We start from the raw sequence: 57048 nt of genomic DNA, 5'->3' as shown, positions 1-57048 counted from the left end.
GTTCGTCGCACTCGTCCAGGCCGGTTCCGGACAGCCGCCGGCTTCGGGGCGGTCGCCCTGGCCCTCGTCCTGTCCGGCGCGGCGGCACCTGCCGCGGGCACCCTGCCGCCCTTTGCCGGCCCGCAATTCAATTCGGTCGCGCCGATCCTGCAGCAAGCGACGCCGGCGGTGGTGAACATCGCCGTCCGCGGCCATGTGCGGGAGCGGAACCCGCTGTTCCAGGACCCGTTCTTCCGCCGCTTCTTCGACATGCCGGAGGTGTGGAGCGCGAGGTCCAGTCCGCGGGATCGGGCGTCATCGTCGACGCCCGGCAGGGCTACGTCCTGACCAACAGCCATGTGGTGGACGACGCCGACACGATCGAGGTCACCACCAAGGACAACCGGCGCTTCACCGCCAGGCTGGTCGGGCGCGACCCGGCGACCGACATCGCCGTGCTGCAGATCCCCGGCAGCGCCACGCTGACGGCGATGCCGTTCGGCGACAGCGGCCGGCTACAGGTCGGCGACTTCGTTGTCGCCATCGGCAATCCCTTCGGGCTGGGCCAGACGGTGACCTCGGGCATCGTCAGCGCCCTCGGCCGCAGCGGCATCGGCCGCAATGGCGGCTATGAGGACTTCATTCAGACCGACGCCTCGATCAATCCCGGGAATTCCGGCGGCGCGCTGGTCGACCTCAACGGCCGGCTGATCGGGATCAACACGGCGATCCTGTCCTCCACCGGCGGCAATGTCGGGATCGGCTTCGCCGTGCCGATCAACATGGCGCGCGCCGTGATGGACCAGATCATCCGCAACGGCTCGGTCCAGCGCGAGCGGATCGGCGTCTCGATCCGGGATCTGACGCCCGACTTGTCGCGATCGCTCCATCTCGACCGGACCGGCGGGGCCGTCGTCGTCTCGGTCGATCAGCGGTCGCCCGCGGCGCGTGCCGGGCTGCGGGCGAATGATCTGGTCGTCGCCATCGACGGCCTGCCGGTGAGAAATTCATCGGAGCTTCGGAACAAGATCGGCCTCACGCCGGTTGGAAACCGCGTCGAACTTACTATCGAGCGGGACGGCAGGACCCAGACCCTCGCGGTCGAGGTGGCGCCGAGCGGACGCTCGTGATCAGCATGCCCCGGTCTCGGGGCCCTGGAGGAGAAAGGACCAGCATGACCGGTTCTGCATCATCCATCAGCGCACGAGTGGTCGCTGCCTATCGCTCCAGCCGCGAGGCCGGTGCGGACGAGTGGACCGCGTGCGAGAAGGCGCTCGAGGTGTTCCGTCGGGCTCATCCGGACGCCTCTGCGGATTTCGCCAACACCTTCGTCTCCGACGTGCTGCGGGAGGCCTATCCGCCCGACCGCGTCGCCCGCCCGACGGCCGCTGTGCGCGAGCCGGTGGCCGCCTCCGCGGCACTCCGGCGCGCCAGGCACCCGGCTGGGATGGGCGCCGGCCCGCATTCATAGCCGGATCCCCATCCGCTGCATCCCCCGCGGTAAGACCTCAAGCGGGCTCCTGCCGACCCGGGCTGCGAGCCCGCTGATCTGATAGCCAGGTTCGACGATGAAGATTGCCCAGATCGCCCCTCTCTACGAAGCGGTGCCGCCCAAGCTCTACGGCGGCACGGAACGGATCGTCGCCCATCTGTCGGACGCGCTGGTCGCCCTCGGCCACGACGTCACCCTGTTCTCCAGCGCCGATGCCCACACCCGGGCCGGGCTGGTGCCGGTGCGCGACCAGGCGATCCGCCTCGACCCGAGCCCGCTGAAATCCGACTACGCCGCGCATCTGTCGATGCTGCACGAGCTGCGGCGGCGGGCGAGCGAGTTCGACATCATCCATTTCCATGTCGACCTGATCCATTTCCCGCTGTTCGAGAAGATCGCTCCCCGCACCGTGACCACCCTGCACGGCCGGCTGGACCTGAAGGACCTGCCGGAGGTCTACCGCCGATGGCCGGACTACCCGCTGGTCTCGATCTCGAACTCCCAGCGCCTGCCGCTGGCCGACGCCAACTGGGTGGCGACGGTGCATCACGGGCTGGCGGAGGATCTCTTCCATCCCACGGTCGCTCCGAGAGACGGGTATCTCGCCTTCCTTGGCCGGATCTCGCCCGAGAAGCGGCCGGACCGGGCGATCGAGATCGCTCGCCTGTCCGGCCGGCGCCTGCGCATCGCGGCCAAGGTCGACGACGCCGACCGGATCTATTTCAAGGAGGCAATCGAGCCGCTGCTGTCCGACCCGCTGATCGAGTTCATCGGCGAGATCGGCGACGACGCCAAGGCGGATTTCCTCGGCAACGCCGCAGGCTTGCTGTTCCCGATCGACTGGCCCGAACCCTTCGGCCTGGTCATGATCGAGGCCATGGCCTGCGGCACGCCGGTGATCGCCTGGAACTGCGGCGCGGTGCCGGAGGTGATCGATACCGGCACCACCGGCTTCATCGTCCGGTCGACGGAGGAAGCCGTAGAGGCGGTCGGGCGCCTGCCGGAGTTGGATCGCGGCGAGATCCGCCGGACCTTCGAGCGGCGCTTCTCCAGCCGGGTGATGGCGGAGCGCTACCTCGAGCTGTACGGCCGCCTGGCCGGCGAGGGCTCCCCCTCAGCCCTGCTGGCGGCCGAATGAGCCGGCCCGAGCTGATTCCGGAGGAGCCCGTTCCGGACCAGGCACCCCCGCCCGACCTCTCGGCCCGGCGCGTGCCGCTGCGGATGTATTCGCTGAAGCACGGCGACACCTTCCTGGTCGCCGACGCGCTCGGCAACATCGCCGGCGACGATGACGGGCTGTTCCACAACGACACCCGCATCCTGTCCCGCTTCGTCGTCCTGCTCGGTGGCAAGCTGCCGTCGTTGCTGGGCGCCGGGCTGAGCCAGGACAACGCCGTCTTCACCAGCCATGCCACCAATCGGACCCCGTCGCCGCTGGGCGACGAGGGGCTGCCGGACGGGGCGATCCATCTGCAACGGTCGATGCTGCTGTGGGGCGACCGGCTGTACGAGCAGATCCGGGTCGAGAATTTCGGCCAGGCCGAGGTCCGGGTGCCGCTAGCCCTCCGCTTCGGGGCGGATTTCCACGACATGTTCGAGGTGCGCGGCGCCACCCGGCTGCGGCGCGGCCGGCTGGCCGGGCCGGAGGTGCGCGGCGACGCGGTGGTGCTGCGCTACACCGGGCTCGACAAGGTCGGGCGCCAGGCGGTGATCCGGTTCTCGGAGGCGCCGCAGCGCCTCGACGGCGACGTGGCGGAGTTCGTGTTCCGGCTGCCGGGCCACGGCGCCTTCGACCTGTATGTCGAGGTCGGGGCGGAGGCGACGGCGGAGGCGCCCGGCCGGGCCGGGTTCCGCCATGCCAGCGCCCAGGCCAGGCGGCGGATGCGGACCCTGTCGCGGCACGGCACGGTGCTGCGCAGCTCCGGCCGGCTGTTCAACGACTGGATCGACAAGTCGCGCGCCGACCTGTCGCTGCTGGTGACCGAGCTGCCGACCGGGCCTTACCCCTATGCCGGCATCCCCTGGTTCTCGACCACCTTCGGCCGCGACGCGATCATCACCGCGCTGCAGACGCTGTGGCTGAGCCCGGCGCTGGCGCGGGGCGTGCTGCACTTCCTGGCGTCGCGCCAGGCGCTGGAGGCCTCGGCCTTCAAGGACGCCCAGCCCGGCAAGATCATGCATGAGGCGCGCCGGGGCGAGATGGTCGCGCTCGGCGAACTGCCCTTCGCCGAATATTACGGCGGGGTCGACACCACGCCGCTGTTTGTCATGCTGGCCGGCGCCTATGCCGGCCGCACCGGCGACATGGCGCTGATCGACGAGCTGTGGCCGGCGCTGCTGCGCGCCATCGGCTGGGTCGAGCGGGTGGCCGACGGCAACAGCGGCGGTTTCCTCGATTACGCCCGCAGCTCGGAGAAGGGGCTGTCGAACCAGGGCTGGAAGGACAGCCACGATTCCGTCTTCCATGCCGATGGCCGGTTCCCGGACGGGCCGATCGCGCTGGTCGAGGTGCAGGGCTACGCCTTCGCCGCCCTCCGCACCATGGGCGATCTGGCGGCCCAGCGCGGGCTGGACGACGAGGCGACGCGGTGGCGGGTGCGGGCCGAGGCGCTGCGCGTCGCGGTCGAAAGCCGGTTCTGGATGGAGGACAAGGGCTTCTACGCCCTGGCGCTGGACGGTCACGGCCAGCCCTGCCGGATCCGTGCCTCCAATGCCGGCCACCTGCTGTATTGCGGCCTGCCGTCGCCGGACCGGGCGGCGAGCGTCGCGCGCCAGCTGCTCGACACGCCGTTCAACTCGGGCTGGGGCATCCGCACCCTGGCCCGGGGCGAGGCCAATTTCAACCCGATGTCCTACCACAACGGCTCGGTCTGGCCGCATGACGGGGCGCTGAGCGCCGCCGGCCTGGCCCGCTACGGCGAGCGCGCCGGCGTCGTCCGGCTGCTGAGCGAGCTGTTCGAGACGGCGGTGCATTTCGACATGCGGCTGCCGGAGCTGTTCTGCGGCTTCCCGCGGGTGCGGGGCGAGGGGCCGATCGCCTATCCGGTCGCCTGCCTGCCGCAGGCCTGGGCCTCCGGCTCGGTGTTCATGATGCTGCAGGCCTGCCTCGGCCTGCGCGTCGACGGTGCCCGCAACCGCATCCGCATCGACCGCCCGCATCTGCCGATCGGGATCGAGACCCTGACGGTCGAGGCGCTGCCGGTCGGCGACCGGCACGTCACCTTGACCTTCCAGCGCATCGGCGATCGGGTCGTGGTGTCGCCGCAGGGCGCCCGGCCGGCGGAGGTCGACATCATCGTGCGGATGTGAGGCTGTGCTCAGCGTCGTCGCCGGCCGGCGTTAGCATGGTCGGTGGGGCAGGGGCGGAGACGGATCGCATGGACAATGGCTGGACCGAATCGGCGGACGCCTGGATCGCTGATATGGGCGAGCATGGCGACTTCACGCGGCTGGGTTGTTTTCAGTTATGTCTGCGATGCAGGCTGCTGATTCTTCAATATTCCGTTCAATGCTCTCGATTAGAACGGTAGATGAAGCGTCTTCGTCGACGCGATAGGGGTGAAGTCCTGATTTCTGTACCGCAGGTACAATTATTTCTTGATATTGCCGATCATATTTCCCATTGTCAAACGGCTGAATAATGAAGCATTTACGCATGACGAACTCCAGATAGACTCTAAATAATTTGTTTAATCTTGGTGTAGATTGAGTCTAAGCTGCACGTGATGGCTTTGGCACAGGTCGGCCTTGCTCCTCAGCCGCTTCGATCCAACTGGCGATTGCATCAAGAACGTTGGTCACAGCCTCTTGCGGTGTTTCGCCATCAGACATGCAGCCTGGCAGATCCGGCGCCTCAGCAAGGAAGCCGCCGCCATCTTCCTCATCCAGCGGGCGTACCGTGAGCAGGTAGTCGGTCGGCTTCACACCGAATCCCTCAAAGCCTCAGGCTGTCGATAAGCTCGATCAGTTTCTTAATATAGATCGGCTTGATCGGTCTGCGAACCGGGATTGTCAGGATCTCCGGTCGATTGCGGACCGAAACCTTGGCATGGCTGCCGCGCATGGGCATGGAAAAATCGAGGCCGTGCTGTCGACACACGGCCTCGACCTCTGCAATTCGCCGGTCACGCGGATTGGCACGCATGGATTCGAGAAGCTTATCCGTACGCGCCATCCGTTCTTAGAACTCCTGCACTTTCTTCCGCTTTCTTAACTGCACCCCGTCGTTCCGCCGCAGGTGTCGCATTTCAGGCAGGTGCCGTTCCGCACCAGGGTCATGTTCTGGCATTCGGGGCAGGGGTCGCCCTCATAGCCCTTGGCCCGCGCCTCGCGGATCTTGGCCAGGCGGACATCCGCCGTGCCGTTCAAGGCCGCGCTGCGCAGCTGCACCGGTTCGGGCGCCAGGGCCGTCGCGCCCTCGGTGTGCATCGCGGTCGCCACGCCGCTCACCAGCTCCTGCATCTCGGCCACCCGGGCGACCGCGACGTCGCGGACGTTGCCGCCCTCGAACACCCGGAAGTTGCCGCGGACGAAGCCGGTCGACGCCACCTTGCGGATCGGCGCCGAGGCCACGGCCGGGGTCTTGCCGTCATCCGAGGTCACGCCCTTGCCGACCGTGTCCGGCGTCAGGTCGTCCGGCGTGGCATGGGCCAGGTCGCTGCGGTCGAGATAGGACACCGCCAGCTCGCGGAAGATGTAGTCGATGATCGAGGTCGCCATCTTGATGGCGTCGTTGCCCTGCACCGGGCCCGAGGGCTCGAACCGGGTGAAGGTGAAGGCCTCGACGAACTCCTCCAGCGGCACGCCGTATTGCAGCCCGATCGAGACGGCGATGGCGAAGTTGTTCATCAGGCTGCGGAAGGCGGCGCCTTCCTTGTGCATGTCGATGAAGATCTCGCCCAGCCGCCCGTCGTCATATTCGCCGGTGCGGAGATAGACCTTGTGGCCGCCGACGATCGCCTTCTGGGTGTAGCCCTTGCGGCGGTGCGGCAGCTTCCCGCGGATGCCGGTCTTGTCGACGATCCGCTCGATCACCCGCTCGACGATCCGCTCCGCCACCATCGGCGCGCGGGCCCCAGCCGGCGCCTCGATGATGCGCTCGACCAGGCTCTCCTCCTCGTCCTCGGCGTCGTCGTCGAGCAGCGAGGCGTTGAGCGGCTGGCTCAGCTTCGAGCCGTCGCGGTAGAGCGCGTTGGCCTTGAGGCAGAGCTGCCAGGACAGGAGGTAGGCGTCCTTGCAGTCCTCGACCGTCGCCGCATTCGGCATGTTGATGGTCTTGGAGATCGCGCCCGAGATGAAGGGCTGCGCCGCCGCCATCATCCGGATGTGGCTCTCGACCGACAGGAAGCGCTTGCCGATGCGGCCGCAGGGGTTGGCGCAGTCGAACACCGGCAGGTGCTCGTCCTTCAGCTCCGGCGCGCCTTCGAGGGTCATGGCGCCGCAGCAGAAGGTGTTCGCGGCCTCGATCTCGGCCCTGGAGAAGCCGAGGAAGGCGAGCAGGTCGAAGGTGACGTCGTCCAGCGCCGCCGCCGGCACTTTCAGCGTCCCGGTCAGGAAATCGTCGCCGAGGCTGTAGCGGTTGAACACGAACTTGATGTCGAAGGCCGATTTCAGCCCGAGCTCGACCGCGTCGATCGCGGCCTGGGTGAAGCCCTTGGCCTTCAGCGCCGCCCAGCCGATCGACGGCGAATTCTCCAGCGTGCCGTGGCCGACGGCGTAGCGGATGATCGCCTCGATCTGGGCATCGTCATAGCCGAGGACGCGCAGCGCCTCCGGCACCACCCGGTTGATGATCTTGAAGTAGCCGCCGCCGGCCAGCTTCTTGAACTTCACCAGGGCGAAGTCGGGCTCGATGCCGGTGGTGTCGCAATCCATCACCAGGCCAATCGTGCCGGTCGGCGCGATCACCGTCGCCTGGGCGTTGCGGTAGCCATGAGCCTCGCCGAGGCCGAGCGCGCGGTCCCAGGCGCGGCGGGCGGCGGCGACCAGCTCCTGGTCCGGGCAGGCATCGGCCTCCAGCGGCACCGGGGCGATCGACAGGCCCTCATAGCCGTCGGCCTCGCCATAGGCGGCGCGGCGATGGTTGCGGATCACCCGCAGCATGGCGGCCGCGTTCTTCTGATAGCCGGGGAAGGGGCCTACGGCCTTTGCCATCTCGGCCGAGGTGGCGTAGGCGACGCCGGTCATCAGCGCGGTGATGGCGCCGCAGAGCTCGCGGCCCTCGACGCTGTCATAGGGGATGCCGGACGCCATCAGCAGGCCGCCGATATTGGCGTAGCCCAGGCCGAGGGTGCGGAACTCATAGGACAGGCGCGCGATCTCGCGGCTCGGGAACTGCGCCATCATCACCGCGATCTCGAGGGTGATGGTCCACAGCCGGCAGCCATGCTCGAAGGCCGGCACGTCGAAGGAGCCGTCGGCCCGGCGGAAGGTCATCAGGTTCAGGGACGCCAGGTTGCAGGCCGTGTCGTCCAGGAACATGTATTCCGAGCACGGGTTCGAGGCGTTGATCCGCCCCGATTCCGGGCAGGTGTGCCACTCGTTGATGGTGGTGTCGAACTGCAGCCCCGGATCGGCCGAGGCCCAGGCGGCATGGCCGATCTTCTCCCACAGGTCGCGGGCCTTCAGCGTCTTCGACACCTTGCCGTCGATGCGGCGGATCAGCTGCCACTCGCCGTCCTGCTGCACCGCCTCGAGGAAGGTGTTGGTCAGGCGGACAGAGTTGTTCGAGTTCTGGCCGGAGACGGTGAGGTAGGCGTCCGAATCCCAGTCGGTGTCGTAGACCCGGAACTCGATGCCGGTATAGCCCTGGCGCGCGAAATGGATGACGCGCTGGACGTAGTTCTCCGGCAGCATCGCCTTGCGGGCGCCGATGATGGCGCGCTTCAGCGCCTTGTTTTGCTTCGGGTCGAAGCGGTCGCCCGTCTCGGCGTCGGAGGTGCCGTGGCACGCCTCCATCACCTCGTTCAGGTGCTTGCGGGCCAGCTTCGAGCCGGCGACCAGGGCGGCGACCTTCTGCTCCTCGACCACCTTCCAGTCGATATAGGTCTCGATGTCCGGGTGGTCGATGTCGACCGTGACCATCTTGGCGGCGCGGCGGGTGGTGCCGCCCGACTTGATGGCGCCGGCGGCGCGGTCGCCGATCTTGAGGAAGCTCATCAGGCCGGAGGAGCGGCCGCCGCCGGACAGGCGCTCGCCCTCGCCGCGCAGCTTGGAGAAGTTCGAGCCGGTGCCGGAGCCGTATTTGAACAGGCGGGCTTCGCGGACCCACAGGTCCATGATGCCGCCCTCGTTCACCAGGTCGTCGGCGACCGACTGGATGAAGCAGGCATGCGGCTGCGGCCGCTCATAGGCGCTGTCGGACAGGCGCGGCTCGCCGGTCGCCTCGTCGACATACCAGTGGCCCTGGGCCGGTCCGTCGATGCCATAGGCCCAGTGCAGGCCGGTGTTGAACCATTGCGGGCTGTTCGGCGCGGCCATCTGCTGCGCCAGCATGTAGCGCATCTCGTCGAAATAGGCGCGGGCGTCGGCGGCCGAATCGAACAGCCCGCCCTTCCAGCCCCAATAGGCCCAGGTGCCGGCCAGGCGGTCGAACACCTGGGTCGCGGTGCGCTCGGCGCCGACGCGCTCGGCTTCGGGCAGCTCGGCCAGGGCCTTGTCATCGGGGACGCTGCGCCACAGGAAGTCTGGCACGCCCTTCTCGCGGACGCGCTTCAGCCGGGCCGGGATGCCGGCCTTGCGGAAGTACTTCTGCGCCAGGATATCGGATGCGACCTGGCTCCACTCCGCCGGCACCTCGATGTCGGTCTGGCGGAACACCACCGAGCCGTCCGGATTGCGGATCTCGCTGGTCGCCGACCGGAACTCGATCCCCTCATAGGCGTCGTGCCCTTCGGCCGTGAAGCGCCGTTCGATCCGCATGGTCCCCGATCCTCCTTCATCCGTCGCGTGCCCGCGACCCCCGCCTGATACCCATTGGGGACCGCGATCCCCGCCCGAACTCGTTCAGCGACTCGCGTCGCCAAGCCGCCACAGACCAGTCAAAGAACCTTCATCATAAGTCAAAAACAAGTATTGAAATTAGAAAATTTGCTCTCTCTGTGGATAACCCGGTGGATATACCAGTGAATACCCAGTGAAGAAGCGGTGGTTATTTTCCGTGAGCCGCAGCAGCCAGCGGCTTTCCGGACCCCGATCCGGTCCCGCCCGCGAGAGAATCACCACAGATCCGATTCTTGTGGCTGGCCCTACCCGTGGGTGGTTTCCCGTATCAGGGCCCCAGATATTGTGTCAGTTTGGTGGCGTGCGCAAGCGCTGAATTGCGCAACCTGGGGTCGTTCCGCATGCGGATTCAGCATGGGAATCACGGGGTTGCCGGAGAATCCTTAGGTTTCAGGGAAACCAAGGAGCAGGTCGGGCAGGCCTTCCTCGTTGTCGGAGCCGTCGCCCTCGCTGAGAATCACGCCGCCATGCGACCTGTAGAAGGCGAGGGCGCGGGCGTTGTGGGCGAAGCAGTAGAGGCGCAGTCCGGGGGTGTCGCGCCGCGCCCAGGCCAGCAGCGCCGTGCCGATGCCGCGGCGGTGGTGCTCGGGGTGGATGTAGAGCTGGTCGAGCCAGCCATTGTGGAGCGCGGCATAGCCCACCGGCGCACCGTCGCGGCAGGCGATCATCACCTGGGAATTCTGGACGGTGCGCAGCAGGAAGCGGCGGATCGAGGTGCGGCTGTGCAGGTTCGGGATCGCCGCCGACTCGCGGGCCCGGCGGTGGATCGCCGCCAGCGTGCCGGCATCGGCGGCCGTGGCCGGCCGCAGCGTCAGCCCGGCCGGTTGATGCTTGTCTGGGCTGGCGTCGTCCAAGGTGGCCCCGCCGAGTCTGACCGAAGCTGGCGCGACCATGCGGGCGAGGCCCCAGGGCGTCAAGGCCCCGGGCGTCGAGGCCGCGGCCTGACGTCGATGGCGACTCAGCCCGCCATCAGCTCGGACGGATGGCGCCAGCCGGGGAGGGCGGCGAGGCGGCCGAGCCAGGCCTGCACCGCGGGCCAGCGCAAGGGGGTGAGGCCGGCTTCGTCGAGCCACCAGAGATAGGCGGCGCAGGCGATGTCGGCGATGCTGGGTGACTCGCCGGCGAGGAAATCCCGCCGGGCCAACTCCTCCTCGAGCCGGTCGAGATCGGCCCGGGCCCGCGCCTCCAGCCAGCGCAGCACCTCGGCCGGCGTATCCGTGGCGACGCGCCGCGCGAAGCGCAGATTGGGCACCGAGAAGCCGATGCGGTTCGCCTCCCAGAACAGCCATTGCCGGATCTCGTCCCAGCCGGCCGGGCTGTCGGCGCCGAAGCGGCCGGTGCGTTCGGCCAGATAGGTCAGGATGGCGTCGGACTGGCACAGTGTGGCGTCGCCGGTCACCAGCACCGGCACCTCGCCGAAGCGGCTGGCCCGGCGGAACGGCTCCGGCCGCTCGGCCCTCGGCACGGCGAGGTCGAGCGCGACATAGTCATGGGCGATGCCGGCGAGGGCAAGGAACAGCCGCACCTTGTAGCTGTGGCCGGAGTCGCGATTGCCGTAGAGCAGGGGCAGGGTCATCCGTCGTCTCCGATTTGGCCCAGGACCGGGCGCTTCAACAGCGTCAGCGGCCGTCCGGCGGCGCCGGCCGTGACCCGAGAGGCTGGCAGAACCGCAACAGATAGCCGTCGGGGTCCTGGACCACGAATTGGCGCTGGCCGACCTGCGTGTTGCCGCGGCGGTACCAGCGCTCCTCCAGCGGCCGCTCGATCAGGGTCCCGACACCCAGCACGGCGGCGTTCAGGGTGTCGACGTCCGCAACCTCGATCTGGAGATTGACGCCGCGGCCATAGGGTGGTTCCAGCGGTCCGGCCAGCCAGAGACGGCCGGGATCGGCGGGCTGGTCCAGCATCAGCGCGGCGCCATCCCTGTCGAGGTAAGCGAAGCGCTCCTCCGGCCGGTCGTACAGCACGGCAAAGCCAAGCAGCTCCGTGTAGAAGCGCAGGCTGCGGTCGATGTCCGAGACGTAGAGTTCGGGCACGGAGCTTGGGCATTGGCATGGTGATTCCCCCTCACGGCACACCGTAAGTGATGCCCGCAGTCCTCACAGCTCCAGCTTCATGCCTTCGTGGCTGGCGACGAAGCCGAGCCGGGCGTAGAAGCGGTGGGCGTCGGGCCGGCGCTTGTCGGTGGTCAGCTGGACCAGGGCGCAGCCGCGGGCCCGGGCCTTGGCGATCGCCCATTCCATCATCGCCTGGCCGGCGCCGCGGCCGCGCAGCGCCGAATCGATGCGCACGGATTCGATCTGCGCCCGCCAGGCGCCGCGGCGCGACAGGCCGGGGATGAAGCTGAGCTGGAAGCAGCCGACCACCCGGCCGTCCAGCTCCGCCACCACCATCTCCTGGTTCGGGTCGGCGGCGATCGCGGCGAAGGCGGCCTGGCAGGGCGCCTCGACCGCGGTCTCGCGGGTCTTGCCCAGCGGGTCGTCCGCCAGCAGCCGCAGGATCGCGGGCAGGTCGGCCGCTTCGGCCGTGCGCATCGTCACATCCATCATCCGCTCCGCATTTCCGACTCTCGCCGTCCCGGCTTATCGTGAGAGTCGTGCGAGCGCCACTGCGGCCATCGAGCCTTGATGTGATGAATGATACCCCTGGACGGGGGCGCGAGAGCCCGCCCGTCCTTATCGGCAGCGCCGATCTGCTGCGTCGGATCATCGATCAGGCGGCGATCGGGATGGTGCTGCTGGGCCAGGATGGGCGCTGGCTCTATGCCAACCCGGCCTTCTGCTCGCTGATCGGCTATAGCGGCGAGGAATGCGTCGGCCGGGCCATCGACGACGTCATCCATCCGGAGGAACGGGACGAGGCCCGCCTTCGCCTGGACGCGCTGCAGCGCGGCGAGATCGAGACCTATCGGGTGGAGCGTCGCTACCTGCGCAAGGACGGCAGCACGCTGCACGGGCTGGTCAGCCTCTCGGCCCTGGAGGCAGACTCGCCGTTCCGCTTCATCCTTCAGATCATCGACATCGGCCCGCAGAAGCAGGCCGAGGCACAGCTCGGCGAGGTGACCGAGCGGCTGCAGGTCGCGATCGAGGCCGGAGGGATCGGCATCTACGAGCTCGACTTCGCCACCGGCCGATACCGCTGGGACGAGCGGATGCATGCGCTGTATGGGCTGACGCCGGGCGGCTTCGACGGCACGCTGGAGGGCTGGCTGCGGCTGATCCATCCCGACGACATCCCGCATGTGATGCGGCAATACGACGTCGCGCTGCGGCAGACCTCGCTGTATCAGGCCGACTATCGGATCCTGGCGTCGGGCGGGGTTCGGCATGTCCGGTCCCTGGCCCGGGTGATCCGGGCGGCCGATGGCACACCCTTGCGCGCGATCGGCACCAACTGGGACATCACCGACCACAAACAGGCGGAGGCGCGGCTGTCCGCCCTGAACGAGCGGCTGGAGGTCGCGCTCGACGCCGGCGGCGTCGGCATCTTCGAGGTGGATTTCACGACCGGCGAGCGGCACTGGGATGCTCGGACGCACGAGTTGCACGGCGTGACCCCGGACGGCTTCGACCACACGACCGACGGTTTCCGCCGGCTGCTTCCCCCGGAGGACGTGGTGAGGGTCACCCGGATCCACGAAGCCGCCGAGCGCGATCGTGCCGCCCAGTACCGGGTCGACTATCGGGTCCTGCATCAGGCATCGGGCACGACCCGTCACATCCGCGCCTCCATGCGCCTGGCCTATGCCCCGGACGGGTCCCTGCTGCGCGGTCTCGGCGCCTGCTGGGACATCACCGACGACGTCGAGCGCAACCGGCGGCTGCACGACACCCTGGCCCTGCTGCAGGCGGTGATGAGGGGGACGCCCGACCTGATCTATGTGAAGGACCGCGACGGCCGTTACCTCCTGGTCAACCCGGCCGTCGAGAAGGTGATGGGGCGGGCGGGGATCGATGTCATCGGCCGGCATGACACCGAGATCTTTCCGCCCGAGACGGCGCAGGCGCTGATCGACAACGATCGCCGCGTCCTGGAGAAGGGCGAAACCCATACGACCGAGGAATCTGCCGTGGTCGGCGGCGTGCCGCGCACCTATTCGTCGGCCAAGGTGCCGCTGCGCGACGAGTATGGCGCCGTCGTCGGCCTGATCGGCACGTCGCGCGACCTGACCGAGATGAAGACGGCCGAGGCGGCGCTGCGCCGCAGCGAGGCGCGCTGGCAGTTCGCCCTCGACGGTGCGGGCGACGGCATCTGGGACTGGGACATCGACACCGGGCATGTCTTCTACTCGCGCCAATGGAAGGCGATGCTGGGCTATGCGGAGGACGAGATCGGCGCCACCGTCGGCGAATGGTCCGACCGCGTGCACCCCGAAGACCTGCCGCGCTGCTGGGAGATCATCGAAGACCACCTTGCCGGCCGGTCTCCCGACTTCATGCTCGAGCACCGCATGCGGGCCAAGGACGGGTCGTGGCGCTGGATCCTCGACCGCGGCAAGGTGGTCGAGCGCGCCGAGGATGGCCGGGCGCGGCGGATCATCGGCACCCACACCGACATCACCGAGCGGAAGCAGGGCGAGAACGCGATCCGCGCCCTGAATCAGCGCCTGCAACTGGCGATCGAGGGGGCGGGCGCCGGCATCTTCGAGCTCGATTTCGCGACCGATCGTTACACCTGGGACGATCAGATGCATGTGCTCTACGAGCTGTCGCCGGGAGCGTATGACGGGACGCTGCAGGCTTGGCTCGGCTTCCTGCATCGACATGACGTGCCGAGGGTGATGCGTGGCTACACGGAGGCGGTCGAAAGAACCTCGCTGTTCAGCATGGATTTCCGGATCCGGCGGCAGCGATCGGGCACCATCCGCCACATCCGGTCCCTGGCCCGGGTGATCCGGCATCCGGATGGCCGGCCGCATTATGCGGTCGGGATGAACTGGGACATCACCGACCATGTCGACCTGGCCGAGGCGTTGTTCGAGGAGAAGGAACGGCTGCGGGTCACGCTGCATTCGATCGGCGATGCGGTGATCTCGACCGATGCGCAGGCACGGGTCGACTTCATGAATCCGGCCGCCGAGCAGATGACCGGATGGCCGGCCGAGGAGGCGATGGGCCAGCCCCTGCGCCAAGTCTTCCGCCTGATCGACGAGGCCGGCGGCGCCGTTCCCGATCCGGTCGAATCCTGCCTCGAACGGATGCAACCCTACCATCTCGACGACGATGTCGTCCTGCTGGCGCGGGACGGAGAGCGGCGGCACATCCGGGATTCGGCGGCGCCGCTGCGCACCCCTTCAGGCGAGATCATCGGCGCGGTGCTGGTGTTCCAGGACGTCACCCGCGATCGCACGCTGCAGCAGGCGCTGGCGCATTCCGCCAGCCATGACAGCCTGACCGGGCTGCCGAACCGCCTGGCCTTCGAGCGGGCGCTGCGCGAGGCCTGCGAGCAGGCGCAGCGCGACGGGCGCGAGCACGTGCTGTGCTTCATGGATCTCGACCGCTTCAAGATCGTCAATGACGGTGCCGGCCACGCCGCCGGCGACGCGCTGCTGCGCGAGGTCGCCAACCTGCTGCGCCGGCGCGGCCGCGACGGCGACCTGGTCGCCCGGCTCGGCGGCGACGAGTTCGCCATGCTGCTGCGCGACTGCACGGTCGGCGACGCCGTCACCATCGCCCGGCAGATCATCCGCGCCGTGGCCGACCTGCGCTTCACCTGGGACGACAAGGCCTATCACATCGGTGCCAGCATCGGGCTGACAGTGGTCGCCGCGGACGGGACCCGGGCGGACGAGCTGCTGAGCCAGGCGGATGTCGCCTGCTACACCGCCAAGACGGCCGGGCGCAGCCGGGTGTCGGTCTATGGCGGCGACGGCAGCGCGGCGCAGCGCCATCGCCGCGAGATCCAGGTCGCGGCCGGCATCCGCGATGCGATCGAGGCCAACCGGTTCTGCCTGTTCGCGCAGGAGATCCGCGATCTGCGGCCCGGGGCGCCGCGGGCGCGCCATTTCGAGATCCTGCTGCGGATGCAGGACGAGAATGGCGATCTGGTCGAGCCGGCCGGGTTCATCCCGGCCTCGGAACGATACGATCTGATGGGCAACATCGACCGCTGGGTCATCCGCACCGCGCTGCACGGCTACGGCCCGCAGCTGCGCGCCGCGCCCGATCTTTCGATCGGCATCAATCTTTCGGCCAACACGCTGGACGACCCGTTCCTCTGGCCCTACCTGAACGAGGAGCTGGCCGCCTCCGGCCTTGAGCCCGGGCGCCTGCATATCGAGATCACCGAAACCGCGGTGATCAACAACCTGGCGGCGGCGAGCCGGTTCGTCGCCAAGGCGCGGGCCGCCGGCTGCGCCGTGGTGCTCGACGATTTCGGCAGCGGCCTCAGCTCCTTCGCCTATCTCCGGCAGTTCGCGGTCGACGGGCTGAAGATCGACGGCGGCTTCATCCGCCGGATCACGACCAGCGCGGTCGATCGCGCCATCGTCGAATCGATCAATGCGATCGGCCATCGCCTCGGCGCCGTGACGGTCGCCGAGCAGGTCGAGGATGACGAGACGCTCGCCCTGGTGTGCGCCATGGGGATCGACCAGGCCCAAGGTTTCGCCGTCGAGCGGCCGAGACCGCTGGAGAGCCTGTTCTGAGGGTGTGCGCTGCATCACCGCGACAGCACCCGGCCAAATCTACTATTCTCTTATGCACGGCATGTGCAGCGCCAGGTTTGGCGTGCGAGAGAGAGGGGATACCATGCAAGGCCGTTCCATCGGCAGGTCGGCGGCTCGGCCGGCGGTCGATGTTTCGCCGTCCTTCGCCCGGGCGGACGACCACTCGGTCCTCGGGCTGATCGACCAGATCTATGACGCCGGCATCGGCAACGAGGACTGGCTCGCGGTGCTGCGTGTGCTCGGCGCCGCGCTGGGCGGGGAGGCGGTGGTGCTGCGCCGGATCAGCCCGGCCGCATCGTGCCCCGCGACCATGGCGTCCGAGACCGATCCCGACTATGTCGAGCGCTACCACGCGCATTTCCACAAGCTGCTGCCGCTGCTGCCGATGCTGCCGCGGCTGGAACCCGGCTCGACCTTCGCCCATTCGGCGCTGATCCCGAACGAGGATTATCACCGCACCGAGTTCTACAACGACTTCATGCGGCCGCAGGGCAAGGACCACGGCCTGTACTGGGTGGATTTCGACCGGCGCAACCTCTCGGCGATGCTGTCGGTCTGGCGGCCCCGGCGGCGGCCGGACTGGGAGGACGAGCAGGTCCGGGTGCTGCGCGCGATCGGGCCGCATCTCAGCCGGGCGCTGCGGATCGAGCGGGGGCTCGCCGCGGTGGGGACATCCGCGCCCGCCGTGGCGCTGCCCACGGCCCCGGCGTCCCGGTCGCCGCTGACCCCGCGCGAATGCGACTGCCTGACCTGGATCGCCCGCGGCGCGTCGAGCAAGGAGGCCGCGCGCCGGCTGTCGCTGTCGGTCTACACCGTCAATGAGTATGTCGCCTCGGCCATGCGCAAGCTGGGGGCGGGCAGCCGTGCGGAGGCGGTCGCCATGGCGCTCCTCCGCGGCGCGATCAGCGGCTGATCGGACGAAAATCGCGCAACAAAATAACTGCAAAACGAACCGTCATTAGCATCCTTTTCCGGCAGGATCGGACGAGAAAATTCTCGTTTTCCGATCAGGATTCATCATGGCGGTCATCAGCGGCACCGAGTTCATCGATTTCCTCGACGGCACGGCCAACAACGACACCATCAACGGCCTCGGCGGGAACGACACGCTCACCGGTCTCGGGGGCCGGGACACCCTGAACGGCGGCGACGGGAACGACCGGCTCGTCGGCGGAGTCGGGGCGGATTTCCTGAACGGCGGGGCCGGGATCGACACCGCCGACTACCGCGACAGCGCCGCCGGGGTGGCCGTCACGATCGGCGGCACCGGCAGCGGCGGCGACGCCCAGGGTGACGCGGTCGGCGCCGATGTGGAGAACATCGATGGATCGGATTTCGACGACACGCTGACCGGCTCGGCCGCCGACAACCGGCTGGTCGGCGGGGCCGGCAACAACACCCTCTTCGGCCTCGACGGCAACGACACGCTGACCGCCGGCAATGTCGCGGGGCAGGGCAACGACTCGCTTGATGGCGGCGCCGGCGACGACACCCTGACGGCCGGCGACGGCACGGATAGCCTGATCGGCGGTGACGGCAACGATATCCTCCAGGGCGGCGCCGGCGCGGACACGCTGAACGGCGGCGCCGGCATAGACCTGATCACCTATCTCGCCAGCACCGCCGGGGTGACGATCAACCTCTCGACGCTGACGGCGTCCGGCGGCGACGCGCAGGGCGATGTGATCGGTCCGGGCATCGAGGATGTCGAAGGCTCGAACCTCGCCGACACCCTGACCGGGTCGGCCGGGGCCAACACCATGCGTGGCCAGGGCGGTGGCGACACGATCGACGGCCTGGACGGCGACGACAACATCAACGGCGGGGCCGGCAACGACTTCCTCTTCGGCGGCGCCGGGAACGATGTGCTCCATGGCGGAATCAGCAACCTGAACGGCGCCAGTGGCAACGATGTCCTCGAAGGCGGGGCCGGCGCCGACACGCTGAATGGGGGCGCGGGCGTCGACACCATCGTCTACAACGGCCCGGCCGGGGTGACGGTGACGATCGGTGGTGCCGGCATCGGCGGTGACGCCCAGGGCGACATCATCGGCAGCGACATCGAGAATATCCAGGGCACGAACGGGTTCAACGACGTCCTGACCGGGTCGGTCCAGGGCAACCTCCTGTTCGGGCTCGGCGGCAACGACACGCTCAACGGCCTGGACGGCGACGACCAGCTCGACGGCGGCGCCGGCAACGATATGCTCCAGGGCGGCGCCGGGGCGGACCAGCTGCTCGGCGGGGCCGGCAGCGACACCATCGCCTATGACGGCTCGACCGCGGTGACCATCGATCTGACCGGCTTCACCGCCCTGGGCGGGGACGCCGAGGGCGATACTTTCGGCATCGACATCGAGAACGTCCGCGGCACCGGCTTCAACGACACCCTGACCGGCTCCGCCGTCGCCAATGTGCTGACCGGCCTGGCCGGCGCCGACGAGCTGGCCGGCCTGGCCGGGAATGACGCGCTCAGCGGCGGCGACGGCAACGATCTCCTCACCGGAGGTGCCGGCGCGGACAATTTGTCCGGCGGCGCCGGCATCGACACCATCAGCTACGACGGCCCGGCCGGGGTCACGGTCAACCTGACGACCCTGACGGCCTCCGGCGGCGACGCCCAGGGCGACGTGATCGGCGCCGACATCGAGAACATCGCCGGCACCGACGCCTTCGCCGACATCCTGACCGGCTCGGCGGTGGCCAATGTGCTGTCCGGATACGGCGGCAACGACACGCTCTCCGGGATGGCCGGCAATGACCGGCTCGAAGGCCTGGCCGGCACCGACCTGCTCCGCGGCGGGGCGGGAGCCGATGTGCTGGACGGCGGCGCCGGCACCGACACCGCCAGCTACTACGACAGCGCGGTCGGGATCACGGTCAGCCTCGCCACCGGCACCGGCAGCGGCGGCGACGCCCAGGGCGATACCCTGATCGGGATCGAGAACCTCACCGGCGGCCAGGGCAGCGATACCCTGGTCGGGAACGGCGGGGCCAATGTGCTGCAAGGCTGGAACGGCACCGATGTGCTCCGCGGCGGGGCAGGGGCCGACGCGATGGACGGCGGCGCCGGCACCGACACCGCCAGCTACTATGACGGCGCGGTCGGGGTCACGGTCAGCCTCGTCACCGGCACCGGAGTCGGCGGCGACGCCCAGGGCGATACCCTGACCGGGATCGAGAACCTCTCCGGCAGCCAGGGCAACGACACGCTGGTCGGGACCGCCGGGGCCAACACGCTGCAGGGCTGGAACGGCAACGACGTACTCCGTGGCGGGGCCGGGGCCGATGTGATGGACGGCGGCGCCGGCACCGACACCGCCAGCTACTATGACAGCGCGGTCGGGGTCTCGGTCAGCCTCGCCGGCCTCGCCGGCGGCACCGGAGTCGGCGGTGACGCCCAGGGCGATACCCTGACCGGGATAGAGAACATCAACGGCAGCCAGGGCAATGACAGGCTCATGGGGGGGACCGGCGCCAACACGCTGCAGGGCTGGAACGGCAACGACGTCCTCATCGGCTGGGCGGGAGCCGATGTGCTGGACGGCGGCGCCGGCATCGATACCGCCAGCTATGCCGACGGCTTCGGCGGGGTCTCGGTCAGCCTCGCCGGCGGCACCGGCGTCGGCGGCGACGCCCAAGGCGACACCCTGACCGGGATCGAGAACCTCTCCGGAAGCCAGGGCAATGACACCCTCATCGGGAATGCCGGCGCCAATACGCTGCAGGGCTGGAGCGGCACCGATGTCCTCGTCGGCGGGGCGGGCAAGGACATGCTCACCGGCGGGGCCGGGGCCGACCAGTTCCGGTTCACCGCCCTCGGCGACAGCGTGGTCGGGGCCAATGCCGACATGATCACCGACTTCAGCCACGCCGAGGCCGATCGGATCGACCTGGCGGCGATCGATGCCAATGCCGGCGTCGCTGGCGACCAGGCATTCACCTTCATCGGCAACGCCCTCTACACCGGTGTCGCGGGTCAACTGCGCTATACCGTGGTCGATGGCGTCACCACCATTGGCGGCGACGTCAACGGCGACAATGTTACCGACTTCCACATCACCCTGACCGGCGGTGCCCTCCTGGTGACCGGCGACTTCGTGCTATAAGCGCGCCGATCTGCGGCCGCTCAGGCGGCGGGGACGGGTTTCGCCATATGCACGATGGTGTGCTCGCCCCGCTGCTCCTGATGCATCTCGCTGTAGCAGCGGGCGGTGTAGAGGGCGCGGTTCTCCGACATCCGCACATTGGTGTAGAGCCGCAGCTCGGTGATGCCGCGGCGCCGCGCCTCGCGTTCGGCGAAGTCCAGCAGCCGGCGACCAGGCCTTCAGCTCCATCGGCACGGCCGCCTTCACCGGCGTGGCGGGCCAGTTGCACTACTCCGTCGCCGGCGGCGTCACCACCATCACCGGCGATGTCAACGGCGACAAGGTCAGCGATTTCCAGATCAACCTGACCGGCGCCATCGGCCTCGTCGCCGCCGACTTCGTGCTGTAGGCCGGCGCCCCCGCCCGTGTGAGATCCAGGCGCCGGCCGCGGCCGAGCGCCGGATGTCAGCCATGAGCCCCGAAGGGACGCGACGATCCAGCGGCACCCTGGGATCGCCACGTCCCGGGGCTTAGGCCCGGAGTCCTCTCGACGAGGGGAAGGGGCTGGAGAGATCGGTTCCGGAGGCCCGGACCTCCCAAATGGGAGTGTTTCTGCCCAGCATAAATCCCTATGTAAGGAGCGGGCATGCGCGCGCGGCCGACCTGATGCAGCGGTCGGAACGACGCGCAGTGCCGCCCTCGCCGGGTCAAGGGCCGAGGGGACCGCATGTTTTCAGACAGGGGATTTCATCATGATCATCAACGGCAACGACAACGACAATATTCTCAACGGCACGCCGGACAACGACACGATCAATGGCCTGGCAGGCAATGACACCCTGTTCGGTGCCGCCGGTGACGACACGCTGAACGGCGGCACCGGGGCCGATGTGCTGAACGGCGGCGTCGGCATCGACGCAATCACCTATTTCCTCAGCTCGGCCGCTGTCTCCGTGGATCTGGCCTCGCTGGTCGCATCGGGCGGCGAGGCTGAGGGCGATGTGATCGGCGCGGATATCGAGAACGTCGAGGGATCGAACAACTTCTTCGATTCTCTGTTCGGGTCGTCCGCCAACAACACGCTGTGGGGCCGGGGCGGAAACGACGCTCTCCTCGGCCGGGCGGGAGACGACACGCTGGATGGTGGCAACGGTGACGACCTGCTCCGCGGCGGGGCCGGGGCGGACCACCTGATCGGCGGCGCCGGGGTCGACTTCATCAACTATAACGACAGCCCTGCCGGGGTGATGGTGAACCTGGCGGCGGTGACGACCTCGGGCGGCGACGCCGAGGGCGACGTGCTGAGCAACGACATCGAGAACATCTTCGGCACGGTCGCCTCCGACGATATTTTGACCGGGTCGGCAGCGGCCAACAGGCTGATCGGATCCGGCGGCAACGACGTCCTCCACGGCGTGGGCGGCAACGACACGCTCGAGGGCGGAGCCGGCGACGACTTCCTCCATGGCGGGGGCGGGTCGGACGCGATGATCGGCGGCACCGGGATCGACACCCTGATCTACGGCGGTCTCACCGGCGTGACGGTGAACCTGACCGCGCTGACCGCCTCGGGCGGCGAGGCCCAGGGCGACGTGCTGGCCGCCGGCATCGAGAACATCCGGGGCACGGGCGCCAACGACACGTTGACCGGGTCGCTGTTCGACAACGTGCTGCTGGGATTTGGCAGCGACGACACCCTCCGTGGCCTGGGCGGCAACGACACGCTCTCGGGCGCCATGGGCAATGATTTCCTTCAGGGCGGGGCCGGGGCGGATCATCTCACCGGCGGTCTCGGGATCGACACCATCGACTACAACGGCACTGTCGGGGTGATCGTGAACCTGACGACTCTGGTGGCCTCGGGTGGCGAGGCCCAGGGTGACGTGCTGAGCAACGACATCGAGAACATCCGGGGCACGGGCAGCTTCAACGACGTGCTGACCGGATCGGCGGCCAACAACGTGCTGTCCGGATTTGGCGGCGACGACATCCTCAAGGGACGCGCGGGGGCCGATGTGCTCGACGGCGGCAGCGGCATCGATCTCGTCAGCTATTTCGATGGCTTGGCCGGGGTCTCGGTGAGCCTGGCCACCGGCCTGGGCATCGGCGGCGAGGCCGCGGGCGACAGCCTGACCGGGGTCGAGAATCTCTCCGGCAGCCAAGGCCATGACAGCCTCGGCGGGAATGCCGGCGCGAATGTGCTGCAGGGCTGGAATGGCGACGACACCCTCGTCGGCGGCGGTGGCAAGGATACCCTCACCGGCAACTCCGGGGCGGACCGCTACCGATTCACCGCCGTCAGCGACAGCGCGGTCGGGGCCGATGCCGACCGGATCGCCGACTTCAGCCATGCCCAGGGCGACCGGATCGACCTGTCGGCGATCGATGCCAACAGCGGCGCCAGCGGCAACCAGGCGTTCAGCTTCATCGGCACCGGCCTCTACACCGGCGTCGCCGGCCAACTGCGCTTCGTGACGAACGGCAACGTCACCACCGTCGCCGGCGACATCAACGGCGACAAGGTCAGCGACTTCCACATCCAGCTCACCGGCGCCGTCGCCCTGGTGGGCGCGGACTTCGTCCTGTAGCCGGACAGGCGGCCGCTCAGGCGGCGGGGACGGGTTTCGCCATATGCACGATGGTGTGTTCGCCCCGCTGCTCCTGATGCGTCTCGCTGTAGCCGCGGGCGGCGTAGAGGGCGCGGTTCTCCGACATCCGCACATTGGTGTAGAGCCGCAGCTCGGTGATGCCGCGGCGCCGCGCCTCGCGCTCGGCGAAGGCCAGCAGCCGGCCGCCGAGGCCGCGGCCCTGATGGCCGGGATCGACCGCGACATTGACGATCAGCAGGTGGTCAGGCTCGGGCTTCAGCTCGATCAGGGCGATGCAGCCATGGATGCCGTCGATCGCCCAGATCTCGTGCTCGGCCAGGGCGCGGACATAGTCGGCCCGCATCGGCTTCGGCTCGACGCCGACGCTGATGATCCATTTCGCATAGGCGCGCCGGACCAGGGTCCGGATCACCTCCGCCTCGTCGGCCCGGGCCCGGCGGATCTCGCCCCATGTCGTGTGGAACATGGGTGCTCTCCCATCTTTCCATGCACTGGCCGCATGCTATCGTCGGCGGCGCCGTTCTCTCACTGAAATTCCTGAAGGCCAGCCCCGCCATGGATCTCGTGCTGCGCAACGCCAACCTGCCCGACGGCCGCACCGGCATCGACATCGGCATCAAGGCCGGCCGCATCGTCGCGGTCGAGCCGCACCTGGCGGCAGAGGCAGACGACGAGATCGACGCCGGCGGCCGGCTGGTGACGCCGCCCTTCGTCGACTCCCATTTCCATCTCGACGCCACGCTGTCGCTCGGCCTGCCGCGGCTGAACCGGTCCGGCACGCTGCTCGAGGGCATCGCGCTGTGGGGCGAGCTGAAGCCGCAGCTGACGCAGGAGGCGGTGATCGCCCGTGCTCTGGCCTATTGCGACCTGGCGGTGGCACAGGGGCTGCTGGCGATCCGCAGCCATGTCGATGTCTGCGACGACCGGCTGCTGGCGGTCGAGGCGCTGCTCGAGGTCAAGCGCCGGGTCGCGCCCTATCTCGACCTGCAGCTGGTCGCCTTCCCGCAGGACGGGCTGTTCCGCTCCGCCACCGCCGAGCGGAACCTGCTGCGCGCGCTCGACCTCGGCGTCGACGTGGTCGGCGGCATCCCGCATTTCGAGCGGACCATGGCCGACGGCGCCGCCTCGGTACGCCGGCTGTGCGAGATCGCGGCGGAGCGGGGGCTGCCGGTCGACCTGCATTGCGATGAGAGCGACGACCCGCTCTCCCGCCACATCGAGACGCTGGCGGCGGAGACCCATCGCCTCGGCCTCGGCGGACGGGTGACGGGGTCGCACCTGACCTCGATGCATTCGATGGACAACTACTATGTCTCGAAGCTGATCCCGCTGATGCGCGAGGCCGGGGTGGCGGCGATCGCCAACCCGCTGATCAACATCACCCTGCAGGGCCGCCACGACACCTATCCGAAGCGCCGCGGCATGACCCGGGTGCCGGAGCTGATGGCGGCCGGCATCACCGTCGCCCTCGGCCAGGACTGCGTCATGGACCCATGGTATTCGATGGGGTCGGCCGACATGCTGGAGGTGGCGCATATGGCGGTGCATGTCGGGCAGATGACCGCGCTCGACGCCATCGGCCGCTGCTTCGCCGCGGTGACCACAGAGGCGGCGAAGATCCTGGAGCTCGATGGCTACGGCCTCGAGCCCGGCTGCCGGGCCGACCTGGTGCTGCTGCAGGCCGCCGACCCGTTCGAGGCGGTGCGGCTGAAGGCGACCCGCCTCTTGGTGCTGCGTGCCGGCAAGCTGATCGCGCGGACGCCGGAGCGGGTGACGGCGCTGGACCTGCCGGGCCGCCCGGTCACGGTCGTCCCGACCTTCGCGCCGGGGTCGATCGCCTAGCGGGATCCGCAGCGAAGGGTCACAGGCTGCCCCTGACCAGGGCCAGGAACCGTGCGCGTTCATCCGGTTGCGACACGCGGAAGCGCTCCCAGTCCGGGCCGGCGCGAAGATCGGCAAACAGGCCGGCCGGGTCCTCGTGGAAATGCAGCCAGGCCTGGCTCTTGCGATAGAACACGCCCGGGCGCGGCTCCCTGAGGCCGGGCAGGGTGCGCAGGGCCGCGATGAGCTCGCCCAGGGTGTCGAGAGCCGCAAGGCCGGCGTGCTTCATCTTCGGGCCGCATCCATGGTGTGGAACGAGACTATTCCATGCCGGCCGGTCCTCCAACCGGTCCGTCAGATCGGGGCTGGGCCGATCGTCGTGGAAGTGTCATGCTGATCCTCCAAAGGGGCCCGCGTGATCGGGCAATCGTCCCGGTCGGCACGGCGGGCCCGTGCAGAAGGGAGGATGCGCATGCCGCAGGAACGCCCTGCCCCCAGATTCCGTAGCGTGGCCCTGGTCGGGCCGTATTCGAGCGGCAAGACCACGCTGATGGAGGCGCTGCTGCACAGCGCCGGCGCGATCCCGCGCAAGGGCAGCGTGGCCCAGGGCAACACCGTGGGCGACGCCTCGCCCGAAGCCCGTGCCCGGCAGATGACGATCGAGCCGAACCTGGCCTCCTGCCGCTATCTCGACGAGGACTGGACCCTGATCGACTGCTCCGGCTCGGTCGAGCTGGCGCAGGACGCGCTGGCCGCGCTGATGGTCACCGACATCGCCGTGGTGGTGGCCGAGGCCGACCCGGATCGCGCCGTGATCCTGGCGCCGCTGCTGCGCTTCCTCGACGAGCACGAGATCCCGCACGTCCTGTTCATCAACAAGATGGACCGGTCCGGCATCCGCATGCGCGACCTGCTGGCCGCCCTGCAGCAGGTCTCGGCCCGGCCGCTGCTGCTGCGCGAGGTTCCGATCCGCGACGGCGACAGCGTCTCCGGCTATGTCGACCTGGTCAGCGGCCGTGCCTACAAATGGCGCGAGAACCAGTCCTCCGACCTGATCGAGGCGCCCGGCGACATCAAGCCGCGCCAGGACGAGGCGCGCCAGACCCTGCTCGAATCCCTGGCCGATTTCGACGACGCGCTGCTGGAGCAGCTGCTCGAGGACAAGATCCCGGCGCCGAAGGAGATCTACACCCAGCTCACCCGCGACCTGCAGCAGGACCTGATCGTGCCGGTGTTCTTCGGCTCGGCCGAGCACGGCAACGGCGTTACCCGGCTGTGGAAGGCGCTGCGCCACGAGGCACCGTCGCATGAGGCGGCGGCGACCCGGCTCGGCTACGACGCCCATGGCGGCTTCGCCGCCACCGTGTTCAAGACCCATCACCAGCCGCATACCGGCAAGCTCAGCCTGGCGCGGCTGTGGAGCGGCCGGCTGGCCGACAACAGCAATCTCGGCAGCCGCCGTATCTCCGGCCTGTACCGGCTGAAGGGCGGCGAGAGCCAGAAGCTGGCCGAGGCCAGCCCCGGCGAGATCGTCGGCATCGCCCGGCTCGACGACCTCGCGACCGGCCAGACGCTGCGCGCCGACGGCACCGCCGAGGCGACCTGGAACTGGCCGAAGCCGGCGGAGCCGGTGCACGCCGTGGCGCTGTCGCTGTCGGACCGCAAGGACGACGTCAAGCTGACCACCTCGCTGGCCAAGCTGTGCGAGGAGGATACGGCGCTGTCGGTGCATCATGTCGAGGCGACCGGCGAGCTGACCCTGGCCGGGCAGGGCGACATCCAGCTGCAGATCGCGGTCGAGCGGCTGAAGAGTCGGTTCAACGTCGCGGTGACCACGGTGCCGACCCGCACCGCCTATCGCGAGACGATCCGGCGGCCGACCAAGCAGCATTCCCGCTTCAAGCGGCAGACCGGCGGCCATGGCCAGTTCGCCGACATCCAGGTCGAGATCCGGCCGATGCCGCGCGGCAGCGGCTTCGTGTTCGAGAACAAGGTGGTCGGCGGCGCCGTGCCGAAGAACTACATTCCGGCGGTGGAGGCGGGGTCGCGCGAGGCCATGGCCCGCGGCCCGCTGGGCTTCCCGGTGGTCGACCTCGCAGTGGCCCTGACCGACGGCCAGCACCATTCGGTCGACAGCTCCGACCAGGCCTTCCGCACCGTGGCGCAGATGGCGATGGCCGAGGGGCTGGCGAATTGCGACCCGGTGCTGCTGGAGCCGATCCAGGCGGTGACGATCGCGGTGCCGGCGGAATACACCGCCAAGGTGCACGCCATCGTCTCCAGCCGGCGCGGCCAGATCCTTGGCATGACCGCGCGCGAGGGCTGGACCGGCTGGGACCTGATCGACTGCCAGCTGCCGGAGGCCGAGATGCACGGGCTGGCGGTCGAGCTGCGCTCGGTCACGCTCGGCGTCGGCAGCTTCACCGCCCGCTTCGACCATCTGCAGGAGCTGATGGGCCGCATCGCCGAGCAGGTGGTGGAGGAGCGCCGGCGGGCTTTGGCGGCGTAGGCTGCGTCGGCCGGTCCGATCACTCGCCGCAGCCCTGGCAGCGGCGAGTGGCCCGGCCTATCACAGCACGGAAGGCGACGATCGGGGGACCACGGGAATGCTGAGCCTGAGGCGGGTGGAGCCGGGGGATTCCGACCGGCTGTTCACCTGGCGGAACCTGCCGCATGTCGCGGTCCACCAGTACACCGACCATGAGATCACGCGGCCGGAGCACGATGCCTGGTTCGCCCGCGTCCTCGCCGATCCGCGCCGGGTCTACTGGATCATCCTCGACGACGACGAGCCGATCGGCCTCGCCAACCTGGTCGACATCGACCAGCAGAACAGCAAGTGCTCCTGGGCCTTCTACCTCGGCGCCAGCGACCTGCGCGGCAAGGGCATCGGCAGCTGGGTCGAGCTCAAGGTGCTGGATTACGTCTTCCTCGAGCTGAAGCTGAACAAGCTGTGCTGCGAGGTGCTGACCAGCAATCCGGGCGTGGTGCGGATGCACCGGCGCTTCGGCTTCCAGGAGGAGGGGCTGCTGCGCCAGCATGTCCGCAAGGGCGGCCAGTTCCTCGACGCCCATCTGCTAGGGCTGCTGCGCGACGATTACCTGCCGCAGCGCGACGCCCTGGTGACGATGCTGCGCGAGCGCGGGGTGCAGACCGAGTAGGCGGCCTACGGGGCCTGCGCCGTGGCCCCGGAGCCCGAATCCACGATCACCAGCATGTTCCCGGCCAGCGGCGTCGGGGTGCGGTCGGGGCGCAGCACCGCGTCGTAGCGGGGGTCGACCTTCGCCGCCGCCTCGTAGTCGACATCGAGGATGCCGTTGCGGTCGAGGAAGATATTCATCGGGCCCGGGACGCGGATGCATCCCTTCGACGCCGGCCGGCCGAGGCGCTGTTCCAGGACGTCCGGATCGGTGGCGTGCAGCAGCAGCCGGATGGTCGATTCCCGGCCTTCCGCCTCCCAGCCCCGCTCGGCGGTCTGCCAGCCGAAATCCCACACCCGCATGCCCGCGAGGCCGAGGCCGCGGATCCCGTTCGCGTTGAAGGTGCCTTCCGCGCGCCAGTCGAGAATCTCATCCGTGTGCAGGAACACACCGGTCGGCGTGATGAAATAGCCGTTCCGGCCTTCCTGGCCGGTCGAGATCTTGGCGCCGCCGAGGCTCAGCCAGCCGCCGGAAGGTTGCGCCACCAGGATGCGCATCTCCTGAACGGCGGGATTGCGATCGACCACCACCACCAGCTGCGGGCGCCGAATGGCGTGGCCGCGGGCCTTGATCTCGGCCTGCGCCAGGGTCGCCCAGCGCTGCTCGCCGTCGGGCTCATCCGTGATCCGGCCGGGCACATCCCGCGCCAGCGCTGCCTGCAGGCGGCTGACCTCGCCGCCGATATCGGCCGTTCCGCCGGACACCGCTCCGGGCATCGCAGAGCTTGGGGATGGCGCCCGATCACATCCCGAGATCAGGAGCGACAGGGCGGCGGCAAGCAGGAAACGTGCGGACATCGGATCTGCACAATCGCAATTGCAGAGAATAAGAAGCTTCCGATTATCTTTGTTCCGCTTGCTCATGTATTTATAACACGGATTATGCGGAATTTCATCGGGATATTTGGAGTGGTAAAGTAGGATGAATGCTTGGCCGGACGGGATGATGATGCTGCGCCGGAGTCCGATTTGCTCGTTCCTTGCCGGCCTGCTGGTCCTGTCGCTGGCTGCAGCGGCCCCGGCGCAGCAGCCGGACGGGACCGGCCGCGCCGCCCCCGCGGGCGGAGTGCTGGCGCTGCTGCCGGCCGATTCCGTGACCCATCACACACTGACGCTCGGCGGCCGGATGCTGGCCTACACCGCCACCGCCGGGACCATTCCCCTGTTCGACCGGAATGGAGAGCGCTCGGCCGCGGTCTTCTACACCGCCTATGCCCTCGACGATGCTGCCGCCCAGGCCCGTCCGGTCACCTTCGCGTTCAATGGCGGACCCGGCGCGGCCTCGGCCTATCTGCAGCTCGGCCTGGCGGGGCCCCGTGCGGTCACCTCCGACTTCACACGGGATCCCGCCAACGCCCGCCTGCAGGACAATCCCGATACCTGGCTGGCCTTCACCGACCTGGTCTTCATCGACCCGGTGGGAACCGGGTGGAGCCGCACGGTCTGGGCCGACAAGTCGGAGGACTTCTGGAGCGAGCGCGCCGATACCCAATCGCTGGCCAAGATCATTGCGCTCTATCTGGCGCAGAACCGGCGCAGCGGCTCGCCGAAATTCATCCTGGGCGAAAGCTATGGCGGCTACCGCAGCGTGAAGGTGGCGCGCGCCCTGCAACGGGAGCAGGGCGTCCTGGTCAACGGCGTCATCATGGTCTCGCCCTTCGTGGAGGGCCGCCTGCAGTTCGGCGCCGACCGCTTCGCGCTGGTGGCCGCGCTGCGATTGCCCTCGCTCGCCGCCGCCGAGCTCGACCGCCGCGACGCCTTCACGCCCGAAGCCCTGGCCGCGGCCGAGCGCTTCGCCCTGACCGACTACCTGACGACCCTCGCCGGACGGCCGCCCGAGGGCGATGCGGCCGACGCCTTCTATGCCCGCGTGGCCGGTCTCACCGGGCTGCCGCCCGATGTGGTCGCCCGGTCGCGCGGCTTCATCGGCGACGCCTATCTCGAGCGCGACAGGGCAGGGGTCGCCAGCCCTTACGACGCCGCATTCCTCGCCCCCGATCCGTTCCCCGAATCCCCAGCGGACGAGGCTCCCGACCCGGTGCTCGATGGCTATACCCAGGCCCTTGGCGGGCTGTTCGTCGGCCTCGCCCATGACGAGCTCGACTTCAGGACCGTGCTGACCTTCAACCTGCTCGACCGCGAGATCGCCCGGAAGTGGAGGTGGGAGGCCCGCAGCATCGTCCAGGCCACCATCGAGCGGGATCTACGGGAACTGTTGGCGCTCAACCCCGATCTCGACATGCTGGTCGCTCATGGCCGCAGCGACATCGTCACGCCCTATTCGGTCAGCCGCTACGTGATCGGCCATCTGCCGCCGCTGGGACGCGAGGGGCGCGTGGCGCTCCGGCTCTACAAGGGCGGGCACATGTTCTATTTCGACGCCGCCGCCCGCGCCGCCTTCACCACCGACGCGGCCGCCTTCTACCGCTCGCAGGAAGCGCCCTAGTTAGGGTTGCGCCAGGGCCGGCAGGACGAAGCGGTCCAGCACGGTCCGGCCGAGCTGGTCCTGCAGGTCGGGCCGGTCGTAGAGGCCGGCGGTGACCACCACCAGCAGATCCTGCTCGGGCACCAGGAACAGCCGCTGGCCGCCCCAGCCGATTCCGGCGGCCCAGCGGATCTCCCGGCCGTCGACCAGCGAGCGGCCGAGCCACCATTGGAAGCCGTAGGCGGCTTGGTCCTCGACCGCGATCTGCGATACCGTGGACTGATCGATCCATCCGGCAGAGATGATCTGTTTGCCCTGCCAGGCGCCGCGGTCGAGCACCAGCCGGCCGAGCTTGGCGATGTCGCGCGGCCGCAGCCGCAGGCCGGAGGCGGCGACCGGGTCGCCATTCGGGTAGCGCACCCATTCGACATCGGTGATGCCGAGCGGCGCGAACAGCACCTCCTGCGCCAGCACGTCGAGCGGCCGGCCGGACACCTGCTTCAGCACGGCCGACAGCAGGGCGGTCGACCCGCCGGTGTAGTTCCAGCGCTCGCCCGGCGTTGCGGCGAAGGGCTGCTCCAGCACATAGCGGTACGGGTCCGGCGCGTCCGACATCAGCCGCTCGCTGTTGCGCGGGTCGCTGTAGGGCAGGTCCTCGCTCCAGGCCAGCCCGCTGGACATGGTCAGCAGATGGCGCAGGGTGATGCGGTCGGTCTCCGACGAGCGCAGATCGGCGTATTGCGGCAGCAGCGACAGCACCGCCGCGTCGATGTCCTTGATCCAGCCATAGTCGACGGCGATGCCGACCAGCAGCGAGGTCACGCTCTTGGTGATCGAGCGCAGGTCGTGCCTGGTTTCCGCATCGTGCGGGATGTTCCCCAGTGGCTGACCCCAGCGCTGGTCCTCGCCGGCGAAGTAGCGCTCATAGACCAGCCTGCCATGCCGCACGACCAGCACGGCATGGGCGTTCGTCTCAGGGCGGTCGAGTGCCGGGCCGACGGCGCAGAGCGTCGCCGGGTCGAAGCCTTCATCGGCCGGGGCGGCGACGGCCCAGCCGTCGTTCATCGCGGTCGGCGCGCGGCAGTCGGGTGGCGTATCCGCGGCCATGGCGGCGGGGGAGGCGAGGAGGGCGATCAGGGGCAGGGCGCGGCGTAGCGGCATGGTCGACTCCGTCTGGGGCGGGGCAGGCCCGATCCGTAGCAGGGGCGCCGGCCCGCCATTGTACCGGGATTGCTCGGCCTTCGATTCACCGCCGCTTGGCCACGGCTTCGCCGCAGAGCGGGACCGATGATGCGGCGCTGGATGTCTCGGGGGAGAGCTCATGCGCGCTTTATCGAAGATCCTGCTGGCCGGGCTGATGCTGGCCCTGGCCGCCTGCGTGTCGTCGCGGCCGGCGGTGCAGGAGGTGACGCTCCATCAGGAGTCGGTGTCGCGCCTCACTGCGCCCGAAGCCGCCGATGGGCTCGTGCCGTCGGGAAGCCAGGGTGCGGCGACGGTCCCGCCGCATCGACGGAGCGAACCCGTCCGGCCGCCGGTCGCGGAGCAAGAGCGGCTGGGCACGCGCTGGGGCGAGGAGATCCGGTCGCCGATCCGCTTCGTCAGCCTGACCCGCTTCTGGCCGGACCGGCCGGAGGCGCAGGTGACGATCCGCTATGACGGCCGCCGCAGCGCGGCGATGGGGCCGGTCAGCACGATCCGCAGCCTGCCGGTCTCAGATGGTGACGTCGAATTCTCAGTGCTCAATGCCAGGGGCACGCCGCTGCGGCTGACGCCGACCGGCGGCGGCGACCTTCGCCTCCAGGGCCGGTCCGGCGATCTCTACCGGCTGGCCTTCAGCAACCGCGGCCGCCGGACGGTCGAGGTGGTGGCCACCGTGGACGGGCTCGACGTGCTGAACGGCCGTCCCGGCACCATCGCCAACCGCGGCTATGTGGTGCGCCCGGGCGAGCGGCTGGTGATCGAGGGCTTCCGCAAGAGCGAGGACGAGGTTGCGGCCTTCCGCTTCTCGGCGCCGGACGACGCCTATGCCGCCAACACGCCGCAGGGCGACCCGCGCAACATCGGGGTCATCGGCGTGGCGCTGTTCTCCCTGGACGACCCGGACAACGAGGTCATCGCCAGCTCGCCCCGGCCGTTCCCGGGCGACGCCCCGCGCGATCCGCGCTTCGCTCCGCCGCCAATGCCGTAACGGCCCTTGCCGATTTCTCATTATCGGGATAGTTTCCCGATCATGAGAAATGATCTCGCCAACGAATTGGAGCCGGTGGATGCCCGGCTGGCCGCGCGCCTGGCGGCACTGCGGGCGGAGCAGGGGTGGTCGCTGGATGCCCTGGCCGAGCGCAGCGGCATCAGCCGGGCGACGCTGTCGCGGCTGGAGCGCGGCGAGACCAGCCCGACCGCCTCGCTGCTCGGCCGGCTCTGCACCGCCTATGGCCGCACCATGTCTGGCCTGATCGCCGAGGTCGAAACCGACCCGCCGCAGCTGCTGCGCCGGGCGGACCAGCCGGGCTGGACCGATCCGGACAGCGGCTTCCGCCGCCGCAGCGTCTCGCCGCCCGCCACCGGCTTTCGCGGCGAGCTGGTCGAGGGCGTGCTGCCGGCCGGCGCCGTGGTCAGCTACGACACCCCGCCGATCCATGGCATCGAACAGCATGTCTGGATGCTGGACGGGACGCTGGAACTGCTGGTCGACGATTTGGTGCACCGGCTCGGCCCGGGGGACTGCCTGCGCTACCGCCTGTTCGGGCCGACCCGCTTCCATTGCCCCGGCCCGCAGCCGGCCCATTACGTCATCGCCCTGTGCAAGCCGTGAGCGCCGCCATGCCCGACACCGCCGTGTCCCCGGTCACCCTGGCGGAGGTCGCCCCCGACGACCTTGCCGCGCATCTCGACGACCTCGCCGAAGTGCTGCATGGCTGCGTGCTGGATGGCGCCAGCGTCGGCTTCGTCCTGCCCTTCACGGTCGCGGCGGCGCGGGCGTTCTGGCTGGGGCTGGAGCCCGCCTTCCGCAGCGGCGCCCGGCGGCTGATCGTGGCCCGGCTGGACGGGCGCACGGTCGGCACGGTGCAACTGGTGCTCGGCATGCCGGCCAATGGCCGCCACCGGGCCGAGATCGCCAAGCTGCTGGTGCATCCGGCCGCGCGGCGTCGCGGCATCGCCCGGGCGCTGATGCTGGCGGCCGAGGATCTGGCGCGCCGGCACGGCCGCACCCTGCTGCTGCTCGACACCAGGCGCGGCGACAGCGGCGAGGCGCTGTATGAGAGCCTCGGCTTCCGCCTGTTCGGCATCGTCCCCGGCCATGCCTGTTCCCCGGCCGGCGTGCTGGAGGACACCAGCTACATGCTGAAAGAGTTGCGGCCGTAGGCGGTTCGTCCCGGCAATCCCCAACGCGCGCACTGTTTTGCCACGCCGGCTCGGCTAGACTGGCAGGATGGCGCGCTTCCTTCCCCGTCGCCGCTGGACCATCGGCCTCTCCGCCCTGCTCGCGACCCTGGCCGGGCTCGCGATCGCGGCGCGCGGGCTGCTGCCCGGCTGGGTCGAGGCGGAGGCGATCGCCCGCCTCAGGGCCGAGGGCGTGCCGGTCGAGCGGCTGACCGTGTCCAGCGTCGATCTCGGCTCGGCCGAGATCGGCGGCATCGCCGTGGCGGACGGGCGGATTACGATCGACCGCATCTCGCTCGGCTTCAACCCCTGGACCCTGATCCGCGACGGCCATCTGACCTCGATCGCGCTGTCCGGCGTCTCAATCCGTCTCGGCATCGACCGCTCCGGCTCGCTGGACCTGCCGAGGATGGAGGTGCTGGAGGGCGGTAGCGGCGGAGGAGGGGGGCTGACCCAGATTCCGTTCCGGACCATCTCGGTCAGCGACAGCACGATCGTGATCGACACCCCCTGGGGCCGGATCCGCACCCCGGTCGAGGCCGAGGGCGCGGTCAACGAGCTGGGCCGGCTGGTGTGGAGCGGCCGGCTGCGCCCGGCCGGTGCCGGCGCCGCGGCCCAGGCCAAGTTCGACCTGACCAACACCCCCGAGGGCCAGATCTATGGCGGCGTGCAGCTGGAGCGGGCCAGCTTCCGGTCGGACCAGCTGTCGCTGAACGGGGTCACCGGCTGGATCGCCTATGGCGGCGAACGCGACGCCAGCGGCGAGATCCAGGGCGCGCTGACGGTCGCCGAGGTCGTGCGCGGCACGGCGCGGTTCCGCGATTTCGGCGTGCAGGGCAACGGCACGCTGCAGCGGCTGCAGCAGCTGATCGTCGGCGCCAAGATCGGCACCGGCGAGGGCACCTTCGGCCTGCAGCTGCAGGGCGCGAAGCAGGGCGACGGCACCGACCTGGCGGTGCAGCTCGCCGCCAACGATCTGGCGGCGGTGGTGCCGGCCCTGGGCTTCGAGGGCGGAGTGACCGGCAAGGCCAACATCAACGCCTGGCTGACGCTGCGCACGCCCGGCCTGCCCAGCCTCGACGAGCTGCCGCAGCTGCTGGCCGACGGCTTCATCCGGGTCTCGACCGACGGCGTCCAGGCCGGCAGCGGCGTGGCGCTGCAGACCGGGCAGCTCAGCGCCACCATCGACCTGTCCGGCGGCACGCTGACCCTGGCCGGCAGCCGGCCGTGGAAGGTGGCGGGCCGCTTCGCCTCCGGCAGGCTCGCGGTCGATCTCGACTGGCTGCCGGGCGACGGCGGGCCGCAGCGCCTGGAGTTCAGCCGCGAGGCCGACACCTGGTGGACCCGGCTGGCCGGTGCCACCAAAGGCAATGTCGCCGGCTACGACGTCGCCGGCTCGATCGACGCCGAGCTCGGGCTGAACGATGCCGGCCAGGCCAAGGTGCGGGTGCCGAAGGCGGTGCTGGACCTCGACCCCTTCGAGGCGATCGGCCTGACCATCGACCCCGGCCCGATGACGGCGTCGGGCGAGACCACCGATGGCGGCTGGACGGTGACGCTGTCGGGCAGCTCGGCGATCGGCCTGCCGGGCAAGGCGGGCGGCAACGCCACGGCCGAGGGCACGGTCCGGGTCGACGCCGTCGGCCAGCATCTGACGGTGCGGCCGGTGCATGGCGAATGCCTGTCGCTGACCGTGCCGGCGCAGGATTTCACGCCGCGGCTGCGCCTGACCCAGCCGGCGGTGGCGCAGCTGTGCCCGGATGCCGAGGGCCGGCCGCTGCTGGAGACCGACCTCGACAGCGACCTGCCGCCGCTGGTGCGTGCCGCCGTGCCGGCCCTGGCGCTGGACCTGTCGATCGGCGCCGGCGCGGGCGCGACCCGGCTGACCGCGACCACGCCGGTCCTGGCCATCGCCCCGGCGGCGCAGCCGGAGGGCAGCTACCGCCTGACCGCGGCCGACGGCGAGTTGGCGCTGCCGGGGGCGGGGCTGACCGTGGAGGACGTCGATGCCGACGTCGCGGTCGTCCCCGGCGCCTCGGTTCCGTTCGACGCCAGCCTCACCGCCGCGCGGCTGGCGATCGAGGGCAACCCGGTGATGCCGATGAAGGCGGCGCTGCGCAGCCGGCTCGACGCCGCCACCGACACGCTGTCGCTCGAGGCCGAGCTGACCGACCCGGAGGGCCGCGCCCGCGCCGCCGGCATCGGCACGCATGACCTCACGACCGGCGACGGCGGCCTCGACCTGGTGCTCGACCCGGTGCGGTTCCGCCGGCGCGGACTGCAGCCGAAGGATGTGGTGCCGGCCCTGGCCGGGCTGCCGCTGGCCTGCGTCGACGCCCGGATGGAGGGCAGCGGCCGGATCGCCTGGGGCAGTGCCGCGGAGACGGCGCTGGATCTGCGGCTGCGCAACGCCGCCTTCCGCACGCCCTGGGGCCGGGCCGAGGGCGCGACGGCCCAGTTGCGGCTCGACCGGTTCTCGCCGCTGCGGCTGCCCGCCGGGCAGCGGGTCCGGATCGGCCGGTTCCTGCTGGATGGTGAGATGCCGCCCTTGACCGATGTCGACGCCCGCTTCGGCTGGAGCCAGGCCGGCGGCGTCGACCTGCGGCGGCTGGCGCTGGACTGGACCGGGGCGAAGATCAGCGTCGAGGGCGGCTCCGGCCGGCGCCGGCCCTCGGTGCTGAAGATCGAGGGGCTCGACCTGGCCCGCGCGGTGGCCGCGGCCGGGCTGGACGACGTGCGGGCCACCGGCATCGTCGACGGCACCATCCCGTTCCGCCTCGACCGCGACACGATCGTGGTCGAGAACGGCGTGCTGGCGACGCGCGGCCCGGGCGAGATCCGATATGGCGGCGCGACGATGCCGGACGAGATCAAGGCGGCGGCCGCCGCCGAACCGGGCATGGACACGCTGATGACGGCGCTGCGCAATTTCCAGTACCAGTCGTTGCGGGCGACGCTGGACGGCCGCAGCGACGGCGAGGCCAATGTGAAGCTGGCGGTGCGCGGCTCCAACCCCGACCTCTATGGCGGCGTTCCGATCGCGCTCAACGTCAACCTGTCGGGCGAGCTCTACGTCATCGCCCGGCGCAGCCTGGCGCTGGCGCGGATCGGCGACCGCATCCGGGACTATTACGTGGAGCGGCTGAGGCGCCGGACCGAACCGCGATGCTGAAGGGAAGGGGCCCGATGACCGACCGAAGCCGCGCCGCCGGCCTGTGCCTCGCCGCGCTGCTCGGCGCCTGCTCGCCGGTGATCCGGGTCGAGGCGCCGGACAAGCCGATCGAGATCAACCTCAACGTGCGGGTCGAGCAGGACGTCAAGGTCCAGGTCGACCGCGAGCTGCAGAAGGTGGTCGGCAAGAACCCCGCGGCGCCTTGACAGAAATAGGGGATGCGCGGCCGGCAGCGCCGCGCATCCCCAACCACCGGACGCGATCTTCAGTCTAGGAGGGAACAAGACAGTGGCCGTTAGGAGCGGTCTGTCGCGTCCGGTTTCTCAGGCAAACCGCCGAGACGGGTCGACCTGAGACCTCAAAAGGCCAGGTTGATGCCGGTCAGCAGGTTGGCGTTCTCGAAATCCTTGCCCTCGCGGAAGTTCTGCTTCTCGTAGATGACTTCCGCATAGGTGTTCAGCCCCGGTGCGAGCGTGTAGGTCAGGTTCACGCCGGCGATGTGGTTGTCCTGCAGGTCCGTTGCGCCGGTGTCGGGTTGCTCCAGGCCGTTGTTGCTGCCGGCCCAGGTATAGGCATAGGACACCGAGGTCAGGAACGGACCCCACTGGTAGCTCAGGTCGCCGATGACCGTGTCCACCGACTTGCTGGTCAGGTACAGGCTGGAGTAGTGGGTCCAGTTCACGCTGGCGGCGATACCGCCCGACTTGACCCGGCCGCCGAGGGTGTAGGCCTCGAGGTCGTGATGCTCCGGATTGTTGTCGGTGGTGACGCCGTTGCCGTAGGCGGCCGTGGCGGCGACGCGCAGATCGACATCGCCGCCGATGTCGCCGTCCCAGCCCAGGCCGCCGGTGACGACGTTCTCGTACAGCGTGCTGCTGTCATTGATCAGGTCGTTGCGGCCGCCGGGGCCGGCATGGGTCGACCCGCCCACGACCGGGGTGAAGTCGGCGCCGAAGCTGAAGCCATTGATCGTCGGCGAGGTGTATTTGATGCGGGTGTCGTCGTTCGTCAGACCGCCGAGATAGGTGGCATCGATCGAGTAGAAGTTGCCGCCACCCAGCGGGAAATCGCCATCCAGCAGGTCGCCGAAATCCATGCCGCCGGCACCCACGGCACCGGCCAGTTCGTCATGGGCGTAGACATAGCCGAAGTCGTCGGCGACGGTCGGCCCGTCGCCGAAGGTGATGGTGCCGAAGTCTCCCTTCACATAGACGTAGGTGCGGTCGACCTGGACGCCGTCCCGCCGGTTGACCGAGTCGAAGCGGATGCGGCCGCCATATTCGAGCCCGGAGTCAGTGACGTTCTTGACGTCGAACTGCATCCGCGCATTGGTCTGGAAGTCGTAGTCGCGGTCGAACTGCGAGTGGTCGGTGTCGGAGAGCACCAGCGCCGACTGCGCCGCGATGAACCCGGTGATCTTCAACTGCAGACCGGACGTCACATTCGCATCGGCCGCCGACGCCGGCATCGCTCCGATCAACGCGGCAGCGGCCAGCGCCGTGCCCCCCAGCAATACCTGCTTCATTCTGCCTCCCTCTACCCGCACCGACGCGGGGCGGTTCACTCGAGACGCCCGCCTGACGGCCGGGCTCTGTGGCGTCGAAGGCACACGCGATGGGGCTGGGTGGCCGCTTGCTCGGGTGCCTGAGACAAAGGGACCCTAAGCTGGCGCAAAAAGGTAACATACATACAAAAATGTATACTTCGTTGTGACGACGATCTGTTGCCGGCGGGCCACACCGCCTGCCATCAGGGGCGGCGCGAGAGCAGGACGATGGGTGGGTGGGGAAGCGCTGTTGGGGGCGGCTTGCCGGACCCGGCGGCCCCCGTCGCAGCGGTCAAGTCACATCGGCATTCTGGCCGGGACAGACGGATTAGCCGGGCGTCTCCTCGCCGTCCCAATACCGCCGCAGCCCCGACATGTCGAAGATGTCGTCCCGCGTGCGCAGGGCGCCGACCGCCATCTTGTTCGAATCCGGGTAGACGCAGACCTCGTTCGGGTTGTGCTCGCCGATCATCAGATAGCTGCAGGGGCCTGGGCCGCTGTTCAGGAAGGAGTGACCGACCTTCCGGCCGGCGGGGAAGCAGACATAATCGCCCGCTGTCAGCTCGTATCGTTCATCGCCGAGGATCAGAGTCACCTGGCCCTCGAGGATCAGCGCATGCTCCTCCTCCAGCATGTGGTAGTGGGTCGGGCACAGGCGCATTCCCGGCGCCGGCGCTTCGATCAGCATGCCGACGTGATAGTTCGGTCCGACGGCAGCCTCGGTGAGATGCTTCGAGCGACCGCCGAACCGCGTACTTCCACGCAGGCCTTCATCGCGCCATGTCAGCTGATGCGAGGAGATCGGCCCCTTCGGCGTGGCGGGCGGCTCGGGCGCCACGGCATCGGCGGGCGGGGCGACGCCGTCCGGCAGGCCGGTGTCCTCGCCGTCCCAATAGCCGCGTGTCGCCGCCAAGTCGAGGATCACCCGCCGTCCCAGGGACCGCACCAGCACCTTGTTGGTGTCGGTGTAGACGCAGACCTCGTTCGGGTTGCGCTCGCCCACCACCACGTAGCGGCAGACGGCATGGCCGGTGTTGACCAGGCAGTGCCCGGCCTTCTGCCCGGCCGGGTAGCAGACATAGTCGCCGGCCTTCATCTCGTAGCTGTCGGCGCCGAGGCGCGCGGTGACCGTGCCTTCGAGGATGTAGACATGCTCCTCCTCGAAGATGTGGTAGTGCGCCGGCACGCTCTGCTTGCCCGGCCCCAGCTCCTCGATGGCGACGCCGACATGGTAGTCGTCGCCGAGCACGGCGCGGGTCAAGTGCCGGTAGCGCGTGGTGAAGCGCGGGATGTCGGACCATTCCTCCCACGGCACGTCGTTGGACGAGATCGGCTTGGCCGGTGCGGCGGTCTCGTTCGTCATGCGTCTGCTCCCCCCTTTGAGGCCGCCGGATCTTGGACCAGAAGCGGCTCCGGTCAAAGCCGGTGTCTCACGGCTCCGTCGGCCGGCGATGCGCCAGGGCCAGGGAGCGGGCGAGGGCGGCGCCCAGCGACAGGCCGTGGGCGTCGCGCAGATAGGTCTGGAAATCGTAGATCGTCACCGCCGGGCAGGTCTCGAATTCCAGGATGTGGACGCCACCATCCTCGCCGGCGCGGAGGTCGACCGAGAAATAGTCGCGCAGGCCGAAGAGCTCGGCCAGGCGGGGCACCAGGGCTTCGGCCGCCGCGACGATCCGGGCCGCCGCCGGACCGGATTCGGCGCGCAGATCCGACAGCTGCGGGATGAAGGCGCGCTGCTGCTCTTCGCCGAAGCCGGTCCGGCCGCCCTCGGTGTCGCGGCTGCCCGACAGGCTGGCATTGTCGCGCATGGTCATGAAGGCGCCGCCGGCCTCGCTGCCCGAATCCTTGCCCAGCCGGGCGATGCCCAGCGATGCCGCCAGAGGCCGGCCGACATCCATGTAACTGACGCGGATATCGTGGCCCGGCAGGAAGGGCTGGATCACGGCCCGGTCGCGGTAGCGGTCCCACAGCCGCGCCGCGACCTCCAGGGCCGCCGCCGCGTCCGCGGTCCTGGAATCGGCGAAGATGCCGATCTTGGCGCCGAGCGTGTTCGGCTTGACGAAGAACGGTCCCGGGCCGTCCAGCACCGCGGCGCCGGCGATCACCCGCCGCCCCTCGGCCAGGGCGGTCGGCGGCACCGGCAGGCCGGCCGCTTCGGCCAGGGCCGTGCATTTGAACTTGTCCTGGCACAGGTGCTGGGCCTGGGGCGGGCTGCCGTAGCTGCCGATCCTGGCCAGCCGCGCCAGGGCGCTGACCGCGCTGCCGCGGTAATAGGTGATGCCGTCGGTCTGGCACCACAGAATGGTGTCGTTGCGCCGGGCGACGAGGCCGGGCAGGGCGCCGATCAGCCCGTCGAGCTCGAGGAACTCGGCCTCCAGCCCGGCCTCGCCGAGCGTCGCCGTGAGCTCCGGCCGGATCGCTTCCAGATCCGTCGCCTGGGCCAGATAGCAGGCGACCTCCGCCGCGGCGGCGGGCTCGAAGCCGGCCGCCTCCAGCCGCGCCCGGCACGCCGCCTCGGGTTCATAGACGATGACCACGCGGCGCAGCGGAAGGGGCGGCATCGGCGGCTGCTCCTGGATCAGGGAAAGGCGCAGACCTCGTTGGTGACGCGGATGAAGCTGCGCTCGCCCTCGACCAGGCTGAAGCGATACTCCTTGTCGCCGACCACGATGGTCTGGAACAGCGGCAGCACGCCGGTGGCGGTGGCCTGCTTGCCGTCGATGCCGCGGAAGTTGACGGTCACGCTCTTGGCCGGGTCGAACCAGGACTGCGCCTTGTTGGCGTCGTCCACCGCGCTCTCGCCCCGGCCGGTCACGGCGATGGTGTTGTTGGCGAAGGCGACCGAGCTGTTGGATCCCGCCGCGTTCTGGGTCGGCAGGATGAAGCGCTTGCTCTCGCCCGGCTTGCAGTCGCGCGGCGCCGAGGCCTGGTCGATGTAGAAGGCCAGGCGCTGCGGGTCGAGCCCGGTCTGCAGCCGCTGCGCCACCTTGTCGGCCAGCTCGCGATAGGTGCCGGTCGGCACCTCGCGCTCGAATCGGGCCATCAGCTCGCGGTACTGGATCTGCGCCGTCTGCGCCGCCGCCTGCAGCCGCACCCGGTCCTGCTCCAGCCCGGTCTTGTCCTGGGACAGCGTGCCGACCTGGGCCTGCAGCGTCGCGATCTGGCCGCGAGTCCGCTCGACTCCGATCTGATAGGCGAAGGCCGCCACCACCACCAGCACGGTGATCGAGAAGAAGACGCGGATGATCGCGCCCCAGACGCGCCGCCGGTAGCGACTCTCCGGATCGTAGAGACCGAGACCCATGAACCCCATCCAAATCCTTTGCCGGCGGTCGCCGCCGCCGTAGCATGGCGACAGTTACGACAGCGGGCCCCCGGCCGCCAAGCCCGTCGCGACGGGCGCAGCAAATCGGGCGGCAGTCCGGCCTGTCGGCAAGAGAGAATTCTGGAGGAGCGCAGCGTGGGTCCGATCCATCACTTCATCGACGGCAAGGCCGCGCCCGGCCGCAGCGGCCGGGCCGGGGATGTGTGCAACCCGGCAACCGGCGAGGTCTCGGGCCGCGTCGACTTCGCCTCGGCCGAGGAGGTCGCCGCCGCCATCGACTCCGCCCGCAAGGCGCTGCCCGGCTGGGCGGCGACGCCGACGGTGATCCGGGCCCGCGTGATGTTCCGCTTCAAGCAGCTGATCGAGGAGAATATCGAGGAGCTGGCGCGGATCGTCACCGCCGAGCACGGCAAGGTGCTGTCCGACGCCAAGGGGTCGATCCAGCGCGGCCTCGAGGTGGTGGAGTTCGCCTGCGGCATCCCGCATCTGCTGAAGGGTGAGTTCAGCGAGAATGTCGGGCGCGAGATCGACAGCTTCTCGATCCGCCAGCCGGTCGGCGTCTGCGCCGGCATCACGCCGTTCAACTTCCCGGTGATGGTGCCGATGTGGATGTTCTCGGTCGCCATCGCCTGCGGCAACACTTTCGTGCTGAAGCCGTCGGAGAAGGACCCGTCCGCCGCCAACTGGCTGGCGGCCAAGCTGATCGAGGCCGGTGCCCCTCCGGGCGTGCTCAACGTGGTGCATGGCGACAAGGTCGCGGTCGACACGCTGCTGACCCATCCGGGTGTGGCGGCGGTCAGCTTCGTCGGCTCGACCGCGATCGGCGAGTACATCTATGCCACGGCGGCCGCGCACGGGAAGCGGGTGCAGGCGCTGTGCGGCGCCAAGAACCACATGGTGGTGATGCCGGATGCCGATCTCGACAAGGCGGTCGACGCGCTGATGGGCGCGGGCTACGGCTCGGCCGGCGAGCGCTGCATGGCGATCTCGGTGGCGGTCGCGGTCGGCGATGTCGGCGACAAGCTGATGGCGAAGCTGGAGCCGAAGGTGCGGGCGCTGAAGATCGGCCCCGGCACCGACCCCGACGCCGAGATGGGGCCGCTGGTGACGAAGCAGCACTACGACAAGGTGCGCGGCTATGTCGACATCGGCGTCCAGGAGGGCGCCAAGCTGGTGGTCGACGGCCGCGGCCTGAAGCTGCAGGGCTACGAGAACGGCTACTTCGTCGGCGGTTGCCTGTTCGACCAGGTGCGGCCGGAGATGCGGATCTACCGGGAGGAGATCTTCGGGCCGGTGCTGTCGGTGGTGCGGACGCCGGATTTCGCGACCGCGCTGGACCTCGTGAACAAGCACGAATACGGCAACGGCACCGCGATCTTCACCCGTGACGGCGACGCGGCGCGGACCTTCGTCAGCAACTGCAATGTCGGCATGGTCGGCGTTAACGTGCCGATCCCGGTGCCGATGGCATTCCACAGCTTCGGCGGCTGGAAGCGCTCGGCCTTCGGCGACCTCGGCATGTACGGGCCGGACGGGGTGCGCTTCTACACCAAGCTGAAGACGGTGACCGAGCGCTGGCCGACCGGCATCAAGGGCGGCGCCGAATTCACCATGCCGGTGATGCGGTAAGCGATCCGCGCACGACGTAGGTTGGGTTCGCGCTCCGCGAACCCGACATCGTGCCGCATGGAGCCTTGTAAATGTTGGGTTCGCTTGGCGAACCCAACCTACGGGTGCTGATCGTCAACCCGCCACGGCCAGGCCTGGCGACGCCTTGGCCTGCTGGTGTGCCTCGGCCACGGCGCGATCGCGGTGCTCCGGCCCCATCGACAGGCCTTCGGCGCGAACGAAGTCGATGTCGGTGACGCCGATGAAGCCGAGGATCGTGCGCAGATAAGCCTCCTGGTGATCCAGCGCCTCGAGGCCGGCGGTGTAGATGCCGCCGCGCGAGGAGGCGACGATCACCTTGCGGCCGCCGGCCAGGCCGACCGGGCCGGTCTCGGTGTAGCGGAAGGTGCGGCCGGCCTGGGCCAGCCGGTCGATCCAGGCCTTCAGCTGGGTCGGCACCGCGAAATTGTACATCGGCGCGCCGATCACCACGACATCGGCCGACAGGAACTCCCCGACGATGCTGTCGATCAGCGCCCGCTCCTCGGCTTGGGCCGGCGTCAGCTCGCTGTCCTTGCCGAACTTGATCACCGCCAGCCGCTCGGCGGTCAGGTGCTCCGGCGCATCGGCGACGAGGTCGCGATACATCAGCTCGGCCTGGGGATAGCGGGCGCGCCAGGCGTCGACGGTCGCCCTGGTCAGCTGGCGCGACACCGAGGCGTCGCCGAGCGGGCTGGAATCGATCTGCAGGATCTTCATGGACCCCTCCATGGGTGTGACTGACATGGGTATTGCATTTACGGATGGAGACAATCCGCCTGTAGACTGGAATTTCGCGATGGATCGTTCTATGTGTGAGACAATTAATTGCGGGTGACGGCCATGCTCGACCTCAACGACCTCCGCCTCTTCGCCAAGGTGGCGCAGCTGGGCGGCTTCACCGCCGCCGGCCGGGCGCTGGGCCTGCCCAAGTCGCGGCTCAGCCGGCGCATCGCGGCGCTGGAGGAGGGGCTCGGCGTCCGGCTCTTGCAGCGCTCGACCCGCCGGCTGTCGCTGACCGACGTCGGCGAGACCTTCCTGCGCCATTGCGAGACCCTGCTGGCCGAGGCCGAGGCGGCGGAGCAGGCGGTGGCCCAGGCGCGGTCGGAGCCGAGCGGGCTGGTCCGCATCACCTGCCCGCATATCCTGGCGCAGACCATGATCGCGCCGCTGATCAACAGCTTCCTGGCCGCCCATCCGGCGGTGCGGATCTCGATGGAGCTGACCGGCCGCCGCATCGACGTGATCGACGAGCGCGTCGACCTGGCCTTCCGCGTCCGCAAGCCGCCGACCGAGCCCTCCGACGTCGTCGTCCGGGTGCTGGCCCAGACCCGCGACGTGGTGGTGGTCGCGCCGGCGCTGCTCGACCGGATCGGCCGCCCGGCGGAGCCGGTCGACCTGATCCGCCTCGGCACGCTCGACCTGCACCATGCCGACGGCCGCCATGTCTGGACCCTGCTGGATGCGGCGGGCAGCCCGCAATCGGTGCCGCATGTGCCGCGGCTGGCCAGCGACGACATGTTCACCTTGCGCCAGGCCGCGATCGACGGGCTCGGCGCCGCGCTGCTGCCGGACTATATCTGCCGGCCGGCGATCGAGGTCGGGCTGCTGGAGCATGTGCTGTTCGACTGGCGCGTGCCGGAGGGCGAGGTGCAGGCGGTGTTCGCCTCGCGCCGCGGCCTGGTGCCTGCGGTGCGGGCCCTGGTCGACCACGTCGTGCGCTGGGTGCCGCGGATGGTGGCGATCTGCGACAGCGAGCTGCGCGACGAGGACCGGCTGCCGCCCTATGCCGATTCCGGCGCCAACGCCGCCGCGCTCGGCCTCGATGCGCTGTTGACCGCCCGGCCCGCCGCCCACTAGCTTCGCTGCGACGGTTCCTTCGGGATCAAAAGGGAATGCAGTGCGGGCCTCGGCCCAACGCTGCGGCTGCCCCCGCAACTGTGAGCGGCGAGTTCTCCGTCATCATGCCACTGGGATCTCGGGTCCCGGGAAGGCGACGGAAGGGCGACGACCCGCAAGCCAGGAGACCTGCCGTCAGTCGTGGTCACGCGCGAGCACGCCGGGCGGGGTGTCCTGGTGGTTGCCAAACCGGCCCGGTTGCCGAACCGGCGCGGGCCGGGGAGACAGCGTTCGCGGTGACGTGCCACAGGCGTGTCCCCCGAGGTCTCCATGTCCGTTCCATCCCGTTGCGTCCTGGTCCTGCTCGCGGCCGGCGTCTCTCTGCCCGCAGAGGGCCAGGAGGCGCCCCTCACACTCGAACCGATCATCGTCACCGCCAACCGGGTGCCGACCCCGGCGGCGGAGGTCGGCAGCGCCGTCACCGTGATCACCCGGCAGGAACTGGAGGACCGGCAAATCCGCCAGGTCTCCGACGTGCTGCGCGAGGTGCCCGGCGTCGCCATCAACCGCACCGGCCCGGCCGGCGGGCTGACCCAGCTGCGTATCCGCGGCTCGGAAGGCAACCAGACGCTGGTGCTGATCGACGGCATCGAGGTCAACGACCCCTCGGCGGGGTCGGAGTTCGACTTTGCCCATCTGATGGCCGACGACATCGAGCGGATCGAGGTGCTGCGCGGGCCGCAGAGCGCGCTCTACGGCTCCGACGCGATCGGGGGCGTGGTCAACATCGTCACCCGGCGCGGCACGGGGCCGGTCGCGGGCACCGTCTCGGTGGAGGGCGGCGGCTATGGCACGCTCCGCGGCCACGCCTCGGTCAGCGGCGGCAATGACGATCTGGACTACCTGATCGGCACCGCCGGCGTGCTGACGGACGGAGCGTCCTCCGCCCGCCATGGCAGCGAGGCCGATGGCACCCGCAACGGCACGATCTACACCAAGATCGGGCTGCACCCGAGCGAGCTGGTCGATATCGACGTGGTCGGCCGCTACACCCGCTTCCGTACCGATCTCGACGGCTTCGCCGGCGGTGTCGGCGCCATCGACAGCAAGGACGATGTCGTCGGCTCGACCTTCCTCGGCCGCATCCAGGGCAAGCTGAAGCTGCTCGACGGAAGGTGGGAGCATATCGTCGGCCTGTCCTACACCGATGACAGCCGCGACTATCGCGACGGCGACGACATCATCACCAGCAGCTATCGCGGCAAGACCACCCGGGTCGACTACCAGACCAACCTGACGCTGGACAGCGAGGCTTTGCTGCCGGCCGAGCATCGGCTGACCTTCGCGGTCGACCATGAGGAGCAGCAAGCCGACAGCGACAGCGGTTTCTCCGACTTCAGCCGGCGGATCGGCGCCACCGGGCTGGTCGGGCAGTACCAGCTCGGCCTGTTCGACAGCCTGTTCCTGACCGGCAGCGTGCGGCACGACCTGAACGACCTGTTCGACGACACCACCACCTGGCGCCTGACCGCGGCCTACAAGGTCGAGGCCACGGGCACCAAGCTGCGCGTCTCCTACGGCACTGGGGTGAAGAACCCGACGCTGTTCGAGCTGTACGGCTTCACCAGCACCTATCGCGGCAACCCCGACCTGAAGCCGGAGCGGGCGGAGGGCTGGGATGCCGGCTTCGACCAGCAGATCTGGGGTGAGCGCGTGGTGCTGGACGCGACCTATTTCGAGCAGCGGATCAGCGACCTGATCGTCGGCAGCGGGCAGGGCTCGACCAACCTGCCGGGCACGGCGACGGCGCGCGGGGTGGAACTGGGCCTGTCGGTGACGCCGGTCGACGACCTGACCATCCGCGCCTCCTACACCTACACAGACGCCGAGGACGCGACCGGGGCGGAGCTGGTGCGCCGGCCGCGCAACCTCGCCAGCCTCAACGTCAACTACCGGTTCCTTGAGGGGGCGGCGAACGTCAATCTGGGCGTCGACTACAACGGGTCGCAGAAGGATTTGGCCTTCGACGAGGTCTACAACTCCTCGCCGGTGACGCTGGACGGCACTACGCTGGTGAACTTGGCGGCGTCGTACCAGGTCAGCGACAGGGTGCAGGTCTATGGCCGGATCGACAACCTGCTGGACGAGGATTATGAGGAGGTCTGGACCTATGGCTCGCTGCGGCGGGCCGGCACTCTCGGCATGAAGGTCAGCTTCTGATCGCGATGCGCCGCCTTGCCGTGCTCCCGCTGCTTCTGGCCCTCGGTGTCGCGGTTGCGCCGGCGATGGCCCGGCCGCATCGGATCGTCTCGCTCAACCTCTGCGCCGATGCGCTGGTGCTGCGCCTGGCCGACCGCGCGGATGTGCAGTCGGTGACCTGGCTGGCCCGCGACCCGGAGAATTCGGTGGTGGCGGAAGAGGCGGCCGCGATGCCGGTCAATCACGGGCTGGCGGAGGAGGTGGCGGCGCTGAAGCCGGACCTGGTCGTGGTCGGGGCCTTCACCACCCGCAGCACGGTGGCGCTGCTGCGCCGCCTGGGGATGCCGATCCTGGAGCTCGGCGTGCCGCAGGACCTGGACGGCATCCGCGCCCAGATCCGCCAGGTGGCGGCGGCTTTGGGCCAGACAGAGCGCGGCGAGGGCATGATCGCGGCGATGGATGAGCGGCTGGCGGCGGTCCGGGGACCGGCATCGCCGCAGCTGGCGGTGGTGCTGCGCCCGAACGGCTTCACCGCCGGCCGTGGGTCGCTGGTTGACGAGATCCTGCGCCGGGCCGGCGTTCGCAACCTTGCCGCCGAGCAGGGTCTGGAGAATTACGGCGAGATCCCGCTGGAGCGCGTGGCGCTGTCCGGGGTGCGGCTCCTGATCCTGAACCAGCCGGAGAACCGGGCGCCGTCGCTGGGCGAGGCGGTGCTGGACCATTCGATCCTGTCCGCTCTGCCGGATCTGCGCCTGGTGCGGGTGCCGGCGCGGCTGTGGACCTGCGGCGGCCCGGAGGTGGCCGACGCCGCCGCCCTGATCGCCGCCGCCGCCCGCGCGGTGGAGGAGGGGCCGTGACCGCCGAGACCACAGACCACCGAGCCGCGGCGCCGTCCTATACGCTCCTGGTCGCCGTCCTCGCCTTGGCGGCGCTGGCCTGCCTCACCGGATCGGTCGCCACCGGCTATGCGCCGCTGGACCTCGCATCCGCCGCCGGCGACCTGCTGGCCGGGCGGCAGACACTGCCGGCGCTGGTGCTGCTGGAGCTGCGGCTGCCGCGGGCGCTGCTGGGCCTGCTGGTCGGGGTCAGCCTCGGCCTCGGCGGCGCCGCAATGCAGGGGCTGCTGCGCAACCCGCTGGCCGAGCCCGGGGTGATCGGTGTCTCGGCCGTGGCGGCGTTCGGCGCCGTGCTGGTGTTCTACACCGGCCTCGCCGGCAGCTTCGCCCTGGCCCTGCCGCTCGGCGGCATCACCGGGGCGGTGCTGGCGACGCTGATGCTGCTGGCCCTGGCCCGGCGCGGCGCCGGGACGATGACGGTGATCCTGGCCGGCGTCGCCATCTCCAGCGCCGCCGGCGCCCTGACCGCGCTGGCGCTGAACCTGTCGCCGAACCCCTATGCGGCGCTGGAGATCGTGTTCTGGCTGATGGGGTCGCTGGCCGACCGCAGCCTGGACCATGTCTGGCTGGTGCTGCCGCCGATGGCCATCGGCTGGGCCCTGATCCTGGCCGGCGCGCGGGCGCTGGACGCGCTGACGCTGGGCGAGGACACCGCTTCCAGCCTGGGCTTCGACCTCGGCCGGCTGCGGCTGCAGCTGATCGTCGGCACCGCGCTGGCGGTCGGCAGCGCCGTGGCGGTGACCGGGGCGATCGGCTTCGTCGGCCTGGTGGTGCCGCATCTGCTGCGCCCGCTGGTCGGGCATCGGCCGGGGCGGCTGCTGCTGGTCAGCGGCCTGGGCGGCGCGGTGCTGCTGCTGCTGGCCGATATCGGGCTGCGGCTGGTGCGGGTGCAGCCGGAGCTGAAGCTGGGCGTGGTCACCGCGGTGATCGGCGCGCCCTTCCTGTTCAGCCTGATCTGGCGGCTGCGGCGGAGCGCCTGATGCGGATCGATGCCAACGGTCTTCATCTCGCGCTCGGCGGCCGGCCGGTCCTCGCCGGCATCGACCTGGCGCTGGCGCCGGGCGAACTGGTCGGGCTGATCGGGCCGAACGGGGCCGGCAAGACCACGCTGCTGCGGGTGCTGGCAGCGCTGCAGACGCCGGATGCGGGCGGGGTCCGCTATGACGGGCTGGCGGCCCGGCAGCTCGGCCGCGACCGGCTGGCCCGGGGGCTGGCGGTGCTGATGCAGGGCGACGAGGTGCAATGGCCGCTGCGGGCCGACCATCTGGTGGCGCTGGGGCGCCTGCCGCATCGCCGGGCGCTCGGCGGGATGTCGGCGGCGGACCACGCCGCGGTGGCGCGGGCGCTCGAAGCGGCGGATGCGGCGCATCTGCGGCACCGCACGGTCGGCACCCTGTCGGCCGGCGAGCGGATGCGGGTGCTGTTCGCCCGGGCGCTGGCGGTCGAGGCGCCGATGCTTTTCGCCGACGAGCCGGTGGCGGCGCTGGACCCGTTCCACCAGCTGCAGATCATGGAGCTGCTGCAGGCGCGCGCCCGGGCCGGCGCCGGCGTGCTGGTGGTGCTGCACGACCTAGCGCTGGCCGGCCGGTTCTGCGATCGGCTGGTGCTGCTGCAGGGCGGCCGGATCCTGGCCGACGGCCCGCCGGCGGCGGTGCTGACCGACGACCACCTGCGCCGCGCCTATGGGGTGGAGGTGCAGCGCGGCGAACGCGACGGGGTCGGTTATGTCCTGCCCTGGTCGCGCATCGGGGTGGAGCAGGGGGAGGGACGACCATGACCGAGGCGGTGCGGCGGCTGATCCTGGACCAGGCCGAGGAGCCGGAGACGGGGTGGAGCCTGGGCGGCTTCGGCGCCATCGCCGAGTTCATGCGCACGCCGGAGGAGGCGGCGTCGATCAAGGCCGACGAGGCCGGCGTCGCCGTGGTCACCGGCCTCGGCGCGATGCGGATCGACTGGATCGCCGGGCTGCGGCCGGTGGCCTATGAGACCGCGACCGGGCAGGGCGACCGCTGGAGCCATGCCGTGGCGCTGTGCCTGGAGGCGGGGCCGGCAACGATGAGCGGCCGGACCGTGGTCGCCGAGCTCGGCCCCGACCGGGCGGCGCTGCGGCCGCAGGACCGCGACGCGGTGCTGTTCGACCTCGGCCTCGGCGTGGCCCAGGCCGACATCTGCGTCCGCACCGCCGACCCGGCGCTGCTGGCGCAGCTGCGCGCCGGATGTGGCCGGTCGCTGTTCGAGCCCGGCAATCCGCTGATCGGCGCGGTGATCCATGCCGGGCCGCACCGCGTGTTCCTGGGCCGGCCCGGGCGGATCGAGGTGTATCAGCCGGTGCCGCCGGCCGACGGCAGGAGCCCGGAGGGGCCGCACACCCATGTGCTGCCGAAGCTGCTGGCCAGCGGCCGGACCCATGCTGCGACGGCGCCGATCCCGGCCGGCTGGGTGCCCTGCGCCCATCTGTTCCCGCCGCATCCGGCGCGCGACGCGCTGGGGCGGAAGCGGCCGTTCGAGGCGGCGCGGCACCAAGCGTTCCAGGCGCTGTGGCGGGCCTTCGGCGACCCACGGGCCGTGGCACTGAAAGACGAGGTGCTGGCCGCACTGGGCGAGGGCCGGGAGCCGCCGACACTGGTCAGCCGGGCCGACCGCGCGGTCGGCCGGGTGGCGCGCTGCCAGGCCCGGACACTCGCGGCGGCCGGGCCGGGCTAGCCGGACCGGCGGGTCAGCTGCCCGCGGCGCGGCTCTGCTCGCCGCTCAGCTTCAGCGGCACCTCGCCGAGATTCTTCAGGCTCAGCGTCAGGAAGAAGGAATAGCCTTCCTTCTGGTCCTCCGCGGTGGTGAACCGGCGCTGCGCCGTGACGCCGAAGGTGAAGCACTCGTCCTGGTACTGCGCGCCGACACTGTAGGTGAACGGCCGCATGTTCTGGATATCGTAAGTCATCCCGGTCGACAGCGACCAGTAGTCGGAGACCTTGGCGGTGCCGCCGGCGCCGAGCTGCTGCTGGTTGAAGATGTTGCCGTCGTCGTCCGGGCCCTTGTCGTCGAGCAGGCTGTAGTTGACGTTCAGGTTCAGCCAGTCCAACGGGGTGGTGCTGGCCTGGACGAATTGCCGGCGGCTGTAGAAATTGTCCTTGTCCAGCCGGAACCGCCAGTCGAGGTTCAGATACGGCGCCGGATGCAGTGTGACGCGGCCGACATAGTCCGACACCTTGTCGCGCAGGCCGGAACTCTCCGGGAAGTCGTCATCCTCCTCGAACCGGTAGCTCTGGCCCAGGAAAAAGGTGGCGGAGGCGCCGTCCGGCGCGTAGAGGCCGTAGCGGAAGCCATAGGAGACGTGCTGGCCGCCCTCGACCCGGTCGAGGCCGGGGAAGCGGTTCTCGCTGAACAGGTTGATCTCGTCGAACTCGATGTCGGCGCTGTCGTTGTTCGGGATCTTGTTGCCGTTGCTGATTTCCGGCGCGACGCTGAAGCTGACGATCGGCTCCAGCAACTGCTGGTAGGTGCCGATCTGGCCGACGAAGGGGTAGCGCGCGGTCAGGGTGGCGACCGGGAAGATCCGGGCGGCGCTGGCGTCCTGGGTCAGCACCTCGTCGGGCCCGCCATCGACCACCTTGGTCCCGTCCGGCATGTCACTCGACTGGTACAGGTCGCCGCGCAGATAGGTGCGCGCGTTCAGCACGATACCGCTGTCGGTGTAGAAATCCCGCTGCCAGCCGACCTGGCTGGACAGGCGGCGGGTGTCGAGGCCGCGGGTGGGATCGCTGGTCACCGGGTCATAGTCGCGCAGCAGGCTGATGGCGCTGGCGTTGACGAACCACTGGCCGCCGAAGAGGGTGTTCGGCTCGCTGACGTAGTTGGCCTGGGCCCATGGCAGGACGGTGGGCGAGAAACCCTTGTTGCCGATCCCGGTGCCGGGGGTGCGCAGGTCCTGCCAGTCCAGCGCCTCGACCGAGATGTAGCTCAGTCCGTAGAAGCCCTCGGCATAGGCCCGGCTCTGCAGCACGTCGGAGCCGGAGATGCCGAAGTTGTCGAGATAGGTCCGGTCCGAGGTGCGCTGGATGTCGGTCCCGAAGCGCCAGTTCTGGTCGAAGTCGTAGCGGGCGGAGCCGAAGAAGTGCCAGCGCACCTGCTGCGAGCGGAAGTCCAGGTTGCTGCCGTTGAAGCCTGAATTGTCGTTCAGGATCTTGTCGTAGCCGCTCTGGTTGATGCTGCCGTCGAGGGTGACGAGGCCCTTGTCGAAGCGCTTGCGGTACTGGCCGCTGAACAGCGTGCCGGCATCCCGCGTGATCATGGCGCCGAGCGTGGCGTCCTGGTCCGGCGAGATGTCGAAATAATACTGCAGCCCGAAGAACGGCCCGACATCGGAGGTCGCGCCGAAGGTCGGGAACAGGAAGCCCTGGCGCCGGTCGACCGAAGGGTCGGGCATCGAGAAGTAGGGCGTGTAGAACAGCGGCACGCCGAACAGGTCGATGAAGGCGTCGTGGTAGATGATGTCCTTCGACACCGCGTCGTTGGTCACCCGCACGGCGCGGATCTGCCACAGCGGCGGCGCCGTGGGATCGTCCTTGCACAAGTTGCAGGGCGAATAGACGGCGCGGTCGATGGTGGTGACCTCACCGCGCTCGCGCACCGCGCTGTTGCCGACCATGCGCGAGTTGTCGGACAGGATCAGCGACACCTGCTGGATGAAGCCGTCCTTCAGGTCGTCGGTCAGCTCGGCGTAGTCGCCGAACAGGACTTCGCCGCCCGGCTGCACCATGGTGACGTGGCCGCTGGCGGCGACCACCTGGGTCTTCTGGTTGTAGGTGACCTGGTCGGCCCGGACGATCTGGTGATTCTGGTGAATCTCGACCTTGCCGCGGGCGGTGACGAGACCGAGGGTCTGGTCGTAGATCAGCTCATCGGCGCTGATCACCGGGGGCTGCTGCTGCCCGGCAGGCGTGTCGGGCCGCGAGGGTAGCTCCGCGGCCGGTGCGGCTGGCGGCGTCTGCTGCGGGCTCGGTTCCTGGGCCGAGGCGCCGACCGCCGTAAGCATGGCGGTCACGGACACGGCGCCGAGAAAAGACGATAACCGATTGATTCGCTTCACTGCCGCTTCCAAGCTCCGACGCCGGGCGTCGCCCCTTGTGCCGAAAGCGAAGGGGCGAAGTCAACGTCGGTTACGGCAGTGCGGTCGTTATGCGGCGGTTTCGGTGACCTCGGCTGCGCTGCGCTTCCGTTGCGGCACGGGGCGCAGCAGGAACGCCGGCACGTGATCGCCCAGGCCGAGCACCGGCACGTCGTCGTGATCTTCGCGGTGCCGCCGCCGGTCATGGCCGCGATCCTCGCCGCGGTCGTCCCGGCGGGGGGCTTCCCGGCGCGGGCGGTCCGACACCGGCCGCGGGCGATCTTCACCGCGATGGGCGGCCTCGCCGTGCTGGGGGGCAGCGCGATGCGGGCGTTCCTCGGCCTGCACCGGGACGTCCTCGGCGCGCGGCGGCTTGGCCTCGACACGGCGGGGCTCGGCCGCCGAGTCGCGACCGCGGCCTCCGCGCTTCGGGGCCTCGGCGCGCTCGCCGCGCCGGCGGGCCTTGCCACGCTGCTTGACCTCGTCCTCGGACAGGAAGCCCTCGAGACCGATCTCGGGCAGCACCAGCACCGGAATCTGCTTCTTGATCAGGCTTTCGATCGCCTTGACCAGGCGCCCTTCCTCGGGTGCCGCGATCGAATAGGCCTTGCCGGTCTTGCCGGCGCGGCCGGTGCGGCCGACGCGATGGACATAGTCGTCGGCATGGATCGGCACGTCGAAGTTGAAGACGTGGCCGATGTCGCTGACATCGATGCCGCGGGCGGCGACGTCGCTGCACACCAGCGTGGTGATCTCACTGCGCTTGAACCGGTCGAGCGTCTCGTTGCGCACCGACTGGACCAGGTCGCCATGCATCTGCCCGGCGTTGAAGCCGTGGCTCTGCAGCGACTTGAACACCACCGAGACGTCGCGCTTGCGGTTGCAGAACACGAAGGCGCTCTTGACGTCCTCCTGCCGCAGCAGGTGGCGCAGCGCCTTGCGCTTGTCCTCGGCCTCGACGATGACGATGTGCTGCTCGAGCTTCTCGCCCGTGGTCGCCGGCGGCGCCACCGAGATCTGCTTCGGGTTGCTGAGGAAGGCCTCCGACAGCCGCCGGATCTCCGGTGGCATGGTGGCAGAGAAGAACAGGGTCTGCCGCAGCGGCGGCAGCAGGCCGACGATCCGCTCGATGTCCGGGATGAAGCCCATGTCGAGCATCCGGTCGGCCTCGTCGATCACCAGGATCTTGACGTCGGCCAGCAGGACCTTGCCGCGCTCGAACAGGTCGAGCATGCGGCCGGGCGTGGCGATCAGCACGTCGACGCCGCGGTCGAGCTTCTTGATCTGGTCCTCGAAGCTCTCGCCGCCGATCAGGAGGGCGTAGGACAGCTTCTCGTACTTGCCGTACAGCTCGAAATTCTCGGCCACCTGGGCGGCCAGCTCACGAGTCGGCTCCAGGATCAGCGAACGCGGCATGCGCGCCCGGGCCCGGCCGGAGGCGAGGATCTCCAGCATCGGCAGGGTGAAGCCGGCGGTCTTGCCGGTGCCCGTCTGTGCGATGCCGAGAACGTCGCGGCCCATCAACACGTAAGGTATGGCCTGGGCCTGGATCGGGGTCGGCGTGGTGTAGCCGACATCGTCCACGGCACGCAGGATTTCGGGCTTCAGCCCAAGATCCGAAAAGAGCATCGTACAGGAATCTTTACTAATGGGGGCGCGCCGAGCGGCCCGCCGCAGGCCCTTTAAATGGGAAAAACCCGCGTCAAGTCAATTGAAACTATCGAGACATCCGGGCATGGCTCACCCTAGCGCGGCGCGAGTCATGCGACCGCGGCGATGAATGGAACGAGGTGACGAATGCTGCTCGACCGGAATGACGGCGTCCTGCTGGTGGTCGACGTGCAGGAGAAGCTGGTGTCGGCGATGCATGATTTTGCGGCGGCGCGGAAGGGAATCGAGACGCTGGTCCGCAGCGCCGTGGCGCTCGACGTGCCGGTGCTGTTCGCCGAGCAATATCCGAAGGGGCTGGGGCCGACGCTGCCGGATCTGGTGGCGCTGGCGCCGGATGCACCGGTGGTGCCGAAGGTCCGGTTCTCCGCGGTCGGCGAACCGGCGCTGCTGGACCATCTCGAAGGCATCGGCCGCCGCACCATCGTGATCTGCGGGCTGGAGAGCCATGTCTGCGTGCTGCAGACCGCCTTCGACCTGCACGATGCCGGCTTCCGGCCGGTGGTCGCGATCGACGCCACCACGGCGCGGGCGCCGCGCAGCACGGCGGTGTCGGAACTGCGGCTGGTGCAGGGCGGCATCGAGATCGTGACCGCCGAGATGGTCTGCTTCGAATGGCTGGGCGAGGCCGCGACCGACGAGTTCCGCACCGTCAGCGCCTTCCTGCGATGACCCTGCCGGTCCTGTTCCTGCCCGGCCTGTTGTGCGACGCCGATCTGTGGACGGCGCAGCTGAACGCCTTCTCGGCCGGGCGGCCGGTGACGGTGGCCAGCCTCGCCGGAGCCGACTCGGTGGCCGGGCTGGCCGATGCCGCTTTGGCCGCGGCGCCGCCGCGTTTCGCCCTGGCCGGGCTGTCGATGGGCGGCTATGTCGCGCTCGAGATCATGCGCCGGGCGCCGGGGCGGGTGGCCGGGCTGGCTCTGCTCGACACCTCGGCCCGGCCGGACACGGCGGAGCAGAGCCGCCGTCGGCGCGCCCTGATCGCGCTGGCCCGGACCGGCAAGTTCAAGGGGGTGACGCCGCGGCTGCTGCCGCTGCTGCTGCACCCCGCCCGGCTCGAGGACCCGGTGCTGACCGGGCGGGTGATGGCGATGGCCGCGCGGATCGGGCGCGACGCCTTCCTGCGTCAGCAGACCGCGATCCTGGGGCGGCCGGACAGCCGGCCGGACCTGCCGGGCATCGGCTGCCCCACCGTGGTGGTCTGCGGCCGGCACGACGAACTGACGCCGCTGCCGGTGTCGGAGGAGATGGCCGGGCTGATTCCCGGCGCCGAGCTGGTCGTGGTCGAGGACAGCGGCCACCTCTCGACCATGGAGCAGCCGGAGGCGGTCAACGCGGCGCTGGCCGCCTGGCTCGGGCGGCTCGCGGATTAGGGGAAGTCCGGCCGGCCGAACGGCACCGGCAGGACATAGGGGAAGAGCTGGACGGTGAGGTCGTGGACCAGGGCGGTGAAGTTCGGGTCGTCCGGCCCGGTCGCCTGGTCGAGATAGCCCGCCACCGCCGACTGTTCGCGGCCGAGGATGCAGAAGGCGGCGCGCACCACGATCGGCCGCTTGGCCGGCGCCGTGGTCCAGGTCTTGCGGTCGCACAGGTTGAACGGGTTGACTTCGGGCTGGGCGTTGAACACCACCGAGACGAAGTAGTTGCGGTTCTCCGTCGGCCCCGGCGTGGTGGTGAAGCGGGTGCGCGGCCCGACATAGGTTCCGGTCATGATCTCGGTCACCCGCTGGTCGAAGCCCGGCGTGCCGAAGGGGTTGCCCTGGACCACGGTGCGCAGGTCGCGGCCGTCGGCGGCGGCGAACAGCTCGCCGGTCGAGTACATCATGCCGAGATCGCTGCGCACGATCCGCGGCCCGGAACAGGCGGCCAGGGCCAGCACGGCGACGGCGAGGGCGCATCGGAGCAGGATCATGGCGTCTCCCTTTCAGATCTCCCGCGGGGGGGGGGGGGGGGGGGGGGGCCCCCCCCCCCGCCCCGAGCGGGACAACCACAC

48 protein-coding genes and 1 riboswitch (1 of these 49 only partly in view) are annotated in these 57048 nt (G+C 69.7%); of the genes, 28 read left to right on the top strand and 20 right to left on the bottom strand.

The annotated features are described in order from the left end of the window. The 5 genes from AAHM41_RS08230 to AAHM41_RS08210 form a co-directional block, all read left to right on the top strand. Window positions 1-327, top strand: the 3' portion of a protein-coding gene (locus AAHM41_RS08230) for a hypothetical protein (protein ID WP_342236042.1). The gene continues 3 nt to the left of window position 1, outside the view; 327 of the gene's 330 nt are visible here — the last part of the coding sequence; its start codon lies beyond the left edge, outside the window; it ends in the stop codon at window positions 325-327. After that, window positions 261-1109, top strand: a complete 849-nt coding sequence (locus AAHM41_RS08225) for a S1C family serine protease (protein ID WP_342236041.1) — start codon at window positions 261-263, stop codon at window positions 1107-1109. Before AAHM41_RS08230 ends, AAHM41_RS08225 begins: the two co-directional genes overlap by 67 nt. Before the next feature lie 44 nt (window positions 1110-1153). Further along, window positions 1154-1450, top strand: a complete 297-nt coding sequence (locus AAHM41_RS08220) for a hypothetical protein (RefSeq protein ID WP_342236040.1) — start codon at window positions 1154-1156, stop codon at window positions 1448-1450. A gap of 97 nt (window positions 1451-1547) precedes the next feature. Continuing rightward, window positions 1548-2609, top strand: coding sequence for a glycosyltransferase family 4 protein (locus AAHM41_RS08215; RefSeq protein WP_342236039.1), 1062 nt, complete (start codon window positions 1548-1550; stop codon window positions 2607-2609). Further along, window positions 2606-4780 (top strand): amylo-alpha-1,6-glucosidase, encoded by a 2175-nt coding sequence (locus tag AAHM41_RS08210; protein ID WP_342236038.1) that lies wholly within the window; start codon window positions 2606-2608, stop codon window positions 4778-4780. The genes AAHM41_RS08215 and AAHM41_RS08210 overlap by 4 nt, the downstream gene beginning before the upstream one ends. Before the next feature lie 132 nt (window positions 4781-4912). Here the strand turns inward: AAHM41_RS08210 and AAHM41_RS08205 are convergent, their stop codons facing one another. The 8 genes from AAHM41_RS08205 to AAHM41_RS08170 form a co-directional block, all read right to left on the bottom strand. Further along, on the bottom strand, window positions 4913-5128 hold the full coding sequence (locus AAHM41_RS08205) for a hypothetical protein (RefSeq protein ID WP_342236037.1): 216 nt from the start codon (window positions 5126-5128) through the stop codon (window positions 4913-4915). Window positions 5129-5182: 54 nt separating this feature from the next. Beyond that, window positions 5183-5395 carry a type II toxin-antitoxin system HicB family antitoxin gene (locus AAHM41_RS08200; protein WP_342236036.1) on the bottom strand — a complete coding sequence of 71 codons (213 nt, stop codon included), beginning with the start codon at window positions 5393-5395 and terminating at the stop codon, window positions 5183-5185. Window positions 5396-5405: 10 nt separating this feature from the next. After that, on the bottom strand, window positions 5406-5645 hold the full coding sequence (locus tag AAHM41_RS08195; protein ID WP_342236035.1) for a hypothetical protein: 240 nt from the start codon (window positions 5643-5645) through the stop codon (window positions 5406-5408). A gap of 35 nt (window positions 5646-5680) precedes the next feature. Further along, window positions 5681-9391 carry a vitamin B12-dependent ribonucleotide reductase gene (locus tag AAHM41_RS08190; RefSeq protein ID WP_342236034.1) on the bottom strand — a complete coding sequence of 1237 codons (3711 nt, stop codon included), beginning with the start codon at window positions 9389-9391 and terminating at the stop codon, window positions 5681-5683. 464 nt (window positions 9392-9855) lie between these two features. Further along, entirely contained in the window at window positions 9856-10326 is a 471-nt protein-coding gene (locus AAHM41_RS08185; RefSeq protein ID WP_342236033.1) for a GNAT family N-acetyltransferase, read from the bottom strand. 104 nt (window positions 10327-10430) lie between these two features. Beyond that, window positions 10431-11048 carry a glutathione S-transferase family protein gene (locus tag AAHM41_RS08180; protein ID WP_342236032.1) on the bottom strand — a complete coding sequence of 206 codons (618 nt, stop codon included), beginning with the start codon at window positions 11046-11048 and terminating at the stop codon, window positions 10431-10433. Between the two features lie 43 nt (window positions 11049-11091). Further along, window positions 11092-11508: a bleomycin resistance protein gene (locus AAHM41_RS08175; RefSeq protein ID WP_342236031.1), complete on the bottom strand. Its 417-nt coding sequence runs from the start codon at window positions 11506-11508 to the stop codon at window positions 11092-11094. 63 nt (window positions 11509-11571) lie between these two features. After that, the gene (locus AAHM41_RS08170) at window positions 11572-12006 is read right to left on the bottom strand and encodes a GNAT family N-acetyltransferase (protein WP_342236030.1); all 435 of its coding nucleotides are present in this window, start codon (window positions 12004-12006) and stop codon (window positions 11572-11574) included. A 98-nt stretch (window positions 12007-12104) separates the two neighbouring features. On the opposite strand from AAHM41_RS08170, the gene AAHM41_RS08165 reads away from it, so the two are divergent. From AAHM41_RS08165 to AAHM41_RS08140, 5 genes are all read left to right on the top strand, one after another. Continuing rightward, window positions 12105-16118 (top strand): PAS domain S-box protein, encoded by a 4014-nt coding sequence (locus tag AAHM41_RS08165; protein WP_342236029.1) that lies wholly within the window; start codon window positions 12105-12107, stop codon window positions 16116-16118. A 103-nt stretch (window positions 16119-16221) separates the two neighbouring features. After that, on the top strand, window positions 16222-17052 hold the full coding sequence (locus tag AAHM41_RS08160; RefSeq protein ID WP_342236028.1) for a helix-turn-helix transcriptional regulator: 831 nt from the start codon (window positions 16222-16224) through the stop codon (window positions 17050-17052). A 106-nt stretch (window positions 17053-17158) separates the two neighbouring features. Beyond that, window positions 17159-20248: a beta strand repeat-containing protein gene (locus AAHM41_RS08155; protein ID WP_446719436.1), complete on the top strand. Its 3090-nt coding sequence runs from the start codon at window positions 17159-17161 to the stop codon at window positions 20246-20248. Between the two features lie 262 nt (window positions 20249-20510). After that, the gene (locus AAHM41_RS08145; protein ID WP_342236027.1) at window positions 20511-20636 is read left to right on the top strand and encodes a hypothetical protein; all 126 of its coding nucleotides are present in this window, start codon (window positions 20511-20513) and stop codon (window positions 20634-20636) included. A 343-nt stretch (window positions 20637-20979) separates the two neighbouring features. Next, the gene (locus tag AAHM41_RS08140; RefSeq protein WP_342236026.1) at window positions 20980-22815 is read left to right on the top strand and encodes a calcium-binding protein; all 1836 of its coding nucleotides are present in this window, start codon (window positions 20980-20982) and stop codon (window positions 22813-22815) included. Between the two features lie 16 nt (window positions 22816-22831). Here AAHM41_RS08140 and AAHM41_RS08135 read toward each other — a convergent pair whose 3' ends face one another. Continuing rightward, window positions 22832-23302 (bottom strand): GNAT family N-acetyltransferase, encoded by a 471-nt coding sequence (locus AAHM41_RS08135; protein ID WP_342236025.1) that lies wholly within the window; start codon window positions 23300-23302, stop codon window positions 22832-22834. Window positions 23303-23391: 89 nt separating this feature from the next. Between AAHM41_RS08135 and AAHM41_RS08130 the strand changes: the two genes are divergently transcribed. Next, on the top strand, window positions 23392-24678 hold the full coding sequence (locus tag AAHM41_RS08130) for an amidohydrolase family protein (RefSeq protein ID WP_342236049.1): 1287 nt from the start codon (window positions 23392-23394) through the stop codon (window positions 24676-24678). A 19-nt stretch (window positions 24679-24697) separates the two neighbouring features. On the opposite strand, the gene AAHM41_RS08125 is transcribed toward AAHM41_RS08130, so the two are convergent. Next, window positions 24698-24946, bottom strand: coding sequence for a hypothetical protein (locus AAHM41_RS08125; RefSeq protein ID WP_342236024.1), 249 nt, complete (start codon window positions 24944-24946; stop codon window positions 24698-24700). A gap of 183 nt (window positions 24947-25129) precedes the next feature. Between AAHM41_RS08125 and AAHM41_RS08120 the strand changes: the two genes are divergently transcribed. Together AAHM41_RS08120 and pseH are read left to right on the top strand one after the other, a co-directional pair. Next, window positions 25130-27166 (top strand): elongation factor G, encoded by a 2037-nt coding sequence (locus AAHM41_RS08120; protein ID WP_342236023.1) that lies wholly within the window; start codon window positions 25130-25132, stop codon window positions 27164-27166. A 97-nt stretch (window positions 27167-27263) separates the two neighbouring features. After that, the gene (pseH, locus tag AAHM41_RS08115; RefSeq protein WP_342236022.1) at window positions 27264-27818 is read left to right on the top strand and encodes a UDP-4-amino-4,6-dideoxy-N-acetyl-beta-L-altrosamine N-acetyltransferase; all 555 of its coding nucleotides are present in this window, start codon (window positions 27264-27266) and stop codon (window positions 27816-27818) included. Window positions 27819-27823: 5 nt separating this feature from the next. Here pseH and AAHM41_RS08110 read toward each other — a convergent pair whose 3' ends face one another. After that, on the bottom strand, window positions 27824-28720 hold the full coding sequence (locus tag AAHM41_RS08110; protein ID WP_342236021.1) for a hypothetical protein: 897 nt from the start codon (window positions 28718-28720) through the stop codon (window positions 27824-27826). A 58-nt stretch (window positions 28721-28778) separates the two neighbouring features. On the opposite strand from AAHM41_RS08110, the gene AAHM41_RS08105 reads away from it, so the two are divergent. Further along, a complete protein-coding gene (locus AAHM41_RS08105) occupies window positions 28779-30302 on the top strand; it encodes a S10 family peptidase (RefSeq protein ID WP_342236020.1) in 1524 nt (507 codons plus the stop codon). On the opposite strand, the gene AAHM41_RS08100 is transcribed toward AAHM41_RS08105, so the two are convergent. Continuing rightward, window positions 30303-31442 carry a serine hydrolase domain-containing protein gene (locus AAHM41_RS08100; protein WP_342236019.1) on the bottom strand — a complete coding sequence of 380 codons (1140 nt, stop codon included), beginning with the start codon at window positions 31440-31442 and terminating at the stop codon, window positions 30303-30305. A gap of 160 nt (window positions 31443-31602) precedes the next feature. Between AAHM41_RS08100 and AAHM41_RS08095 the strand changes: the two genes are divergently transcribed. The 5 genes from AAHM41_RS08095 (at window position 31603) to AAHM41_RS08075 (ending at window position 37040) form a co-directional block, all read left to right on the top strand. Further along, window positions 31603-32469 carry a hypothetical protein gene (locus AAHM41_RS08095; RefSeq protein ID WP_342236018.1) on the top strand — a complete coding sequence of 289 codons (867 nt, stop codon included), beginning with the start codon at window positions 31603-31605 and terminating at the stop codon, window positions 32467-32469. A 42-nt stretch (window positions 32470-32511) separates the two neighbouring features. Further along, window positions 32512-33093, top strand: a complete 582-nt coding sequence (locus tag AAHM41_RS08090; protein WP_342236017.1) for a helix-turn-helix domain-containing protein — start codon at window positions 32512-32514, stop codon at window positions 33091-33093. Window positions 33094-33101: 8 nt separating this feature from the next. After that, complete coding sequence (locus AAHM41_RS08085) at window positions 33102-33644, top strand: GNAT family N-acetyltransferase (protein WP_342236016.1); 543 nt, start codon at window positions 33102-33104, stop codon at window positions 33642-33644. Between the two features lie 67 nt (window positions 33645-33711). Next, the gene (locus AAHM41_RS08080) at window positions 33712-36834 is read left to right on the top strand and encodes an intermembrane phospholipid transport protein YdbH family protein (RefSeq protein WP_342236015.1); all 3123 of its coding nucleotides are present in this window, start codon (window positions 33712-33714) and stop codon (window positions 36832-36834) included. 14 nt (window positions 36835-36848) lie between these two features. Next, entirely contained in the window at window positions 36849-37040 is a 192-nt protein-coding gene (locus AAHM41_RS08075; RefSeq protein WP_342236014.1) for a YnbE family lipoprotein, read from the top strand. A 152-nt stretch (window positions 37041-37192) separates the two neighbouring features. On the opposite strand, the gene AAHM41_RS08070 is transcribed toward AAHM41_RS08075, so the two are convergent. The 4 genes from AAHM41_RS08070 to AAHM41_RS08055 all read right to left on the bottom strand — a co-directional run bounded on the left by AAHM41_RS08070 (window position 37193) and on the right by AAHM41_RS08055 (window position 41684). Continuing rightward, complete coding sequence (locus AAHM41_RS08070; RefSeq protein WP_342236013.1) at window positions 37193-38359, bottom strand: porin; 1167 nt, start codon at window positions 38357-38359, stop codon at window positions 37193-37195. 349 nt (window positions 38360-38708) lie between these two features. Further along, complete coding sequence (locus tag AAHM41_RS08065) at window positions 38709-39743, bottom strand: cupin domain-containing protein (protein ID WP_342236012.1); 1035 nt, start codon at window positions 39741-39743, stop codon at window positions 38709-38711. A gap of 67 nt (window positions 39744-39810) precedes the next feature. Further along, the gene (locus tag AAHM41_RS08060) at window positions 39811-40941 is read right to left on the bottom strand and encodes a hypothetical protein (RefSeq protein WP_342236011.1); all 1131 of its coding nucleotides are present in this window, start codon (window positions 40939-40941) and stop codon (window positions 39811-39813) included. Window positions 40942-40958: 17 nt separating this feature from the next. Beyond that, complete coding sequence (locus AAHM41_RS08055) at window positions 40959-41684, bottom strand: hypothetical protein (RefSeq protein ID WP_342236010.1); 726 nt, start codon at window positions 41682-41684, stop codon at window positions 40959-40961. A gap of 156 nt (window positions 41685-41840) precedes the next feature. Here AAHM41_RS08055 and AAHM41_RS08050 point away from each other — a divergent pair, with 156 nt between their 5' ends. Beyond that, a complete protein-coding gene (locus AAHM41_RS08050) occupies window positions 41841-43334 on the top strand; it encodes a CoA-acylating methylmalonate-semialdehyde dehydrogenase (RefSeq protein WP_446719435.1) in 1494 nt (497 codons plus the stop codon). Between the two features lie 114 nt (window positions 43335-43448). On the opposite strand, the gene AAHM41_RS08045 is transcribed toward AAHM41_RS08050, so the two are convergent. Continuing rightward, window positions 43449-44072, bottom strand: a complete 624-nt coding sequence (locus AAHM41_RS08045) for an FMN-dependent NADH-azoreductase (protein ID WP_342236009.1) — start codon at window positions 44070-44072, stop codon at window positions 43449-43451. 123 nt (window positions 44073-44195) lie between these two features. On the opposite strand from AAHM41_RS08045, the gene AAHM41_RS08040 reads away from it, so the two are divergent. The 6 genes from AAHM41_RS08040 (at window position 44196) to AAHM41_RS08015 (ending at window position 50989) form a co-directional block, all read left to right on the top strand. Continuing rightward, window positions 44196-45212, top strand: a complete 1017-nt coding sequence (locus AAHM41_RS08040; RefSeq protein WP_342236008.1) for a LysR substrate-binding domain-containing protein — start codon at window positions 44196-44198, stop codon at window positions 45210-45212. Beyond that, a riboswitch (cobalamin riboswitch) is annotated at window positions 45207-45402 on the top strand. It overlaps the preceding gene by 6 nt. Window positions 45403-45521: 119 nt before the next feature. After that, window positions 45522-47411, top strand: coding sequence for a TonB-dependent receptor plug domain-containing protein (locus tag AAHM41_RS08035; RefSeq protein WP_342236007.1), 1890 nt, complete (start codon window positions 45522-45524; stop codon window positions 47409-47411). A gap of 20 nt (window positions 47412-47431) precedes the next feature. Then, entirely contained in the window at window positions 47432-48247 is an 816-nt protein-coding gene (locus tag AAHM41_RS08030; protein WP_342236006.1) for an ABC transporter substrate-binding protein, read from the top strand. Next, complete coding sequence (locus tag AAHM41_RS08025; protein ID WP_342236005.1) at window positions 48244-49266, top strand: FecCD family ABC transporter permease; 1023 nt, start codon at window positions 48244-48246, stop codon at window positions 49264-49266. Before AAHM41_RS08030 ends, AAHM41_RS08025 begins: the two co-directional genes overlap by 4 nt. Then, the gene (locus tag AAHM41_RS08020) at window positions 49266-50063 is read left to right on the top strand and encodes an ABC transporter ATP-binding protein (protein ID WP_342236004.1); all 798 of its coding nucleotides are present in this window, start codon (window positions 49266-49268) and stop codon (window positions 50061-50063) included. The genes AAHM41_RS08025 and AAHM41_RS08020 overlap by 1 nt, the downstream gene beginning before the upstream one ends. After that, window positions 50060-50989 (top strand): DUF6925 family protein, encoded by a 930-nt coding sequence (locus AAHM41_RS08015; protein WP_342236003.1) that lies wholly within the window; start codon window positions 50060-50062, stop codon window positions 50987-50989. The genes AAHM41_RS08020 and AAHM41_RS08015 overlap by 4 nt, the downstream gene beginning before the upstream one ends. 13 nt (window positions 50990-51002) lie before the next feature. Here the strand turns inward: AAHM41_RS08015 and AAHM41_RS08010 are convergent, their stop codons facing one another. Both AAHM41_RS08010 and AAHM41_RS08005 read right to left on the bottom strand, forming a co-directional pair. After that, on the bottom strand, window positions 51003-53315 hold the full coding sequence (locus tag AAHM41_RS08010) for an LPS-assembly protein LptD (protein WP_342236047.1): 2313 nt from the start codon (window positions 53313-53315) through the stop codon (window positions 51003-51005). Between the two features lie 141 nt (window positions 53316-53456). Next, entirely contained in the window at window positions 53457-55016 is a 1560-nt protein-coding gene (locus AAHM41_RS08005; RefSeq protein ID WP_342236002.1) for a DEAD/DEAH box helicase, read from the bottom strand. A gap of 168 nt (window positions 55017-55184) precedes the next feature. On the opposite strand from AAHM41_RS08005, the gene AAHM41_RS08000 reads away from it, so the two are divergent. Both AAHM41_RS08000 and AAHM41_RS07995 read left to right on the top strand, forming a co-directional pair. Continuing rightward, window positions 55185-55727 carry an isochorismatase family protein gene (locus AAHM41_RS08000; protein WP_342236001.1) on the top strand — a complete coding sequence of 181 codons (543 nt, stop codon included), beginning with the start codon at window positions 55185-55187 and terminating at the stop codon, window positions 55725-55727. Continuing rightward, on the top strand, window positions 55724-56428 hold the full coding sequence (locus AAHM41_RS07995) for an alpha/beta fold hydrolase (RefSeq protein ID WP_342236000.1): 705 nt from the start codon (window positions 55724-55726) through the stop codon (window positions 56426-56428). The genes AAHM41_RS08000 and AAHM41_RS07995 overlap by 4 nt, the downstream gene beginning before the upstream one ends. On the opposite strand, the gene AAHM41_RS07990 is transcribed toward AAHM41_RS07995, so the two are convergent. After that, a complete protein-coding gene (locus AAHM41_RS07990) occupies window positions 56425-56967 on the bottom strand; it encodes a hypothetical protein (protein ID WP_342235999.1) in 543 nt (180 codons plus the stop codon). The two genes, AAHM41_RS07995 and AAHM41_RS07990, sit on opposite strands and share 4 nt — an antisense overlap. Between the last annotated feature and the right edge of the window lie 81 nt (window positions 56968-57048).

It is taken from the genome of Inquilinus sp. OTU3971, from assembly GCF_038440215.1.
This window is presented reverse-complemented; position numbering and strand designations above follow the sequence as displayed.

What these genes read in the sequence shown, in the direction of transcription:
- AAHM41_RS08105 (WP_342236020.1), top strand. Translation starts at nt 28,779, where the DNA reads ATGAATGCTTGGCCGGACGGGATGATGATGCTGCGCCGGAGTCCGATT.
- AAHM41_RS08215 (WP_342236039.1), top strand. Translation starts at nt 1,548, where the DNA reads ATGAAGATTGCCCAGATCGCCCCTCTCTACGAAGCGGTGCCGCCCAAG.
- AAHM41_RS08090 (WP_342236017.1), top strand. Translation starts at nt 32,512, where the DNA reads ATGAGAAATGATCTCGCCAACGAATTGGAGCCGGTGGATGCCCGGCTG.
- AAHM41_RS08190 (WP_342236034.1), bottom strand. Translation starts at nt 9,391, where the DNA reads ATGCGGATCGAACGGCGCTTCACGGCCGAAGGGCACGACGCCTATGAG.
- AAHM41_RS08220 (WP_342236040.1), top strand. Translation starts at nt 1,154, where the DNA reads ATGACCGGTTCTGCATCATCCATCAGCGCACGAGTGGTCGCTGCCTAT.
- AAHM41_RS08040 (WP_342236008.1), top strand. Translation starts at nt 44,196, where the DNA reads ATGCTCGACCTCAACGACCTCCGCCTCTTCGCCAAGGTGGCGCAGCTG.
- AAHM41_RS08085 (WP_342236016.1), top strand. Translation starts at nt 33,102, where the DNA reads ATGCCCGACACCGCCGTGTCCCCGGTCACCCTGGCGGAGGTCGCCCCC.
- AAHM41_RS08055 (WP_342236010.1), bottom strand. Translation starts at nt 41,684, where the DNA reads ATGGGTCTCGGTCTCTACGATCCGGAGAGTCGCTACCGGCGGCGCGTC.
- AAHM41_RS08035 (WP_342236007.1), top strand. Translation starts at nt 45,522, where the DNA reads ATGTCCGTTCCATCCCGTTGCGTCCTGGTCCTGCTCGCGGCCGGCGTC.
- AAHM41_RS08015 (WP_342236003.1), top strand. Translation starts at nt 50,060, where the DNA reads ATGACCGAGGCGGTGCGGCGGCTGATCCTGGACCAGGCCGAGGAGCCG.
- AAHM41_RS08170 (WP_342236030.1), bottom strand. Translation starts at nt 12,006, where the DNA reads ATGCGCACGGCCGAAGCGGCCGACCTGCCCGCGATCCTGCGGCTGCTG.
- AAHM41_RS08210 (WP_342236038.1), top strand. Translation starts at nt 2,606, where the DNA reads ATGAGCCGGCCCGAGCTGATTCCGGAGGAGCCCGTTCCGGACCAGGCA.
- AAHM41_RS08140 (WP_342236026.1), top strand. Translation starts at nt 20,980, where the DNA reads ATGATCATCAACGGCAACGACAACGACAATATTCTCAACGGCACGCCG.
- AAHM41_RS08100 (WP_342236019.1), bottom strand. Translation starts at nt 31,442, where the DNA reads ATGCCGCTACGCCGCGCCCTGCCCCTGATCGCCCTCCTCGCCTCCCCC.
- AAHM41_RS08080 (WP_342236015.1), top strand. Translation starts at nt 33,712, where the DNA reads ATGGCGCGCTTCCTTCCCCGTCGCCGCTGGACCATCGGCCTCTCCGCC.
- AAHM41_RS08205 (WP_342236037.1), bottom strand. Translation starts at nt 5,128, where the DNA reads ATGCGTAAATGCTTCATTATTCAGCCGTTTGACAATGGGAAATATGAT.
- AAHM41_RS08125 (WP_342236024.1), bottom strand. Translation starts at nt 24,946, where the DNA reads ATGAAGCACGCCGGCCTTGCGGCTCTCGACACCCTGGGCGAGCTCATC.
- AAHM41_RS08000 (WP_342236001.1), top strand. Translation starts at nt 55,185, where the DNA reads ATGCTGCTCGACCGGAATGACGGCGTCCTGCTGGTGGTCGACGTGCAG.
- AAHM41_RS08165 (WP_342236029.1), top strand. Translation starts at nt 12,105, where the DNA reads ATGAATGATACCCCTGGACGGGGGCGCGAGAGCCCGCCCGTCCTTATC.
- AAHM41_RS08195 (WP_342236035.1), bottom strand. Translation starts at nt 5,645, where the DNA reads ATGGCGCGTACGGATAAGCTTCTCGAATCCATGCGTGCCAATCCGCGT.
- AAHM41_RS08110 (WP_342236021.1), bottom strand. Translation starts at nt 28,720, where the DNA reads ATGAGCAAGCGGAACAAAGATAATCGGAAGCTTCTTATTCTCTGCAAT.
- AAHM41_RS08120 (WP_342236023.1), top strand. Translation starts at nt 25,130, where the DNA reads ATGCCGCAGGAACGCCCTGCCCCCAGATTCCGTAGCGTGGCCCTGGTC.
- AAHM41_RS08060 (WP_342236011.1), bottom strand. Translation starts at nt 40,941, where the DNA reads ATGCCGCCCCTTCCGCTGCGCCGCGTGGTCATCGTCTATGAACCCGAG.
- pseH (WP_342236022.1), top strand. Translation starts at nt 27,264, where the DNA reads ATGCTGAGCCTGAGGCGGGTGGAGCCGGGGGATTCCGACCGGCTGTTC.
- AAHM41_RS07990 (WP_342235999.1), bottom strand. Translation starts at nt 56,967, where the DNA reads ATGATCCTGCTCCGATGCGCCCTCGCCGTCGCCGTGCTGGCCCTGGCC.
- AAHM41_RS08095 (WP_342236018.1), top strand. Translation starts at nt 31,603, where the DNA reads ATGCGCGCTTTATCGAAGATCCTGCTGGCCGGGCTGATGCTGGCCCTG.
- AAHM41_RS08065 (WP_342236012.1), bottom strand. Translation starts at nt 39,743, where the DNA reads ATGACGAACGAGACCGCCGCACCGGCCAAGCCGATCTCGTCCAACGAC.
- AAHM41_RS08130 (WP_342236049.1), top strand. Translation starts at nt 23,392, where the DNA reads ATGGATCTCGTGCTGCGCAACGCCAACCTGCCCGACGGCCGCACCGGC.
- AAHM41_RS08005 (WP_342236002.1), bottom strand. Translation starts at nt 55,016, where the DNA reads ATGCTCTTTTCGGATCTTGGGCTGAAGCCCGAAATCCTGCGTGCCGTG.
- AAHM41_RS08070 (WP_342236013.1), bottom strand. Translation starts at nt 38,359, where the DNA reads ATGAAGCAGGTATTGCTGGGGGGCACGGCGCTGGCCGCTGCCGCGTTG.
- AAHM41_RS08180 (WP_342236032.1), bottom strand. Translation starts at nt 11,048, where the DNA reads ATGACCCTGCCCCTGCTCTACGGCAATCGCGACTCCGGCCACAGCTAC.
- AAHM41_RS08135 (WP_342236025.1), bottom strand. Translation starts at nt 23,302, where the DNA reads ATGTTCCACACGACATGGGGCGAGATCCGCCGGGCCCGGGCCGACGAG.
- AAHM41_RS08155 (WP_446719436.1), top strand. Translation starts at nt 17,159, where the DNA reads ATGGCGGTCATCAGCGGCACCGAGTTCATCGATTTCCTCGACGGCACG.
- AAHM41_RS08075 (WP_342236014.1), top strand. Translation starts at nt 36,849, where the DNA reads ATGACCGACCGAAGCCGCGCCGCCGGCCTGTGCCTCGCCGCGCTGCTC.
- AAHM41_RS08045 (WP_342236009.1), bottom strand. Translation starts at nt 44,072, where the DNA reads ATGAAGATCCTGCAGATCGATTCCAGCCCGCTCGGCGACGCCTCGGTG.
- AAHM41_RS08160 (WP_342236028.1), top strand. Translation starts at nt 16,222, where the DNA reads ATGCAAGGCCGTTCCATCGGCAGGTCGGCGGCTCGGCCGGCGGTCGAT.
- AAHM41_RS07995 (WP_342236000.1), top strand. Translation starts at nt 55,724, where the DNA reads ATGACCCTGCCGGTCCTGTTCCTGCCCGGCCTGTTGTGCGACGCCGAT.
- AAHM41_RS08020 (WP_342236004.1), top strand. Translation starts at nt 49,266, where the DNA reads ATGCGGATCGATGCCAACGGTCTTCATCTCGCGCTCGGCGGCCGGCCG.
- AAHM41_RS08010 (WP_342236047.1), bottom strand. Translation starts at nt 53,315, where the DNA reads ATGCTTACGGCGGTCGGCGCCTCGGCCCAGGAACCGAGCCCGCAGCAG.